We start from the raw sequence: 55697 nt of genomic DNA, 5'->3' as shown, positions 1-55697 counted from the left end.
GAGGAGCGCACCATGATCGGGCTCGTCGGCTTTATGATCTGCGGCGCGATCCTCATGCTCGGACTGACCCTCGGGGCCGTCTACCTCTTCGCCCCGACTCGTGTCGACGCGGCAGCGACCCTCAACACCCTGGTGCCGCCGCGCACGGTCCACCGAGCTCCCGAGGCGCCCAGGCCGCCGTCGGATGCGACCGAACGCCTGGGCACCTGGGCGCAACGGGTCCTGCCCGATGTGACATGGACCCGGGTGCCGTACCGCGAACTGGCCCTCCTGCGAATCCCCGTCACGAGGTTCTACGGACGCAAGATCACCGCCGCCGTCGGCGGACTGGTCATCGTCCTGCTCGCATCACTGATCTTCACCACCCTCGGCGTCAGCGTGCCCGTCCCGATCACGATGCTGGCGGGCGCAGGGCTGGCCGGCATGCTGTTCTTCGGACCGCACTACGACGTCGCCCGCGCAGCGAAGACAGCACGGGCGGAATTCCGGCGCGAGCTGGCTTCCTACGTGGACGCCGTTGCCGTCGAACGCGCCTCGGGCTCCGGTGTCCGGCAGGCGATGGAACGCGCCGCCGCCCTGGGCGACCACTGGGTGTGGCGGCGGCTGGCCGAAGAACTCGCCAGGTCCCGCTGGTCCGGTGTGCCGCCGTGGGACGCGCTGGAGGATCTCTCCGACGAACTCACCCTCCCGCAGCTGCGCGAGATCACCGACGTGCTGCGCCTGGCCGGTGAAGAAGGAGCCGCCGCCTGGGACACGCTGCGCGCCCGCACCGTCGCCATGCGCCAGGCGATGCTCACCGAGGACCAGGCTGTGGCCAACGCCGACGTGCAACGCATGGCCATCCCCGCCGCGCTGCTCGGCTGCATGTTCCTCGCCCTGCTCATCGCGCCCCTGCTGCTGCGGATCTTCACGCGCACCTAAGACCAGAACACGCCCACCACACGCCCCCTCTTGAGCGAGGACTCAGACAAGGAGAACCCCGAAAGTCACCCCCCAGACCCGCCGTCACGACGTCGGGAACCCCGGAAGGAACCCCTATGCACCACCTGTGGGCCACCCTCGCGGTGGCGATCAGCGCCCTGCCCGCCCGCCTGCGCCGGCACTACCACGACCGCACCCGCCACCAGGATCCCGATGCGGGAATCGAGACCGTCGAGATCGTCGTCATCACCGTCTTCGTCCTGGGCCTGGCCGCGGTCGTCGTCCTGGCCATCACGACATTCGTCAACGGCGAACTCGACAGAATCGTCTCCCCGAACGGCTGACCCATGCTCATCCCGCGGCACGACGCGCCTCCTGGCCGACGTCGCCCAACACGTCTCGCTGGCCGAAGACCAGGCCGCACCACCGGCGACGAGGAGGGTTCGGCGACGGTCGAGCTCGTCATCCTCATGCCCGTCGTGTTCGGGCTGATCTTCCTCGGCGTGCAGGCCGGTCTGGTCTTCCACGCCCGGCAGGTCGCCCTCGCCGCAGCCAACCAAGGCGTCGTCGCGGCATCGGTCGAGGAAGGGACCGCCGAGGCCGGGCACGCGGCAGCCGACGACTTCCTCGGGCAGGTCGGCGGCGCCGTCCTGCGCTCGTGGAACGTCACCGCGACCCGTGACGCCGACCGCAGCGCGGTCACCGTCCAGGCCCGCCCCTACGCAATCCTCGCGGACCTGGTGCCCGAGGTGTCCGCGACCGCGCAGATGCCGACCGAAACCGTGCGAGGCGCGCCATGACACCCCGCCGGCCCGCGGTTGACGACGAGGGATCCGCCTCGGTCGAGGTCGTCGTCCTGGCGCCGGCCTTCGCGCTGCTCCTGGGACTCGTGCTGCTCGCCGGACGGGTCATCCTGGCGACCCAGGCGGTCGAAACCGCCGCCTGGGATGCTGCCCGCACCGCCTCTCTCACAGAAAGTGAGGGCGTGGCCAGTCGGGCGGAGGAGGTCGCGATGGCCAGCCTGCGCAATCAGGACCTCGACTGCGCAGGCTCCGACGTCGCCGTGGACACCTCCCACCTCGCCGGTGAGCCGGGCACGCCGTCGTCGATCACGGTCACCGTCTCCTGCACCGTCCCGCTGTGGGATCTGCCGTTCGACCGGTGGACGCACCGTGTCGAGGCACGTGCCACGGCGCCGACCGACCAGTGGAAATCCGAGCCATGAACCACCCCGGAACCCGACCACCCCAACGGCGCGTCCTCGCACGCTTCCCGAAAACCGCGCCATCGACCACGCGAACCGTCGACCAGCATAGACACGACGAGAAGGGCTCGGTCACACCATGGTTCGTCGTCACCGCCATCGGATTGATCGCGATCGTCGGGCTGGTGCTCGACGGCGGCGACGTCCTGCACACGCAACAGCGCGCCTACGGCATCGCCGCGCAGGCGGCCCGGACCGGCGGACAACAACTCGACGTCGCCGCTGTCGTCTCCGGCGGCGAGTTCGCCGTCGAGCCGAACACCGCCATCGCCGCCGCCCACGAATACCTCGACGCCGCCGGCGTCAAGGGAACCGTGACGATCGCCGCCGACCAGATCCACGTCACCGTCCGCGAGGACTGCACCCCGCAGATCCTGGGGGCCTTCGGGCTCGGACCCTTTCCCATCGAGGTCACCGCATCGGCGCGGCTCGTGCGGGTGATCGGCGGCACGGAGGGTTGAAGCACGCCACCGACCCCACACCAGCCTGCCGAAGAAGGAGAGCAACACGATGACGACTCGGCATCATCCGACCCGGGCTCGCTGCAACCCCGCAGAACACCGCACGGTCCCCGGACAGGTCACGGCCGGGGACCGCCTGCGGGGACTTGCCGCGCTCCTGCTGCTGGCGGTCCTTCTGCTCGCGCTGCCCGCAGGGCTCGTCATCGTGCTACCGGGCGTCCTGCCCGACTGGATGCGGGACCCGGCGGGGCTGCGGTTCGTTATCCTGGGGGGCGACTGGGGACGTCTCCTCCTGCTGCTGTTCTGGCTGGCCGGCTGGGCGGTGTGGCTGTCGGTCATGGTCATGGCCGTCCGCGAAGCGATCGACCTCATCCGCCGAGCACGAGTCCCGCACTTCGCCCCGCCCCCATCCGGCCTGTTCTCACGGCTCGTCGCGACCGTGTCCCTGCTGTTCGCCGCGGTCCCCGCCCATGCCGCCACAGCACCATCCGCCGCCGGAGCCACCGTCGTCGCCATGCTCGAACCCGGCCCCGGACCCGGCGAGGACGGCGGGCAGGAGAGCTCCGATGAAACACCGGCGACCGCTCCCACTGACGCCACCGCGACGTCAGACATAGCGGCCGCCGTGCCCGTTGCCGACGCGACCGCGTACGCGAGCTGGGAAACCTACACCGTGCGGCGCAACGACACGCTCTGGAAACTCGCCGAGATCCGCCTCGGCAACGGCAAGCGGTACACCGAGATCTTCGAAGCGAACCGCGAGGCACTTGGCGAGCCCGGCTACCTTCGCGTGGGAACGACGCTGCGGGTGCCGCCCCTGCCCAGCACGAGCCACCCTCCGGAGAGATCGGTGACGCCGCTGGCCGACGACGCCCCGTCCTCGTACACGGTCGAGCCGGACGACACCCTCCGGAAGATCGCCGCCGACCACTACGGCGATGCCGGACGCTACACCGACATCGCCACAGCCTCAGCCGACACCCTCCAGCCCGGCGGCGAACGCCTCACCGACTCCGACCACATCGAACCCGGCTGGACCCTCACCCTGCCGCCCGCGGCCCGGGACGGTTCCGGGCAGGTCTCCGAGCCAGGCCCGAGACCCGCTACGAGCGAGGAAGCCCCGAAAGACCCGGACACAGAAGAACCGTCGACCAGCCAGAACGCGCCGGATGCAGATCAAGACCTTCCACCTGATGCGGTTCCTGATCCGGCCGAAGAACCGCATTCGGATGCCCGCCCCGGCAGGCTCCCCGACGGCGGCGCACCAGCGCCAGAAACGGCGCCGCAGCGGACGCCGTCGGCCACGAACCGCACGGCCGAACCGATCGACGCGACGGCCACGCGCTCCCCATGGCTCCTGGCCGGAATCGCATCCGGCGGCGGGCTGCTCGCCGCCGGGCTGGCCGCGATCGTCGCGCGTGGGCGCCGGCGACAGGCGGCCTTCCGCAACCCCGGCCGCATGATCCCGCCCGTCCCGGACGAGCTCGTACCCGTCGCCGCAACCGCTCGGGTGATCGGCGCCCCGCGGATCCCCGACCTGCACCGTCTGGACCTGCTGCTGCGCGAATCCTTCGGACCGTACCTGCGCCAGTTCACCTCACGCCGCCCCGAACTCATCGCCGTCGAACTCGACGACGACACCGCCGTCCTGCACCTGGCAGAACCCGCCGACCTCGAATCGCCCTGGGCAGGCGAAGGCACCCGATGGAGCGCCCCGCTGTCGGCCGCGCCGGAGGCGAGCACGGAACTGGTGCCCTTCCCGATGCTCGTCACCGTCGGCACCGACACGCACGGGCACCCCTGGCTCCTCGACCTCGAACACCTCCGCACCGCCACGATCACCGGCGAACCCAGCGACGTAGCGAGGTTCGTGCGACACGTCGTCGTCGAACTCGCGATGAACCCCTGGACCATCAACCTCACCACCGACGTCATCGGCCCGCTCGCCCCGGGAGCCAGCCGCCTGTCGGAATACCGCGTCGAGGAACACGACGACGCCGCGGGCCTGGCCCGGTTCGCCGACGACATCCGCGACACCTACGACATCGACCTCAACAGTGAAGACATCGAGTGGTACCACGCGGTCATCGTGCACGCCGACCAGGCCGACGACGGCGCGGAGCTCGCCGAGGTGATCACCGCAGACCCCGGACGCAACGGCCTGGCCGTTCTCGTCGCCGGCGACCACTACCGTGCCCCCACCACGTCGCAGCTGGAGATCCGCGACGGCCAGCTCACCATCCCCAGCCTCGACGTCGCGGTCGACGCCGTCCACCTCGAGCAGGAAGAACTCGACGCCGCCGTCCAACTGTGCCGGCTCATGGACCACGCCACCGACACCGCCATACCCATCAACCCCGACGCCCGAGGCTGGCGAGCCTTCGTCGACGAAGCCGGCACCCCACGACCCCACCTGACCACACCCCGACCAACCGACCCCGACATACCAGCGGGCACCAACTCCGTACTACCCGATTCGGACAGCGAGTACCTGGACAAGACCGCCAACACCCGCGACGACCTCGCCCGCCTCGCCCCTGTCGTTCCTGTGACCGCCACCGTGGAGAGCAGCGGATCTCCCGACGGCGACCACACGCCGGGCGACGCGCACGAGGATGTCGACCCGACGCTCGACCAGGACCTCGCCGACTGGGCCGACACCACCTGCACCCGCCCGCGCGTCCGGGTCCTCGGCCCGATTAACATGCGCGCAGCGGGACCGACGACGAAAGTGGCGGACAAGATGCCCAGCGTCTACGCGATCCTGGGATTCGTCGCTCTCCACCCCGACGGCGTCATCGCGTCCCAGATCGCCGCGATGGCCGGCATCGAGACCACCAACGTCCGCAGCCGACTCGCCGACGTCCGCGACTGGCTCGGCAACCGCCCTGACGGCACACCCTGGCTCCCACTCGGCCGCAGCGGCCGGCCGTCCGCGAAGAACCCGCCCCACAGATTCCGCGTCGACGGATGCCTCATCGACGCCGACCTGTTCCTCCGCCTCAAGGCACGCGCCTACCGCCGCGGCGACGACGGACTCGCTGACTTCGTCAGCGCGCTCCGCCTCGTCCGCGGAAGACCCTTCACCCTGCCCAGGCCCGATGTCCGCTGGGTATGGGCGACCGAGGGCGAGCACCGCGACGCGATCCTCACGGCCGCGATCTCCGACGTCGCCCAGATCGTCATAGCCGGTGCCGTCCTGGCCGATGACGTGGACCTCGCTCACGAGGCATACCGGATCGGCTCCAGCGTCGACCCTGACGGCGAAGTCCTGAAGCTCAGCCGTGCAATGCTCGAGCTCGCCGACGGCCACCCCGAACGAGCGCGAGACCTTGCCACCGAGATCCTTGCCGAGCGCGGCGATGAGTCGCCGCCGGACGAGAAGGACCGGACATCGCAAATCGCCAGGCGAATGTACGAATGATCAACTCCCGACCAGCATCATCCGACTCGGAAATCGCATTGCGCCTGGTCACGAACGAACCCGTGGATCACACGCCCGAAGGGGGGCCATCGGGTGGGGACCAGCGGAGCGCGATGAGGCCGGTCGACAGCCCCACGACAACGATCTCGCCCCGGACATCGATCGCGTGGATCGGGTCAAGGACGTTGAGCGTGGCTAGTGAAGAACCGCTGGTCAAGTCCCACACCCGTACCGTGTGATCGTAGGAGCCCGTGATGGCGTGGGTCCCGTCGGGCGTGACCGCCACCGCCTCCACGGCGCCGGTGTGGCCGGTCAGGACGGCGAGTTCGGTACCGGTGGCCAGATCCCACACCCGCACCGTGCGATCCCAGGAACCGGTGATAGCCCCAGTCCCGTCGGGCGTGACCGCCACCGCCTGCACGCGGTCGGTATGGCCGGTCAGGACGGCACGTTCGGTACCAGTGGCCAAGTCCCAGACCCGCACCGTGCCATCATCTGAGCCGGTGATAGCGCAGGTGCCGTCGGGTGTGACCGCTACCGCATGCACCGAGCCGGTGTGGCCGGTCAGGACGTCGTGTTCATTGCCGGTGGTCAGGTCCCACACGCGTACAGTCTGGTCTCGGGAGCCGGTTATGGCGCGGGCGCCGTCGGGCGTGACCGCCACCGCGAGCACGCTCTGGGTGTGGCCGGTCAGGACCGCGGCCTCAAGACCGGTGGCCAGGTCCCACACCCGCACCGTGCGATCACCCGAGCCGGTGACCGCCCGGGTGCCGTCAAGCGCGACGGCCATCGCCTCCACGCTGTCGGTGTGGCCGGTCAGGACGGCGGCCTCAAGACCGGTGGCCAGGTCCCACACCCGCACCGTGCGATCACCCGAGCCGGTGACGACCCGGGCGCCGTCGAGCGTGACCGCCACCGCGAGCACCCAGCTGGTGTGGCCGGTCATGACGGCGTGTTCGGTACCGGTGGCCAGGCCCCACACCCGCACCATGTCATCGCCCGAGCCGGTGACGACCCGGGCGCCGTCGAGCGTGACCGCCACCGCGAGCACCCAGCTGGTGTGGCCGGTCATGACGGCGTGTTCGGTACCGGTGGTCAGGTCCCACACCCGCACCGTGCGATCGCTTGAGCCGGTGACGGCCCGAGTCCCATCGGACGTGACCGCCACCGCCCCGACGTCGTCCGTGTGGCCGGTCATGACGGCGTGTTCGGTACCGGTGGTCAGGTCCCACACCCGCACCGTGCGATCGCTTGAGCCGGTGACGGCCCGAGTCCCGTCGGACGTGACCGCCACCGCCCCGACGTCGTCCGTGTGGCCGGTCAGGACCGCGAGCTCAGTGCCAGTAGCTAGGTCCCACACCCGCACCGTGCGATCGTGGGAGCCGGTGACGACCCGGGTGCCGTCGGGCGTGACCGCCACCGCGTGCACCCAGCTGGTGTGGCCGGTCAGGACCGCGAGCTCAGTGCCAGTAGCTAGGTCCCACACCCGCACCGTGCGATCGTGGGAGCCGGTGACAGCCCGGGTGCCGTCGGGCGTGACCGCCACCGCGTGCACCCAGCTGGTGTGGCCGGTCAGGACCGCGAGCTCAGTGCCAGTGGCCAGGTCCCACACCCGCACCGTACTGTCGGTGGAGCCGGTGACGGCCCGGGTGCCGTCGGGCGTGACCGCCACCGCCCACACTAGGCTGGTGTGGCCGGTCAGGACCGCGAGCTCGGTACCGGTGGTCAGGTCCCACATGCGCACTGTGTCATCGGCCGACCCCGTGACCGCCCGGGTGCCGTCGGGCGTGACCGCCACTGCGGCCACGGGGCCCGTGTGGCCGGTCAGGACGGCTTGTAGGCCACTCGATTCTGTGAGATGGCCCCACAAGGCGTGAAGTGGGAAGTTCAAGGACTTAAGGTGTTGCCGGATGCGTTCGCGCACGTGCGGTGTCGAGTTGAGCGCGCTGACTGAGAACATCCCGGCTCGGTCGCGCGGTTCTTGCCCGGCGGCTCCAGGCGCCGTACCGATCAGGTGCCGGTAGGCGTTGGCTATGGGAGTGTTGATCCGGGCCAAGGCAGCATGCAGGCGGGGGAGGTCGGCGTGCAGGAGGTAGTCGATTCCGTCGAGTAGTTCCTCGACCTCGGTTACCTGACCTGCCGCGATCAGGTGCGCGCCCAGAGAACGCGCGAGATAGGCAGGAGCGTTGGCCCAGCCGGTGGCCGGCAGCGCCGCGCGTAGCGCGGCGGCGATTGCCTGCTGGTCAGGGCCGGTCAGGCCGTGCTCAGCCCGCTGGTCAAGGATCGTGTCGTTCAGCGCCTGGTGGAACAGCCGGAAGACCGCGGGGTTCCCGGCGTCTGCCGAAGTCTCGCCGTCGGAGCCATCAGAATCGCTGCTGGAGGTGATCAGCAGGTTCGCCGCCGCGGTGCGTGTGAAGGCGGTCAGCGCGGTCTCGTCGACGCTCTTGCCAGTCAGCGCTCGAATCAGTTCCTGCCACAGTTCGATCGGCAGCCCGGGCGCCTGGGCGTAGGCCAGCGGCACCAGGATGTCCCGGGCCGGCACGCCGTCAACGTCGGCGAGCCTGCCGACGAACTCATCGAGCACCTCGGCCAGACTCGTCCCACCCGTCAGGGCACCAGGCAGCACCGGGACCGTGTCATGCAGGCCGTGGTGCGTCGCCATCAACCCTGCCACCAGGAAGCTGCGCCCAGCCCGGTCCGCGATTGTCTCGGCCAGCCGCCGCGCGACGTGCTCGCGCTGGTAGGGCCCGTCCTCGCGGACCTGCAGGCAAGCGATCGCATTAGCGGTCACGTCTCGCCGGTCGAAGTACCGGTCCAGGTCCAGATCAATCTCGGTCCGCCTGCTGGACAACGCCGCAGGCAAACTTCCCCGGTCATCCTTGCGCCGCGTCCCCACGATCAGCTTGATACCTAACTGTGGATCGGCGTCCAGCATCGGCCGCAGCACTTGGCGAATCACCTCCCGTGGATCGTCCGCCTCATCGAGTGCATCGACCACGACGACGAACCGACGCCGCTTTCCCGACAGCCGTTGGTTCAGGATCTCTGGGAGCTGCGCGGCGGTCGTGCGGCCCGGCTCGCCGAGCTCGGCGCCGATCTCGGCGGCGACGTCGTCCGCCGTCGCACCCTTGGCATGAACCTCTGATGCGATGGAATGAAGCGGCGCCCGGACGCCTCTGTCGGATCGTGGAAGTTTCCGGCGCCATGCGGGATGCGAGGTCGTGATCACCCGTCCCAGGATCGCTGACTTCCCCGATCCCGGGTCACCGGTCACGACCAACAGCCGGGAGGCATCGCCGGAGGTGAGCCAGCCGTTGATCTCCTTCAGCGCGACCCGGCGGCCCTGGAACCAGTGACCCGACTGGGCGGCGTTCATTCGGCCGCGACTGCGCGGATCGAAGAACTCCTTGACGCCTCGCGTCGTATCCACGGAAGAGGACGCTGCACCCCACCGCGCATCGATCCACAACCCGACGACACGATCGACGACGTATCCGACGACCACACCCACCAGAAGAGCCACCAGGCGCAGCCACCCTGGCGCGGTATCAGGCAGCAGGACGTCCTTGAGCACATCGAGCAGGGCCGCCGCAGCCACGCCCGCGACCACGCCAAGTACCGCTCCGACCCGCCGTGACCTGCGGCTACGCCGACGAAACCATCGCGCCATGACGTCAACCTACCGAAAACAGTCAATTCTGGCGGGCGACGCGCCGTGACGCGTACCCTGCGGAGCGCGGCGGCGTGTACCCCTCCGAGCCACTGGCTCCTCCTGCGCTGATGACGCGCGCCGCCGGCCGACCAACGAAGCGCGCCAGACCCCGACGTCGGGGTGGGTGTTCACGGTCCGCACGCCGTCGGGCGGGCTGTACGCCTACTACCCGAACACCGCTGAGCAGGCGAGCTGGGTTTGTCTGCTTGCGAGGGTGGGGTTCCGGTCGGACGGCGGGTGCATCGTCGTGCCGCCGTTGGCCCTGCCGGAGAAGTCCTGAAGCTCAGCGCCGTGATGCTCGAACTCGTCGACGGCCATCCCGGACGAGCGCGAGACCTCGCCGCTGAAATCCTTGCCGAGCGAGGAGACGAATCACCGCCGGGAGGAACGGACCGCACATCGACGATCGCCCGGCGCCTACGTGAATGATCCCTGACGCCGGCCAAGCGCCCGCCGGCGTGGACCGTCCACGACGATCTCGGACTCACCAGCGTGTGCCACGATCGACGTCGGAATCGTCACCGGCTCGATGGCCTCCGTATCGCTGGGAGTGACGGGTTGGGCGCCGGGAACCAGGAGCGGCAGCTCGAACCAGCGCTCGTCATGACCGCGTCGTTGGATCGTGAAGTGGCGCCAGAGTCCGCGTCCTTCCGGGCCGGTCGTCTCGAACGTGAGCCCGGTGTTCAAGACGGCGCGCTCGACGTATTGCATGCGCAGACCGCGACCGGCGGGCAGCCCGCACAGCCGTCGCGGGGCCGGTCGTTCTCCGATCCGGCCCCACAGTTCGCAGGCCGCGAGCTCGACGGCCGAACCACGGCGCCGCACCCGGATGGCCGGTGCGGTCTCGACCAGCGCGAGGCCAGAGATCGCGACCTGGATCTGTTCGCGCAGGTCACCGATCTCCTGGGCGGTGCGGCGGGTCATGACCACGGGTACCTCACCTCCAGCACCCGGGCCAGCGCGCCGCCGTTGGCGTCGTCGTCGATCTGCCAGCGGCCCGTCGCATGTCCGCTGATCGGAAACGCGAACCCGGCCTCCACGACCGCGAGTTCGAGATCCAGCTGCGACACCCCGTCGACGTCGACGACCTCACGCACACTCCAGGCGTCTCGCGGGCCGCGCGCCCAGATCCGGTATGAGTCGACGAAGGCGTCCGGTTCTGCGACGGCGGCGTGGATCGCGACCCTGCCGCCCGGCACGAGCCACCTCTCCAGCGCGGTGGATAGCTTCTCGGCCAGTTCCGTGATCCGGGAAGCCTCATCGGAGCCCTTGGGTCCGGAGATCTGGGGCGCGTTCATCGTGCACCTGCCGTTGTCCGCGTCGGCAGCACCGGTGTGACGGTCTCGCTGGGAACGAGGGAGTCGAGGAACATCACGATGCCCTCCTGCTCGGCCGACCCGGTGAAGCAGTTCGCGACGTCGAGAACCTCCTGCGGGGCGCCCGTCATGGCGCATCCCCACCCCACGCTCCGGAGCAGTCCGCAGTCGTTCAAACCGTCACCGGCCGCTGCGGCGTCGACCAGGTTGATCCGCCACTCGTTGCACAGCCAGGCGGCCTCGGCGAACTTGGAGACACCGGGCGCGGTGATGTCGACATGGTTCGGGCCGTCGGCGTACGCGGTGAACCCGGCGCCCTCGATCCGCGGGACGAGGCCCGCGATACCCGGGGCGCGCACGGCCGCGCGGGTCACGTCGTATTCCCAGAGTTTCTTCTCTGGCACGGTCCGGACCCGGCCGGACAGGTGCTTGTTGTCGAGTGGGGAGTTCACTCGCCAGCCCTTGCCGAGGTCCTCGACCGCCATGATGACCTCGGGGTAGGTCGCCATCGCGACCATGAACGCGCCCAGCGGGTTGAACGGGCTGCGCCGCACGACGTGGACCGGGCGGAGCCTGCGGCCGGTGAGCTGGGCGGTGATCGCTCCGTTGTCTGCGATCACCCATCCGCCCTCGCGGGTGAGTTCGAGCTGCTCGGCGATCGGCACCACGTTGTGCAGCGGGCGACCCGTGGCCAGCACGACCTTGATCCCGCGCTCCCGGACCGCCCACACGGCGGCGCGGGTTCGCTCGGGGACGACGGCGGAACCCTTGCGAATGAGAGTGCCGTCGACGTCGAGGAAGACGATTCGGGTGGGGCGCTTGCTGGCGTAGCCCTGGGAGAAAGTCACCATGATCTTGCTCCTGTCGATGAGGTGGTCCGTCGGCCGTTCGGTCCGGCCTTGATTTCCACGGTCCACCCATACGAAGGAACTGACTGACACACTTGTGTGTCAGTGATCGTCTGCTCGGGACCTCGGGCTCGCCGGCACGATCGATGCGGGTAGCCCGCGCAGTCGGCTTGTCGCCGTTATGAACGAGGGCGGAGACGCTCGACTGTGATCTGGATCGTCGAGTGACGGTTGTCCTGGTGTGCCTGGGCGCGGGCTGCCCTGATCGGGCCATCGATGGTGATTCCGACGGCGCCGGGTTCGATTGCGACGCTGGTGACGTCGAACTGGCGGGCATAGCGCCCATAGACTGACAGTTCCTGCGCGAGCCCGGTGCCTCGGCCGCCACCCTCGCTGGTGTTCCAGTGCGTGTCGTTGATGTAACCGCCCGGTCCTCCCGAGCCGGCAACGGAGACGACGACGAGTGCGTCGCTTCCGACGTCGAGGCACGCCTGCCGGACCTCGTGGTACAGATCGATGATGCTGCCGTCGCGCCCCTGCGTCGCAAAAACGTCAAGGCCGAAGATATTGCGCTCGGGCGTTAGCGAGATCGTGGCTTCGTCGATGCCGTCGACGTGGGAAAGCTCTCCCATGAGACGCAGTCCCGCAGAGCGGGCGTCGTCGTCCTCGATGAGTTCCATCTCCATTCCGTCGATCCGGATCACTCCTCGCGCGTCGTTGAAGCCGTCGAAGTACGACTCAACGTCCGCGGCAAGTCCTGCGTACTCGCGGGCGGGGTCGGTCGAGGGCGCGAGTTCGATCGTGACGTCACTCTGTGAGTCGTGGTCGACGCCCACCACGGCCGGATCGTCACCGAAGTGCTCTTGCGCCTTCGCGGCCTCGTCGGCCACCCACTGCCCGCTGAAGGCTCGGGAGAGCTCATGGGCGAACCACGTTCCCAACAGGATCAGGACCACGAGAACGACGGCGACCCAGATCAGGCAGTTTCGTACGATCCGCCAGGTAGTAGTGGGGGCGGACGGCGTCGGCGGCATCATGCTCTCCTCGTGGTCGTGGGCGGGTTTTCAGTCGATGGGCTCGTGTTTGTACGTGACCCACGTCGACAGCGCGGAACCGTCCCGGGGGGCGCTGTTGACGACGAGGAGCAGGACCCCGGCAGCGCCGCCGATCGCGCGGTTGCGGTCAGCGTGGCGGCGGTGAGGACGAACAGGGTGATTATGGTGCCGGTGCGGGAGGTCGAGTTGGTCGCGGGCAGGAGGAGTCCGGTCGCTCGAGCCAGAAGCGCCAGCAGCATGACGACGGCGGGTGCGGTGATCCAGGCGACGAGGTCGGTGAAGACGCGTGCGAGTCCCGCCTGGAGGCCGAGCAGCGCGATCGCGCCTCCGGTGAGGGCGAGGAACGCGCGCATGCCCGACGACGTTCTCAGCGGTGGGGTGGGTCCGAATCGCACGACGACGTCGACCGCGTCGAAAAGCCTCGGAGGCAGGTCGGCGTCGTCGGGGAACCTGCTGCGGTCGCACACCGCGACGGCGTCGAAGCGGTCGTTCTCGGCGTCGGCGACCATGCGTGCGAATGCGTCGTAGCGCGATTTCGATTCCGCGGCCCGGCGGGCAGGATGGTCGGTGTAGACGGCCTCGACGGCGTACCCGTCGAGCTCCGCGAAGTCACGACAGATGACTTCTTGTAACCGCGGGGGCGTGTCCCGCCAGCGGCTGTGGACGGCGACGTAGATCGCGAGCCGGGGAGCGCGGCGGACGCTCTTGCCGGCGTTGGTCATGGCTTTCCCCCAGCGGGCACTGGGCGGCTGGGAACGTCGGTGGAGGAACGCATCATAAGGATGCCTGGCTCGGTTTCGACCGAGGGCGCGAGTTGCCAACCGTGGCGGCCGGCGACATTCAGAATGGCCAGTGTGCGGCGTTGCTTCGTCGGATGCTTGGTGACCCGTCCGATGGCGGCGGCGGTCGTGTCGTCGAATCCGACGACCTCGTACTCCCAGACGTGGCTCGTGGGCTGGTCCCAGTCGTCCACCGGTCCAGGAGCGGCGATTTTGATCGGGCGTACGGTGGCGTACTCGAACCTCACGGACATTCACGCGCTCCGATTCGTCTGCACCGGGGTGCGGCGGTGTCGCCTGCGCAGCCATGACCGGGGCGAGTTGGCCAGCATCGTCGAGACGATCGCAGCCCCGAGCATGAGGGCGACGTAGCCAAGGTTGATCAGGATCGGGAGGGCGACGTAGAGCCATCCGATCTCGATCACGCCCCCGAGTTTGAGCGTCAGCAGGACCACGCTCGCGCCCCACAGGAGGCTGCCGAACATCTGGTCGGCGAGGGAGGGCCGGGTATTGGGTGTCGTCATTGTCGTGGACTCCTTCATCGGACGAGCCGGAGCGGACAAGGCTCCGGACGGCGTCGTCCGGCCAATTGGGTTCTGGTTCGTCTCGGTGGCGGTACTACGAGTGCCGGGGTCGTTCGAAGGCAACCCAGGTAGATGCTGCGGAGGCGCCAGCCATCGCACTGGTCATGGCCAGGTTCAGGACTGCGGTGGCGCCGAACAAACCAGCGAGCATCGGTGGAAGCAGACCGCTCACCCGAGCCGCTCCGAACGCCGTCAAGATCAAGATCGCGGCAGTCAAGGTCACCAACGCGATGATGATGCCGGTACGAGTTGCAGACGTCGGCAGCCGCATGGTCTCGATGGCTCCGCGGGACAGCAGCGTCAGCAGCCCGACCGCTGCGAGCCCGACGTCCCAGCCGACGGGGCCGTTGAAGAGTTCCGTCAGACCGACCTGCAGATAGAGCAGCGTGATCGCGGCGCTGGCGATCATGACGACCAGCCGCTGGGCGGGCGAGGTCATCGGTGGAGGTGCGGGTCCGCATCTGACGATGACATCGACCGCGTCGAAAAGCCTGTGGCTCACGTCAGAGTTGTCGGGAATCCGGCTGGAGTCCGCAATCACGACGCCGTCGAAGCGGCCGTCCTCGGCGTCGGTGACCAGCCTCGCGAAGTCGTTGTGGCGCTGTTCGCCGTCGGGGCGATCGGTGTAGACGCCCACGACTTCGAATCCTTCGGTCCGCGCGAAGTGGCGGCAGACAGCCTCTTGCCGGTGCAAGGGAGTGTCGGGCCAGAAGTCATGTGCGGCAATGTAGATCGCGAACCGCGCGCGTTCTGGAGTTCTGGTCATGACGACCGTCGCGCTCGGGACGTCGGACGCGCGCCGACGACTGCGCCTCGAAGCGGGTGTGAATGGACCATGGTGTTCTTCGCTCTCATCAGCTGGTTCAACGGCCTGGTGCGTCGTCCCAGAGCAGGACGTGCAGGCGGGTGGTGACATGGAAGCCGCGTGCGATCGCGTCGTCGGCCCAGGCTCGGGGGCCGTCGACGACGTCGGCTGGTGTCGTCCCCTCGGGCATGCACCAGATCGACGTCAGGCCGTGCTCGTCGGCGAGCCGGGCGACATCATCAAGATCGTCCGGTTTCGTGATGACGAACTTGAACACGGCCCGGCCGGTCTGCTGGAGCGTGCGAAGGGCTGCAGGTTTGATTCGCTTCGACTCCGGGTCCGACGCACCGAAGACGCCGACCTTCGGCGAGACGTTGAACCAAGCGTGCGCCGCGAGCTCCGGCAGAGGCACGACGGTGCCGTTCGTCTCGATCTCGACACGTCGTCCGGCGTCGGACAACGCCTGGACGAGCGGGACGAGACGCCGCTGCTGGATGAAGGGCTCGCCGCCCGTGATGACTACCAGGTCGACCGGCTGCGCCAGCGCCCAGGAGACCAAGTCCGGTACGGGCATCGACGTGGTGCGGGCGTGGAGGTCGAATCGACTCGCGTCCCAGGTTTCCGGTGTGTCGCACCGCTTGCAGGTCAGGTTGCAGCGCATCAGCCTGACGAACACCGCCCGGCGCCCGAGAGATGGGCCTTCGCCCTGCACTGTCGGGCCGAAGACCTCGGCGACCTGGAGCTGGTCCGGGGTTGTGCCCGCGCCGGTGACGGTGCCGGCCGTCATCGCTTGCCCTCGGCCGTGGTGTCTGCGGGCGTTGGGACGGGCGTCGCGACCAGCGCCGCCGTGAGCGCATCGAGCAGCTCCGCCCTCGGGGCCGGATTACCGACTGGTGGGCGTCGGAGCGCGTCGATCTCCAGCTGTACGGCACGTATGCCATGGGTCTGGGCGAGCATGGTGATCCTGCGGGCGTTCCGCGCGGTGCGAGCGACGTCGACCAGTACCCGCAGGGTCTGATTGGCAGTGACTGAGCCGATGAACTCGTCGGGAACGTATCCGGTGGCCGTTCCGATCTCGATGTCGGGGCTGTCGGGCAGGTGTGCGGATCCGTGCAGGTCCACGAGGGTCCGCACACCGGGCAGGTCCAGGAGAACGGTCTTGGCCGGGTGGGTGAAGTCGTGGTTTCCGTCGCCGTCGGCCCCAAGGGTGACCAGCGCTGTGCAGCCGGTGATCTCGCTCAGCAGGATCGCGAGGCTGCCCGTGCCGCGGTCGGCCCACTTCTCCTTCCCGTCGCGCACGTGATTCGTACCGTGAACAGCGGTGACGACGACATCGGGCCGCCGGGAGCCGTGAATCACGAACACGCCTTCGACGGCCTTGCGGATCCTCGGGACCGCGGTGGTCAGCAGTTGCGATTCGCCGGAGTAGTACTCGGCGGCGAACGCCGTCTCGATCGCGTCCCAGCGCGCGATCAGACGCGCGCGAGAGGCCGCCGTCGGTGCTCCAGGGGCGTCGGTCGGCTGAATCTCCTCGGATTGTGGCGTCATCCTCACTCCTTCGTCTGGTGGTTCAACGAGATACCTGGCCAAGGGGGCCTCTGACCTTCTGACGCTGACGGCTGCGACACGTCGCGTGGCCGGCCTACTTCTTCGTGAGATCCGAGATCGGGATCGCGACCTTGCGCGGCCGGAAGCCAGGAACGACGATCACGGCCTCCCGTCCCGTCCAACCTCGACGGACGCTCTCGACAACCCCCTCAGTGCCACGTTCGATGTTCGACGGCCCGGTGACCTCCACCGCGTCGTCCTTCGAGATCTCGCCGCGCATCGTCGTATTCCTCGCTTCGTAGCTGGGCGCCGCACGTGGGCAGCGCAAGTCGGAGATGTGCCTCGTCAGCGCAGGCACACGGGCAACCCGGCGTGCCCGCTGGGAATGAAGCCGCGATCGGCAGGAATGGTCGCCGGGGCAACGGCGAAGGTGAGATCTGGGATGCGATCGAACAGTGCGGCAAGGCGACGTCCGCCACGTGCTTCTCGGGAAGCGCTCCCAGTGCGTCGTCGAGGGCATGGCGCAGTCCGGTTCAGCCGCCAGCTGCGAGGATCACGTGACCAGAGCGCTCCGCCCGGCACCTGGCCCAGCTCCACCAACCTGGTGCCGCTCATAGTGCGAATCCCTCCCTGACGACGGCGCACCGCGCCGAGGCATGCGTTTTTATCGGATACGACCTACTTGAGTAACTGAGATAAACGATGCCGTCGCGCCGTTAGCCCATGTGACACAGATCTGTGTCACCTCATTTCCTTGACACCGTCTCGGACCGGCGTCGGGACCGAAATCGTGCGTGTGCGGGTGACACAGTTCTGTGTCACCCGGCATCCAGGGGTGTCGAGGTCGCCCCGTACGCCTGAACAGGTGACCGCCGCCGCGGAAATCGCTGCGCTGTACCAGAAGGACAAGAACGCCGAGGTCCTTGAGCGGCTCCCGGCCGCACTGATGGAGGCCTTTGCGACACTTCACGCCTGCGAGGACGAGGACGAGCGCGAGGTTCTCGTCGGAGTTCTGTGCGGGCTGTTCTACGCGGCACACGCCGTGACCTACCAGACCGGCTACGAAGACCTGTCCGTCGTGGTAGAAGACCGCATCCAGTGGGCGGCCCGGCAATCGGCTGACCCGGTGGCACGCGGATTCGGCGACTGGGTGCGCACGACGTCGTTGATGCGGATGGCCGCGTACGACGCGGGCCTGCGGCTGCTCGGTGACGCGCTCACCACCGTTGACCCGGGGTCCGGCCAGGACACCCGCCGGCTTCGGATGACCGGGTCACTCCACCTGCGATCGGCAATCCTCGCAGCCAGGGCCCGACGACCCGACATCGCGACGGACCACGTCGATGAGGCCCGGCATGTCGCCACCCAGGTGGACACGGACACGGACAACAACTGACACGACCTTGCGTTCGGGCCGTCAAACGTGGCGATTCATGCCGTCGCCGCCGCGGTCGAAGCCGCCGATGGGCCGAGCGCGCTGACGCTCGCCGCGGAGACTCACGTCCCAGCCGAGGTCACCCGGCGCATGCCGATCCGCACCGCTCACCACCACATGGACCTCGCACGAGCCCAGCTCTGGGAGAACCAGCACGCCGAGTCCCTGTCGAGCCTGATCCGCGCGAAGGAACTCGCTCCCCAGCAGACCCGCCACCATCCGACCGCTCACGAGGTCACCAGAATGCTCGTGCGCACCCACCGGCGGGCGGACTTGCCGCTGGCGCGATTCTCGAACTGGATCGGCGCCGTTTAGCGGCGGCGCCAGCAGCAGTCAGCAAGACCTTGAGAGCGTCCTATTCCCGCGTTGTGTCCATATCGACTCATCTGCTGAACCGCGCCAGCGCCTCAATTCGCCCGACGATGGGCGCGCACGAGGATGCGTAGCCCTTCGCGGGTGGTTGGATGGTGCCGCGTCTGCTGGGGCGCGAGTTACCGTCCTGGCGAGCCTCGCTGTGCCGAGCCCGTTGTGGCTGCCCGGGGTCTTCGGGTGTGCCGGCTCAACGCTCTTCACCTACGCGGTGGCCAAACTGTACTTCGGTCGTCACACCACGAGGTGACTGCCGGGCGCGACGCCTGGACAGCTTGGCAACGCTCGCCTCCAGCGGGTACAGCCGCGACAGCGCCTGCGCCGCGGGCAGTTCCAATCGGGCCTGGGAATGACGTCCTGCTGGCTGATCTGGGAGGATGCAGGAGGCGATTCGTCGAGGTCGGCTGGCCTCCCGCCCGATCGCTGTAATCCGTCGGACAGATCTGGAGATCAGGCATGGTTGTTGCCCTGTTCAACACGCTGAGCAGGCGTGTGGAGCCGCTCGAACCGATGACGCCCGGAGTGGTGCGGATGTTCGTGTGTGGTCCCACGGTGTACGACCTGGCTCATGTGGGGCACGCCAAGACGTACACGCAGTTCGATTTCCTGGCCCGGTTCCTGCGGCTACGCGGGTACGAGGTGACGTACGCGCAGAACATTACCGACATCGACGACAAGATCATCCGTCGCGCCGGTGAGGTGGGCCGTGACCCGCGTGAGTTGGCTGCGGAGTTCGAGGAGGCGTACCGGCAGGACATGGCCGCGCTCGGGAACACGCAGGTCGATGTGTGGGCGCGAGCGCACGACTACATCGACGAGATCGTCGCGCAGGTCCAGGCGCTGGTCGAGCGGGGGCACGCCTACCAGCTGGACGACGGCTGGTACTTTGACCTGTCCACGTTTCCCGGGTACGGGAAGCTGTCGGGCCGTACGGAGGTGGCCGAGGAGGACTCGGTGGCGCGGATCGACGAGAACGACGCCAAGCGCAACCCGGGTGACTTCGCGTTGTGGAAGGCCCGCAAGCCAGGAGACCCTTACTGGGACACACCGCTGGGTCCGGGACGCCCCGGCTGGCACATCGAGGACACGGCGATCACCGAGAGGATCTTCGGGCCGCAGTACGACCTGCACGGTGGGGCGGTCGATCTGATCTTCCCGCATCACGAGGCCGAGATCGCGCAGATGGAGGCGGCCTCGGGCCTGGAGCCGCTGGTACGGCACTGGCTGCACACCGGTCTGCTGCGGGTGGACGGGTCGAAGATGTCCAAGAGTTCGGGCAACTTCCTGACGCTGCGCGACGCGCTGGCGATGAGCGATTACCGCACGCTGCGGTACGCCTTCCTGTCGCAGCACTACCGGTCCTCGATGGAGCTGTCGGGCACGGTTCTGGATCAGGCTCGAGGCGCGCGCCGCCGGGTGGAGAACTTCGCCAGGCTCGTCGACCGGTCCGTGAACGACACTCCGGCCGCCGTCGAGGCTGCCCAGGCGGCGTGGGCGGCGATGCTGGAGCGACTCGACGACGACGTGGACACACCAGCGGCGCTCGCGGTGCTGTTCGGGTACATCCGCGAGCAGAACCGCGCCGACGAGCCCGCCGGGCCCGCAGCGTGGGACCTGCTGACGCGGGTGAACGAACTGTTCGACATGTTCGACCTCGCCGACCGCTCGGTCGACGACGCGGAGATCGACGCGGAGCTCGCCCGCCGTTCCGAACTACGCAAAGCGCGTGACTTCGCCGGCGCCGACCAGATCCGTGACGCGCTGGCCGCCCGCGGCATCGTCATCAAGGATACCGCCGACGGGACACGCTGGTGGCTTGCCGACGACACCCCGCAGGGCACCCGTGCCGTAGGGTCGGCGGCCGTTGAGGCCGGCCGCTGACGTCGTGAGACGAAGGGCGGCCCCCAGGATGACACCTGGAGGCCGCCTTCATCGTGCCGTCAGGCGAGCTGCCGCTCCCGGACCGGGGCGTCCAGGACCGACCGGACTGCGATCCGTGCCCGGCTGCCGACGACGTCGGTGAACGGGTACGGGTCGTAGCCGGCGCCCAGGCCTGCGACGGCGATCTCGATCTCGCCGTCGGCCGGGGCGTGCTCCTCGATGACCCAGGTGATCTCGGCGTCGCCGTCGGGAGTGATGAGGTCAGCCCACTGGCGGGTCTGCCCGGCGGCCAGGCCCGCGGGGAGCTTGATGCTCGCGTTGAGGTCGGTGATGGACCGCAGCTCGCAGCGTGCGTGCGGGTGACGGGGCGTGCCGACGGTGACGACGAGCTGGTTGGTCGTCGGGCCGACGGCCTCGATGCGGGCCGACATGGTCATCGGCGCCGGCATCGCGGCGTAGCACGCGGTCGAGTTGCACAGCAGCAGGGTCATGTCCTGCGCGGTGAGGGTGGTCAGGCCGTGCCGGTCCCCGCCCCACTCGGCACGCCACGGGTCACCGATGAGGAACGTGTCGTTCTCGTCGTCGTAGCCGACGACGGTCACTACGTGTCCCTCGCGGTCGACCTTGTGGACCAGGTCGTGGTCGGGCATCGGGTAGGCGACCCCGGGGTGGAGCCGGACGACCACCGGGTAGCCGGTGGCGAGGTGCTCCTTGAGGTTCGCGATGAACCGGGGCTGGAACGGGTCGTAGCTGCCGATCGGCAGCAGACCCGCGCCCTCCAGCGCGCCGGTGCTGATGTCACGGACGGTGAGCATGAGACATCCTCTCGTTCGTCGTGTTGCCGGACCTTGCCTTAGGCGTCGTCGCGACCGCCCGACTCCCACTCCTCGATGACCGCGAGCACGTCCGCCCGGTTCGGCGTGTGGCCCTGGGCCTCCGGGAACGGAAGCGTGGACGAGGCGATGATCCGCGCGGATCCGCCTCGCCAGATCAGATGCGGGTCGATCCCGCGCCCGCGGATGTACTGCGCGGCGTCCTCGGTCAGGTCGGGGTCGATGACCTTGCCGTGCGTGGCCAGTACCGCGGCGAGCACCGGACCGCCGGAGTCCGCGCGGCGCTCCGAGGACGCGGGCAGTTCGGCGTCGCCCAGCACGCGGGCCTGTGGCGCGTCGGGGCGTTCGGTGGTGCCGGTGTCGACGACGAAGCTCACGACCCGCTGACGCGCGCCGGAGTACACCCGCCCGTAGACGGCCACCTCGGCGTACCGCTTGTCCTGCCCGATCTCACCGGCCCAGTAGTACGACGTCGGGCCGCTGCGCAGCATCCGCTCATGGCCGCTGCGCCCGAGGTGCCGCAGGTCGAGGTCGATCTCGTCGACGTCGCCACCCGGCTCGTACTCCACACGCAGGAAGTCGCGGTCGGCGCCGACGACGTACTGGGACTCGACCCTCACCGGCGTCTCTTGGGCGGCTAGAGAGACGGACACGAGATAGCCGTCGCCTGGTGGGTCCCCGCCGCAGATCAGGACCCGGCCGTCCGCGACGACGGGCGCGGAGTACGCGTTGAACCCGACTGGGACCTCCCATGCGGCAGAGAGATCGGCCAGGCTCCGTCGGCTCAGCCAGGCGCCGCCGTGCACGAAGACCGAACCGTCGTGGATCGTCGGGACGGACCAGATCCCCATCGGGTCGACCGCTGTCGAGCAGATGACGTCGCCGTTGGCCGACCGCAGCAGGTGCAGAACGCCCTCGAGCGTGCCGACGGCCACGACGCCGTCGACGATGCATGGCGCCGACCGCACCGCGACGCCCCGACCGGGCAACTCGGTACGCCACACGACGGCACCCGAGCCGGCGTCGACCGCCACGACATGGCCGTCGCTCGTCCCGGCGACCACCCAACCGTTCTCGGTGTCCAGCGCGGGGCCGGCGGTGTCGGAGGCGACGACGTAGTCCGGCCCGATCGGCGCGGTCCACAGGATCTGGTTCGACGTCGGCTCGAAGCAGACCACGACGAGCGAGGTCCCCTCGCTGCGACGAAGGCCGGCTAGCGAGTAGAGCCTTCCGCCCCACGCGACCGGTTTGCCGAAGAAGATCGACCCCACCAGGACGGCGAGCTCGGTGACACCGCCGGAGCCGAATCCCAGGACGTGGTTCCCGATAAAGATGACGTACCTGTCGCCGACCACCACCGCGGTCGACCGGATCCGTGAGCCGAGATCGGCCTCCCAGCGCACGTGTCCGTCATCGGCGTCCAGCGCCGAGTACGTGGTGAACGAGTTCGGGACGCACAGTTCGTCGGCGTCCGGGTTGTAGATGCTCTGCCCGTACGACCCCATCGGCAGGGCGCGCCGCCACCGTTCCTTGTGACTGTCGGACAGAAGGCGAGCATCGAACGTCTTGGCCTGGTCGTCGTAGCCGACCACAAGGACGCCGTGCGGCGTCGGCAGGGGCACACGTCCGACCCCGCGCAGCGGGGTCGCCGCCAGAACGGAGGCACGCACCGGACAGTCGTCGCGGGGCGCGGTTCGTCTCCACAGCTTGACCAGGGACATGATCTGGTCTCCTCGTCTCTCGTTCGTCTGGATCCGGGCGCGGGCGCGACCGAACGGAAAGAGCAGGAACACGTCGGAGCAGGTGCCGGCCACCGCTTGCAGCAGGTCGTATCGCACGTCGACAACGGGCCAGGAGGATCGACACTCGCGGACGAGGATCGAACCGTTTGTCACGACTTCTTCCTCGTAGCGGTGTATCCATCGAACCTTCGATGCGCCGACCGAAGTGACACAGATCCGTGTCACCTGCGGATCTGGTCACGAAGCCGCTCATCGGGTAAGCAGGTGTGGTGATCGTCATAGTTGGACTGGGATACGTAGGTTCAGCGCTCCTGGGGCTTGCCCCAGGAGACGCCGCCGTGGTCTCCCGCGACGGCAGGGACGGCTCCTTGGCATGGCGCTCGAACCTCGTGCGCCTTCAGGCGCGGCAGGACGGGGTAACAATCGTCTGGCTGCTCGACGGCGCGAAGCACGAGGAACTCGACCGCCTCCGGGAACTGATCGACGTGCTTCCCGATGGATCGCACGTCGTGTACGCGTCCACGTGCACCGTTTACGGCGACGCCGCTGGGAACCCGTGCACGGAGGACGCCCCGCTGCGCCTGGTCACTCCGCATGCGAGGCTGAAGAAGGCCGGCGAAGACCTGTTGACGGAGACGCCGAGGATTACGACGGCCGTCCTGCGCCTGGGAGCCCTGTACGGACCCGATCCACGTCGGATCCGAACTGACCGGGTTACGAAATGGCTTACCGAGGCGCGCGACCGCCAGACGATCACCGTTCCCGCCCCGGATCACTGGCGCGGCTGGCTCCACCGTGATCAGGCGGCACGTGCGTTTCATGTCGCGGCTCGCGAGCGTGTTTCCGGCACCTTCAACGTGGCCGCCGCGAACGCCACCTTCGCCGAAGCGGTCGCCACTGCAGCAAGCCTGACCGACGCCGAGATCATCACTGGGGGCAAGCGCGACCTGATGGACTACCAGATCGAGGCCGAGAGAGCCCGCGGATTCGGGCTGCTGACGGAGGCACCGGGCGAGGACCTTGCGGCATGTACACAAGCAGTCGCGGCGCAGCTCTTCGGCATTTCCCCGAAGGGAGACGACGGTGCGTAGGATCGCGCAGACGACTGCCGGGATCGGAGGCAACGATGATCGGATCTGACGAGACGATCGGAGACCGGATCGCTCACCACCGCAAGGTGCGGCGCCTGACGCAGACCGCTCTGGCGGAGCGCGCATCCGTTAGCGTGTCCATATTGCGCAAGATCGAACAGGGTTCACGCGACGCTACGCCCGTGCTCGTGGCTGCGCTGGCGAAGGCGCTCAGCGTCGACGTGAGCACGCTCAACGGCCAACCGTACGACCGCAACGGACGGCGTCCGGATCAGATCCACGCCCTGATGCCGCCTCTGCGGCGTGCGCTCGCGTACTGGGATGTGGCCCCGGCTCCGGAGACCTCCCCGCGTGGATGGGGCCTGCTGGAAGCGGACGCCCGGGAGGTGTCGCGTCTGCGCCAGGCAGGCCAGCACATGCAGGTGGCCGCGCGTCTGCCGGCGCTGCTCCTGGAGACGACGGCGCGCGCCGAAGACACCATTGGCGGAGAGCGCGAGCGGTACTTCGAGATCCTGACGGTTCTGCTCTTCGCCGCACACTCCGTGACGTACAAGACGGGGTACGAGGACCTGTCCACTGTCGTCGAGGATCGCCTGGTCTGGGCGTCGGCGCAGTCCAGCGATCCGCTCATGCAGGCCCTGGCCGCATGGGCAAGGACTACGTCGCTTCTGCGCGCGGGTGCGTACGACGTCGGGCAGACACTGCTCGAACGCGCCCAGGCCGACGTCGATGTCCGAGTTGACGGATCCGCCGGTCAGTACATGGCTGGGTCTCTCCACCTGCGCGGGGCCATACTTGCTGCTCGTGCCGGCGACGCTCAGTCCGCAGAAACCCACCTCGTGGAGGCGCGGAACCTTGCCGACCGTGCGGGTGCGGACAGCAACGGCGGCTGGTACCAGTTGACCTTCGGGCCATCGAACGTCGGCGTTCACGACGTCGCCACCGCCATCGAGCTCGGCGACGGGCCGACTGCGCTCAACCGCGCAGAGCCGCTGCGCCTGGCGTCCGGGTTCCCCGCGATCCGGGCCGGCCACCACTACATGGACCTTGCCCGGGCATACCTGTGGCAGGGGCGCAATGACCGCGCCCTGGCCTGCCTGTACAGAGCTCGCGAACTCGCGCCTCAGCAGACCCGGCACCACCCGACGACCCGTGAAGTGCTTCGCATGCTTGTACGTGCCCACCGCCAAGCGAACGAGCCGCTCGCGAGGTTCAGCGCGTGGGTCGGTATGGTCAAAGCTCCCGAGTGAGCGGTTCACGCTTTCAACGCTGGACTCACCACACCCTGAGACGTAGGGGATCAGCTTCGGTCCACAGCCCGTACCGGGCGTCGCAGAGAGCCCGTCGTGACGCGACGCTGACCGCGGGCTATCCTCTCGGCATGATTCCAAGGCGTAACTGGTGGTGGCTGCACACGCAGCCGTGACCAGACGCGCCCACGCCGTCCCGAGCTGCTTGCCGCAGCCGGGACGTTCCCATTTCCAGGGGTCCGACGGCGGTGGCAGGCCCGAACTTCGAGGAGCCACCATGAACGCCAACCCCACCACCACGCCTGACCGCGAGCAGGTCCACTCGACCGAGTCCGTCCGCACCGCCCGCGAACGCTCCACCGTCCTGGAACAGCAAATCACCGCCGACCCGAGCCGGTTCCGCGTCCTGACCGGCGAACGCCCCACCGGTGCCCTGCACCTGGGCCACCTGATCGCCACGCTCGACAACCGCGTCCGCCTCCAGGCCCAAGGCGTGGAGATCTTCCTGATCGTGGCCGACTACCAGGTCATCACCGACCGCGACGTCGCCGGCGACCTGCCCGCCGTCGTCCGCGAGGTGCTGTTGGACTACCTCGCCGCCGGGATCGACCCCGAGGCCACGACGATCTTCACGCACTCCGCCGTCCCGGCCCTCAACCAGCTCCTGCTGCCGTTCCTGTCCCTGGTCACCGTCTCCGAGCTGGAACGCAACCCCACCGTCAAGGCCGAGACCGCCGCCGCGGAGAAGCGCGGCCGACGCGGGATGTCCGGGCTCATGTTCACCTACCCGGTACACCAGGCCGCCGACATCCTGTTCTGCCACGCCAACCTCGTCCCGGTCGGACAGGACCAGCTCCCGCACCTGGAGATCAGCCGCACGATCGCCCGCCGCTTCAACAACCGGCACGCCGCCGACCAGCCGTACTTCCCCGAACCGGACGCGCTCATCGTCCCGACACCGACGATCCTCGGGAATGACGGCGCGAAGATGTCGAAGTCCGCGGGCAACGCCCTCGAGATCCGAGCCTCCGAGGACGACACGGTCCGGTTCGTCAAGCGGGCCAAGACCGACTCCGAACGCCACATCACCTACGAACCCGACCGCCGCCCCGAGATCGCCAACCTCCTGACCATCGGCGCCCACTTCGCCCGAACCACACCAGAAGCACTCGCCGAAGAAGTCGGCGCGGCCGGCGCGGGACGGCTCAAGCAGGTCGTCACGGAAGCACTCGTCGAGGGCCTGCGCCCGATGCGAGCCCGCCGCGCGGAGGCAGCCGAGCGCGGACCCGAGTACCTGCGCGCCATCCTCGCCCGCGGCAACCAGCGCGCGAACGAGATCGCGAACCGCACCTTGGAAGACGTCCTGAAGCTCATGCAGATGCGCTACTGATCAGCAGCGCGCGCCCGGCTGAGATTCGGTGGGCTCGCCTTGTGCCATTGCCCTCGGCGCTGGTGGCACAGGATCGGGCCGCGCTGTGGTCCTGCTCATCGTGTCTGTGGTCATGGTCGTGGCGGTGGCTTGTGAGTGACACGTTCTTGTGTCACTCGGCAGCCAGTGAATTGGGCAAGACTCGTCACTGCAAGGCCACCCGTTGGAGGATCGGTGAGGACATGGAAGACGAGGACTCGATCGGGCGTCGGATCGCGCACTACCGGCGTCGGCGCGGTATGACACAGATCGCTCTGGCTGAGAAGGCGTCGGTCAGCCCGTCGTTGTTGCGCAAGGTCGAGATCGGTGCTCGGGATGCCACGCCGGTACTGATCGCGGCCGTCGCGGGGCCGCTCGGGGTCGATGTGACGACCCTCAACGGTCAGCCGTACGACGTCGACGGCCCGCGCCGGGACCACATTCACGAACACGTGTCCGCCGTTCGGCAGGCGCTGACCTACTGGGACCTTCCGCCCGAGCTGGAGACCGCCCCGCGCACGGCGTCCGCCCTGCTGTCCGACGCGGTCGCCGTCGCGCACCTGCGGCAGGCGGACCGCAACATCCAAGCTCTGATCCGGGTTCCCGCGCTCCTGATGGAGACGACGGCCGCCGTTCACGCTAGCAACAATCCCACCGAGCAGGAGACGCTGTACGACGCTCTGGCGACGCTGCTGCACCCGACGATGTCAATCATGCACGCCACCGGTTACGACGACCTGGCCACCATCGTCGCGGACCGGATCACCTGGGTCGCCGGGCTGTGGGGCAACCCGCTCGCCGTCGGACTCGCCGCACACACCCGCACGTCGTCCATGCTGCGGCACGGCACGTACGACGTCGGACTCCGCCTCGTCGAGCGGGCGCGAGCCGTTCTCGAGCAGGACTCCGCCGACCCCGCGGCGTTGCGCATGACCGGCTCCCTGCACCTGCGTGCGGCGATCCTGAACGCGCGAGCCGGCAACGCCGACGGCGCGGCCGCACACGTCACGGAGGCCCTCACCATCGTCCGGCATCTGCCGCAGGACACCGACCACCTGTGGCGGAACCTCGCGTTCGGACCCACGAACACGGGCTTCCACGACGTCGCCGCCGCGATCGAGCTCGGCGACGGTCCCCGAGCCCTGACCTTGGCCGAAGCACTTGACGTGCCAGGCGACTTCGCTCCGACCCGCGCCGCGCACCACTACATGGACCTGGCCAGGGCGTACATGTGGCAGGGGCGCCACGACCGCGCACTGTCCAGTCTGCAGCGCGCCAGGGACCTCGCACCCCAGCAGACTCGGCACCATCCCACTGCGCGGGAAGTGCTGCGCATGCTCGTGCGCTCCCACCGGCATGCGAACGAGCCGCTGGCGCGGTTCAGTGCGTGGATGGGGCACCCGAACTGACGCGCTCCGGGTGCGGTCTGCTCAGTTCGCGGTGGGCTCGATCGCGTCCAGCAGCTCCGCCCACGGAAAGGTCTCGGCGGCTCCGCCGCCGGACTGGTGCGGCTCGTCCGGCCCGATGACGATTTTCAATCCCCAGCTCCGCAGCCGCTCCAGGGTGGGCTCGTAGGTCGGGTGCTTCGCGAACTTCTCGTTGATGTACGGCCCGATGACGATCGGGATCCCACGACCGATCTGTTCCGTCAACCGGGTCAGCACGTAGGTGTCCGCAATCCCGAGTGCGAGTTTCGTGACCGTGTTGTACGACGCCGGAGCCACCACGACCGCGTCCGGATCTGGGAGCGAGTAACCCACCGTGGTGTGGAAATCCGCTCGTACCGGGCGGCCGGTCACGGACTCGATCTGCTCAATCACCTCAGGAAAGGTTCCGATTGCCTGCGCCGTCGTCAGGACGTGCACATCCCAGCCGCGTTCTGTCGCCATCGGCAGGAATCTCGACGGCACCAACCGCGTAGCCCCGGCCGCGCACACCACGATGTACAGCACACCTCGCGTCATGGACGCGACCCTACCGGCCGCCGATGACGTTGCGGCACTCAGTTGCGGACCGTCGGCGCAAGACGGTTCGAAGGACGTCCGACACGATTCCCCCGAAGCCTCCAGGACAGTCCGGCCTGTGGATGCCGAACGAGCCTTCCCGTGTTGCCGGATGACGGCACCGCCGGACTCAATCTCGGCATGACGGAGCGGTTCTGACCTGCCCTGACGTGGCTGGCTCGGTTCTCCTGCACGGTTTCGCGCATGCGATTTCCGGCGATTCCCGGTGTCAGCGTGGCCGTCATGGACACGCACCTGCCAGCTGAGTTCGCACCCAGAGCCCGCGCTCTGGTCGCGGCCTTCCGCGCGCCGTCGACCGCAGCGACAGCGACCCTCCTGGCGCGCGCTGGAGTGCCGGCCTTCCCGTGCGTCCCGGGCGGCAAGCCCCCGTTCACGAAGCGCGGCTTCCACGACGCCACGACCGATCTCGGCAAGCTGGAGCGGTTCTGGCGCCGGTGGCCGGACGCGAACCTCGCGATCCCGACCGGGCGTGTATCCGGGTTCGACGTGGTCGACGTCGACATGCACGATGGCACGTCCGGGCGCTCGGCGTTCGATGCGTCGCTGAAGGTAGGGCTGACGTCCGGGTGGGCGTTCACGGTCCGCACACCGTCGGGAGGATTGCATGCCTACTTCCCGAACGTCGCTGAGCAGGCATCCTGGGCGTGCGCGCCCGCGCACGTGGACTTCCGGGCCGACGGCGGGTACATCGTGGTGCCGCCGTCACGGGTCGTGTACGACGACGGCCAATCCGGCATCTACCGGCTCGCGGCGGTAGCCGATCACCCGGCCGCGCCGGTCGACGGCGCCGCGCTGCGCGAGTTCCTGGCGCCGCCGCGCCCGAAACCCCGCCGCGACTTCGTCCCCGCCCCCGGGGCATCGCGGTCGGATCCCGAGCGGTTGGCGGCCTGGATCGCCGCGCATCCCGAGGACGGTCGCAAACAGCGGCTGTTCTGGGCTGCGTGCCGTGCCGTCGAGGCCGGTCACGATCTGGAAACCACCCTCGTTGCGCTGGGCAACGCCGCGCTCAGCGTCGGTGTGCCCGCGCGGATCGCGGAGTCCGCGATCCGTTCCGCGTTCCGGCACACGTCCCCGCGTGCCGAACCGCCGGCCGCCGGCCGGTCATCTCATCCGACGTCTCCGGGCGGCGGTCGCCGTCCGGAGCCTCCCAGGGCGGTGATCTCATGAACGACCCCCAGCACCAGCACACTCCCGTATCCCGCACGGGCATCGCGAAGGCGTCCATCCCGGACGGCCCGAACCCGTTCGCCGTGAACCGGGACCCGTCCGGCCGAGACGAGACCGCACGGGATGAGGCGTCTAGGGACGGGCGGCTGCGGTGGATGCGGCTGACGGACCTGCACCACGACCCGACGGTCGCCGAGCGGCTGATGAACGGCGTGGACCTGCAGGCCCGGCTCGTGCGCTGGACCCGCGGCCTGCCGGTCCGCGGCATCCGCACCCTGCGGAACCTCGGCAAAACCAAGCCCGCACCCCACCACGACGTCGATCACGAAGGACCGGAACTGTCATGAACACCCTGAACGCCACCGTGACCTACCCGCACGACCCGAAGCCGCCGTTCGCCTACCCGCAAGGACTGCGCCGTGTACTGGTCCAGATCCTCAAGCTGGGTGCCGACGGTTGGTCCCGGCACCCGCAGGTGCCCGACCTGCTGGCGTACTGCGAGAGCAAGTACGCCCTGCTGGCTCGCCGTCACGGACAGGAGACGACCGACGCCGTCGCTGCGGCGTTCGACGTGCTGCGGCTGCCGTCCACGCTGGACGCCGATGACCCGTGGGGCGTAGTGACCCGTGCCGTGCAGCGCACCCTGCAGGCCGCGGACCGGGCCGACCGGCTCCTGTGCTCGACCGACCACGCCCGCCGGCTCATGAAGTCCGGCGACCGGGACGCCGAACGGTTCAGCGAGCTCGACGAGGACGCCGCGGTCCCGGCCCTCGTGGAACGCATCGCCGCCCGCACCACCGACGAGTCGGCAACCCAGGGCGCGACGGCGAGGAAGTTCGGGTCGATCCGGGAGTCGATCACGGACCGTGACGCCCGGATCGGCCTGATCACGGTCCGCACGCTCATGTCGTGGGCGGGATGGCCGCCCGAGGAGGCGCGCGTCGCTCTGGAGTACGTGTGCCACCGGCTGCGTGAGTCCGGGGGCCCGGGCGCGGCGCTGGATGCGCTGCGCAGGGACCTGACGCCGTTGCGGCTGCTCGACGTCGACCACCGGACCTGGACCCGCCTGTGCCGCACGCTGCTCGGCGACGCCGGCACCGATGGGCTGTTGCGCCGCGCGGTCTGCGGCGCCCGCCCCGTGGACCTGCTGGCCGATGCCCGCCTGACCACGGCCCTTGCCCTGACCGCGCCGGTGAAGGAGGCCCGTCGTGCCTGAGGAACAGCTTGGCGGCCTCGACGTCGCCATCGACGGGATTACCGTCGGGGTCCGGCACCGCAAGGAGCTTGGTGACCTTCAGACACTGGCCGCGTCCATCGAGAAGCTCGGCCTGCTGCAGCCGATCACCATCACCCCGAACCGGGTGCTGGTGTGCGGGTGGCGGCGGCTGGAAGCGGTGAGGCTGCTCGGCTGGACGCAGGTGCGCACCTGGATCCGCTCGGGCCTGTCGGACAACGCGCTGCAGCTGCTGGCCCAGCACGACGAGAACGTCCTGCGCGCTGCCTACTCGAAGACCGAGCAGGCCCGGCTGTACCAGGAGTTCAAGGACGTCCTGCGCGAGGACGCACGCCGCCGGCAGGAGGCTTCCCGGTTCGGTGCGCGCTCGGCCTCGCGCGAAGCAGCCGCGCCGGCACCGGAAGCCGAAACGAATGATTCGGTCATTGTGGGAGCCGTTGAGTCAACGGCACCGGACACGCTGACCAATCCGGGCGGAACGGGTGACCTGCGGGACCAGGCCGCGCTGCTGGCATCAGGGCGCAAGTCGTGGCAGGCGCTGGAACGGATCGGGCGCCTGATGGACCACTCGGTTGATGAGGGCCTGCCTGGGGAGATCCGGGAGGCTGCGGCCGAGGCCGTAGCGCGGATCGAGGACGGCGGTCAGGTCGCTCCCGAGTGGGACAGCATCCAGACGATGCTCCAGGCCACCCAAGGCCAGGCTCCGGCGGCGGAGACCCACGACGACGCCGATGCCCCGCCGGCCGGGCCCGCCGCCGCGCCGGCGGCGCCGGCCGCGAGGGTCACCAAGTACGCGTTGCGGGTCTGGGCCACGACCTGGGAGCAGATCTCACGCCTGCTCGATGATCACGACCCCCAGGTACTCGGTCCCGCGCTCCCAGTGCGGGACTGGGAAACGCTCTGCGACGTCCAGCACCGGCTGACCGCTCTGGTCGCAGCGATGGAAACCGCGCGTCACGACTCCGCGGCATCGGCTGGTGACGTCGGACGTGCCGACACGACGGCTAGCAGTGCCGCGGCCGGAGAGCCTGACCAGCGGCCAGGCACCGTCGGGTCTGCCGACCACGCGGTGCCGGTCCGGGTGGGAGCACCGTCATGATCCGCGACTGGCTGCGCCGGAACGTGCGCATCGTGATCAGCGTCCTGATCCTGACCGGCATGGTCGCGGCGGCGCTCACCGCACTCGGGAACCGGACCGGCCGCGAACCGGCCACGCCGCGAGCCGTTTCCACGGCGGTCATCCGGAACGACTCTGGGCCGGCAAGCTCGCCGGCGCCCCGGGTCGAGCAGGCATCGGACGCGATCACGTTCGCCCGCCGCACGGCGACGGTCTTGTTCGACTGGGACACCACCACCGACACGCCTGCCTCGATCACCACCGCGCTGCTCGAGCACGCCGATCCGTCCGGGGAACAGACCCCGGGTCTGCTCGCGGACCTTCCGGCCTGGCTGCCCGACGACGCCTGGTGGCAGCGGCTGCGCGCATACGAGACCCGCCAGCGATTCGACCCGGCCGCGGTCGGGGTCCCGGATGCCTGGACGCGCGCCGTCGAAGACCGGCGAACCGCAGATCTCGCGCCCGGCACGGTCGCCGTCACCGTCACGGGTGTTCGCCATCGTGACGGCGTCGTGGCGGGCGAGGCGGAGTCCTCGACGTACGAGGTGGTCATGACGATGTTCATCGTCTGCCCGCCCGACGACGGCGGCGGCTGCTGGCTGGCCCGGCTCGGCGCGCCCGGCAAGGTCCTGGAATGAGGCGCCTCTGATGCACAAGCTTCTGGCGTTCCTCGTGTTCCCGGTATTGCTCCTGGGCCCGGCGGTTGTCCTTGTGGCGGTCACCGTTCTGTCGGCTGCCGCACGGCCGGCGTCGTGCGGGCCGATGGTCACGAACGTGCCCGGCTCCCTGACCGCGACCGCGGCTGACGGCGTCACCGTCAGGCTCGACGGGGTTCAGCTCGCGCATGCGGCCACCATCGCACGTGTCGGGAGCCGGACCGAGGGCGTGGGGCGTGACGGCGTCACCGTCGCGCTCATGGCGGCGCTGACCGAGTCGAGCCTGCGGATGCTGGCCAACCCCACCGCCTACCCCGACTCCGTGCTGTATCCGAACGACGGCTCGGGGTCGGATCACGACTCGCTCGGCCTGTTCCAGATGCGCCCGGTAGCGGGCTGGGGGTCGGTCGAGGAGCTGATGGATCCCGGCTACCAGGCCCGTGCGTTCTTCGGCGGGCCGCAGGGCCCCAACGGCGGTTCGCCGCGCGGGCTGCTGGACGTGCCCGGCTGGGAGCGCATGCCCAAGGGCTCGGCGGCGCAGGCCGTCGAGGTCTCCGCGTTCCCGGACCGGTACGCGAACTTCGAACCGGTCGCCGACAGGATCCTGGACGCGCTCACGACACCCGGCTCCGCCGCGCACGCCACGGAGCCGGGCACCACTCCCACACCCGACCGGCCTACCGAGCCCGCGGGCGCCGCGACGTCGTCGCCGGGTGGGGCGGTCGTGTTCCCGCTGCCGGAGGGCACCTGGCGGCGCACGTCCGGGTTCGGCTATCGCGTCCATCCCGTCTACGCCACCACGACGTTGCACGCCGGCGCCGACTACGCCGCACCCGCAGGCACCCCGGTGCTCGCAGTCGCCGACGGCATCGTAACGGAAGTCAGCGCGGACACCCGGGCGGGGAACCTCGTGGTCGTCGACCACCAGCTCGACGGCGCCGTCGCGACGGCCTACGCACACCTGCTGGACGGGTCTACCACCGTGTCCGTCGGCGACCCGGTCACCGCGGGGCAACAGGTCGCCGCCGTCGGCGCCACCGGCGCCGCCACCGGACCCCACCTACATACAGAAGTTCATCCGGGTGGCTTCTGGGCCACGACTCCCATCGACCCGGAGCCATGGCTTGCCGGCCACGACCCCAGCCACCTGACCCAAGCCGCCGCAGCAGCGTCTGCGGCCTGCACCACCGGAGCCCGACCATGACCACCCCCTCACCCCGATCCACGGTCCCGCACGAGACCGTGTTGGGCCTCGACCCCGCCGGCGCCCTGTTCGGTCTCGAGCTCCACCGAGAGGCCGATGGGTGGAAGACCACGCTGATCGGCCCGGACGAGGAACTGCCCCGCACGCGGACCCCGCCTGCCCTCGCCGTCCAGGACCAGCCGTGACCCCGATCGGCCCGGACTTCGCTGCGGTGACCGGGAGCGGATTCGGGGAGGTGGTCGGCGCGCTGCTCACCTACACGCTGCTGACGGCCGTGGCCACGCTGATCGGCTCCGGGCTCACGTGGGCTGTCGCGGCCTCGCTCGGGTCGTGGCAGATCGTCGCCAAGGCCCGCACCGGAGTCCTGGTCGCCCTCGGCGGCGCCGTCCTTGCCGGCGGCACCCTGGCGTGGGGCGGCTGGCTCCTCGACCTCGGAAACCAACTCTAGAAAGGCCATGACCATGACCAGTAGCAACCGCACCCTGATGACCGACATCGACATCCAGCCCAACACCGACGGGCTGCCCGGCATCGACCAGTTCGAGAAGATCGTCGGCGCCATGATGACCGTCGGGCTCATCTGCGCCGTACTGGCCGTCATCATCTCCGCGATCGTCTGGGCGGCCGGCGCCAACTCCTCGAACCCGTCTCTGGCAGGACGCGGTAAGACCGGCGTCCTGATCGCCCTGGTCGCGGCCGTCATCTGCGGGGCCGCGGTGGCCGTCGTGAACTTCGCGCACGGGATCGGGCAGGCGGTGTGAGGTCATGATCTGTGACGACCCGATCGCCGCCACCGTCTGCCAGGAAGCAGCCGACCAGGCCACCTCGGTCGCCTTCGGGGTCTTTGAGGACCTCGCCGACGGCGTGGGTGGGGTGGCCGAATTCCTCATCAAGGGCCTGTGGACCGTGATGGACTCCACCACCTCCGTCGACCTGAGCACCGAAAGGTTCGGGCGCGTGTACGGTCTCACGTTCGGCATTGCGGTCTTCCTGATGCTCGCGTTCTTCCTGTTCCAGCTCATCACCGCGATGCTGCACCGCGAACCCGGCGCACTCGCCCGCGCACTTTCGGGCCTGGCCAAGAGCGTGCTCGGGTCGTTCGTCGTGGTGATGCTCACCGGGCTGCTGTTGGAGATCGTGGACCATGTCTGCCTCGCCCTGGTCGCCGCGGCTGGCACCAGCATGGACGAGATGGGCGGACAGCTCGCCGCCCTCGCCGCAGTTGGCGTCACCGGGTCGATCGTCGCCCCCCAGACGGGGGCGCTGTTGAATCTGTTCCTGTCCGGCCTCGTGGTCGGCGCGGCCCTGATCACCTGGTTCTCGCTCCTGATGCGCAAGGCCCTGCTGCTGATCGCGATCGCGCTCGCCCCCATCGCGCTGGCCGGAGCGTCCTGGGACGCCACCCGCAGTTGGGTCGCCAGGTGGGCACAGTTCGTGATCGCGCTGATCGTCTCCAAGCTCGTCATAGTGGTCATATTCCTCCTGGCCACCACCATGACCGCCTCGCCGGTCGCGGCCGACCTTGCGACCTGGACGGACAAGCTCTCCGGCGTCACGTTGCTGCTGGTGGCCGGTTTCGCGCCGTACCTGGCGTACAAGGCGATCGCCTGGATGGGGTTCGACATGTATCACGCCATGTCGATCGAGCAGGAATCGAAAGCAGCACTCAACCGGCCCGTGGCCCTGCGTGCCGCGCCGTCCGCCCGGGTCGAGCCCGGCCAGCGAGAGGTACAGAAGATTCTGCCCAGTGGCGGTGGAGGCGACGGCGGCACCGCTCGCGCCGGAACCGGCCCAGGCGGCGGCCCCGGTGGCCGGCCCTCCGGCGGCAGGGGCTTGCCGGCTGGTGCTCCGGTGACGGCGGGCGGCGGCACGGCGGCGGGGAGCCAGGCGGGCGCGGCCGGTGGGAAGGCGGCGGCGACGAAGGCGGCTGCGGTCGGCGGCGCCGGCGCGGTAACCGCCGGGGTGGCGATTCCGTTGATCGTCGCGACCGAGGCCGCCAAGGCTGCCACGACCGCAGGGCCGAAAGCGGGAGCTGCCATGGGTTCGGCCGCCGTACAGCAAGCAGACCAGGGGGCACCGACCGGGTCGGATGCCCCGCGACCGGCAGGCGCACGCCGCGCTGGGGCGCGTCCGGCGCCGTCGGGCCCGCCTGCGGCCGCCCCGACGCGGGCTGTCCCCGCCGTGGTGACGAACAGGAGCGCGGAGCGATGACGGCGACGACGTCGAACGACGGGGGCGTGAAGTTTTCCCGGCTCCCCAAGCGTGGCGTGCTGCTGGGCCTGACCGTCGCGCAACTCGTCGCTCTGGGGTCGGGGCTGGTGCCACTGATCGCGGCGATCTACACCGGTGGCACGGCCGTTGTGGCCGTGCTGCCGCTGATGATGGTCGCGGCGGTCGTCGCGCTGGTGCCGGTTGCCGGGCGTCCGATCGTGACCTGGCTGCCAGTCGCCTCGGCATGGGTGTGGCGGACGATGACCGGCCAGCTCGAGTTCCGCGCCCGGACCGATAGGCCCCGGCCTGCCGGGACGCTCGCGTTGCCGGGCCGGGCTGCCGCGCTGCGTCTCGTGACCGACCCGGTCACGGGTGCGGCGCTCGTCCACGACCCGCACGCCGCGACGCTTACTGTGACGGTCCCGGTCACCGCGGGCGGGTTCACTCTCCTGGACGGCGACGAGCAGGCACGTCGCGCCGCCGACTGGGGGCGGGTGCTGGCCACGGCGTGCCGTTCAGGGAACCTGGCCGCGCTCACCGTCACCGAACGGACCCTGCCCGGGTCCGGCGCGTCCCTGGCGCAGTGGTGGCAGGCCCACGGCACCCACGACGACGGCCTGCCAGCCACGGTTTACGGCGAGCTGATCGAACGCGCCGGCCCGACCGCTGAACGTCACGACACGGCGATCACGCTGACACTGAACATGCGTACGGCCGCGCGGGCCGTGCGCGCGGCCGGCGGCGGCCTCACCGGCGCGGTCGAGGTCCTGCGGCAGGAAACCCACACGATCAGCACGGCACTGCGCACCGCGGACCTTGCTCCATCACCTCCGTTGGACGCGGGCGGACTCGCGGTCCGCCTGCGCACCGCCTACGACCCAGGCTGCGGGCCGCTGCTGGAACGCAACCCGTCGGCCGGGCGCGACCCGCACGCCGCAGGCCCGATCGGGGTGAGCGAGTCCTGGGGTGCGGTGCGTGCCGACGGGTCGTGGCACGCGACCTTGTGGATCTCGCAGTGGCCGCAAAGCGCCGTGCATCCCGGGTTCCTCGCGCCGCTGCTGCTGACCAGCGGGATCCAGCGCACCCTGACGATCCGCTACGAGCCCGTCCGCCCCGATGCGGCCGCGCGGGACCTGCGCCGCAAGAAGACGGGCCACCTCACCGAGGCCGCACAGCGCGCCAAAGCCGGGCAGATCCAGGATGCGACCCAGGCCGCCGAACTCGACGACGTCCTGGCTCAGGAGGCCGAGCTCGCGGTCGGGCACGGCGTCCTGCGCACGACGGGCCTGCTGACCGTCACCGCCACGGAGCCCGACGACCTGGAACGCGATGTCGCGGCCGTGGAGCAAGCCGCCGTGCAGGCCGGGTGCGAGACCCGGCGCCTGTGGGGTCAGCAGGCCGCAGCACTGTGCGCCGTCGCCGTCGTCTGACCGAGGGGCGCGCCCGCCGCACCCCGCCACGGTGATGTCGCGACCGGGGAAATGCCGGCGCACCTGATGGCCATGAGCACCACGCCCTCGCCGCACGGCCCGGATGCGCCCGGCCGGCCGCCGGAGCGCACCGCGACGGCCGGAACCCTCCAGATCGAGCTCTGGCATGTCGGCCGCGAGCCGGAGCCGTGGCCCGACCGCGGCGCACGGCAGCGATACTCTTACCGCGTCACCGACACCGCGCAGCAGCCATCGAGCCAGGACGACGACAACCCCGAACGCCCCACCGGAGCCGTCGCGGTCGGCGACGACTTGCGCTCCGGCGTCGGCGCGCCAGCCGACCCGGACGAGATGCTGCGCAGCCTCGTCTCCTTCCTGTCCGCAGCCGGTGAGGCCTACGCGCACACGATGCGGAACCCGGCCACGCCGTCGGAGAACCTGGACCTGTTCCCGGAATGGCTGAACGAGGCCGCCTACCAGAACATCAGCGAGCTGGCCCTGCTCGAACTTGATCTGGATCCGGACTACGAGCCGGTGGACGACGAGGCGTTCGAGGCCGCGTTCATGGCCGCCACCGAGACACCCGAACCGGCACCTGCCTGGCCGCCAGCGGCCTGGTACGCCGTCGTGTTCCTCGACGGCGACGAGGGGCACCAGGTCGTCGATCTGATCCAGGAGCGCGGCGTGGATGCCGCGCTCGCGTATTTGTCGGCCTGGGACTACGGCACCGAGACCCGCGACACGGCCCTGTTCCACGGGCACATCCACGACACCCCGCCCAGAAGCGTCGGCAGCCATGAGGTCGTCGATGGCGATGTCGCGCTGGTGTGGCATGCCGGGTTGGGACACGTGAACCTGCTGTGCCGCTTCGACCCGACTCAAGAGCCGCCCGCGTTCTGGCCCGGCCATGTCGCGCGTCTCTCGTCGCAGACCCCACGGGGCGTGGCCATGACCCCGCCGCCCCGGAACCCCGAGACCAATCGGCGTGACACACCAGGGCTGTGACCGCACCAGGCAACCTCGAGGCGCGTGCGGGACACCTCCGAAGTGCCCGTTCGGCACACAGGAAGGTAACGACCATGGCCATCTACGGCGACCACCTCGGTGCGTCCGACGACGCCTACCGGGCCGCGCGCGCTCTGGCGCACGCCACGATCCGGCTCGACCACCCGGAGGACCCGTTCGATGTCCAGCGCCAGCGGCCGGAGTATCCCGAGGACACCTACTCGGTGATCGGGAACGTGCTGGCGGTCCTGCGCTGCCTGCACCAGGTCGTCCAGCAGGTCGACGCCTGCCAGCACCGCGCCGCCGCCAGGGCCACCGGCAGGGACCTGACCGCCGCCGCGCACGGACACCTGCGCGATGCGGTCTTCGCCCTGGACCGCGCGCACGCTCACCTCGACCTCGCCCTGGGCGTCACCTCCGCCATCACCTGGCAGCCCGCACCGACACCCCAACAGCCCGCGGCGGCTGTTCGGGCCGACGCCGACGTCGCGCCTGCGGCGTCGTCGGGTGTCACGCGCGGCGGGGCGAGCGGGCTGGGACTGTGAACCGCGACCGCGAGCGGGTGCATGTCGCCCCGGGGTTCGTCCCGGCCCGGGAGCCGCGGGCAGCCCGGCGTGAGCGGCGGCGCCTGCTCCAGGAACTGCGCGCCGCGGCGGCCGCCCGGCGCCCGGCCCGTGAGCGGCAGCCGCGTGTGGAATATCTGCCACGGGCGGGCGAACCGGGCCCGGCGGCCCTGCGGTCTCCGATCGGCCTGCACGTCCAGGCCCACCAGGACACCTCCGCGGTGTGGGGCAGCGCGTACCCGTTCCTGGCTGGTGGCGGGCTGGGCGGGGACGGGGTGTTCGTCGGGCAGGACGCCACCAGCGGCGCCTCGTTCGTGTTCGATCCCTGGACGTTGTATCGCCAGGGCCGGATCACCGCGCCGAACGTCGTGCTCGCCGGGATCGTCGGCGCCGGGAAGTCCTCACTCGCCAAATCCCTGTACCTGCGGAGCCTCGCGTTCGGGCGGCGCGTGTACGTCCCGTGCGACCCCAAGGGCGAACACACCGCCGTCGCCGAAGCGGTCGGCGGGCGGGCGATCCAGATCGGGCCCGGCCTGCCCGCCCGCCTCAACCCGCTGGACCCCGGCCCCCGCCCCTCAGCCGTCTCCGACGACGAATGGGACGCGCAGGTGCGGGCCCGGCGCCGGGCGCTGCTGGGCGCGCTCGCCGAGACCACCCTCGGCCGACCGCTCTCGCCCGTGGAACACACCGGCCTCGACGTCGCCCTGACCGCGACGGTCCGTGCAGCCGACGGCGTGCCCGTCCTGCCCGCCGTCGTCGACCTGCTGCTCGACCCGCACCGCGACGACGACCCCGACCGGCGCCTCGCCGAGGACGGCCGCCCGGTCGCGCACGCGCTGCGGCGGCTGGTGCACGGGGACCTGGCGGGCATGTTCGACGGGCCCTCGACCATCGCGTTCGACCCGCACCTGCCGATGCTGTCCCTGGACCTGTCCCGCGTCACCGAGAACTCCACCGCCCTGTCGGTGCTGATGACGTGCGCTGCCGCGTGGATGGAGGCCGCGCTCGCCGACCCCGACGGCGAGCAGCGGTGGGTCGTGTACGACGAGGCCTGGCGCCTCATGTCCCACCCTCCGCTGCTGCGCCGCATGGACGCCCATTGGCGGCTGGCGCGGCACTACGGAATCGCGAACCTGCTCGTCTTCCACAAGCTGTCCGACCTGGACAACGTGGGCGATGCCGGATCGGCTGCCCGCGCGATCGCGACCTCGTTGCTCGCGAACGCCGAAACCCGCGTCATCTACCGGCAGGAGACCGACCAGATCGGCCCCACCGCCCAAGCTCTCGGCCTGACCGCCGCCGAGACCGCCCGGCTGCCGTTCCTCGGCGTCGGGCAGGGACTGTGGAAGATCCGCAACGACGCCGCCGTCGTCACCCATCAGCTCCACGACCTCGAAGCGAACCTCTTCGAAACAGGAACCCGCGCACACGGAAACTGTTAGAAGTTCCCGTGAAAACTGACGGTTCTGGTGGGAACTTGAGTACTCACGGCTCGATCGAAGCGGTCGGATGCTCATGTTCGCAGGGGAGCAGCTGCGACTCTTCGGCACCCGCGTCTATGCGTCAGTGTTCACTGTATGATCAGCGCATGCTGACTATTGCTTCGCAGTTGGACGTGATGAACCGGCTGGGCCGTGCGATGGCGGATCCGACCCGGTCGCGGATTCTGATGAGGTTGTTGGAGGGGCCGGGGTATCCGGCGGTGCTCTCGCGTGAGCTGGAGCTGACGCGTTCGAACGTGTCGAACCACCTGACGTGTCTGCGGGACTGCGGGATCGTGGTTGCTGAGCCGCAGGGCCGGCAGACACGGTATGAGATCGCCGATCCGCATCTGGCGGCAGCGTTGATGGCGCTGGTCGAGGTGACGCTCGCGGTCGACGAGAACGCGCCGTGCATCGACCCGGGCTGTTCGGTGGCGGGCTGCTGCGGGACGGGAGCGGGCTCATGAGCGCGGTCCCGGGGTCCCAGGTGACCGAGGTCGACCTCGAGGATGACGACGATCACGACGGGCCGTGGTGGCGCGATCGTGAGGTGATGGTGCCGGTCTTCTCCGGCGTCGCGTTCGCCGCGGGTCTGATCTGCGAGTGGTCCGGGGCTGAGACGGCCGCGCTGGTGGTGTTCTGGATCGGGCTGCTGCTCGGTGCGTCGACCTTCACTCCGGGTGCGATCCGCAAGCTGTTTCAGGGCAAGCTCGGCATCGGGCTGCTGATGACGATCAGCGCGATCGGCGCGGTCATCCTGGGCTACGTCGAGGAAGCGGCTGCACTCGCGTTCCTGTACTCGATTGCCGAGGCGCTCGAGGACAAGGCGATGGACCGCGCCCGCGGCGGTCTTCGGGCGCTGCTCAAGCTGGTGCCCGAGACCGCTACCGTGCTGGCCGATGGCTCCTCCAAGGAGGTCGCCGCGAAGGACCTGACCGTCGGCCAGGTCATGCTGGTGCGGCCCGGTGAGCGGATCGCGACGGACGGCGTCGTGCGTACCGGCCGCAGCAGCCTGGACACGTCCGCGATCACCGGCGAGTCGATCCCCGTGGAGGTCGAACCGGGCGACGCCGTCCCGGCCGGCGCGATCAACGCCGCCGGAGTGCTGGAGGTCGAGGCCACCGCGGCCGGGACGGACAACTCGCTGACCACGATCGTCGAGCTGGTCGAGCAGGCGCAGAGCGAGAAGGGTGAGCGGGCGCGTCTGGCCGACCGGATCGCGCGCCCGCTGGTCCCGGGCGTGCTGATCCTGGCCGTGCTGGTCGCGCTGATCGGATCGCTGGTCGGGGACCCTGGGCTGTGGATCACGCGTGCTCTGGTCGTGCTGGTCGCGGCCTCCCCGTGCGCGCTGGCGATCTCGGTCCCGATCACGGTGGTCGCGGCGATCGGCTCGGCCAGCAGGTTCGGCGTCATCATCAAGTCGGGCGCGATCTTCGAACGGCTGGGCCGCATCCGGCACGTCGCGGTGGACAAGACTGGCACGCTGACCCGCAACGAGCCTGCCGTGACCGGTGTCCTGACCGCCGACGGCGTCGCGGAGCAGGACGTGCTGGCCTGGGCAGCGTCCCTGGAGCAGCACAGCGCGCACCCGCTGGCTGCGGCCATCACCGCTGCGGCACCTGGGGTGCCGGCGGCGCAAGAGGTCAGCGAGCTGGCCGGGCACGGCATCCAGGGCACCATCGACGGCGCTCAGGTCACGGTCGGCAGCCCTCGCTGGGTCGAGCCCGGAGCGCTGGCCGACGCCGTCGCGGACCTGGAGTCCCAGGGCATGACCGTCGTGATCGTCCACCGGGCAGGCGCGCCGGTCGGCGCGATCGGTGTGCGCGACGAGCTCCGCCCGGAGGCGCCCGAGTTCGTCCGCACCCTGACCGGTCAGGGAACCGGGGTGACCATGCTCACCGGGGACAACCAGCGCACCGCCCAGGCGCTGGCCGACCAGGCCGGGATCACGGACGTGCGCGCGCAGCTGCGTCCTGAGGACAAGGCCGCCGCGATCACGGAGCTGACGGCCTTACGGTCCACGGTGATGATCGGTGACGGCATCAACGACGCCCCCGCTCTGGCCGGCGCGGACATCGGGATCGCGATGGGCGCGACCGGCTCGGACGCGGCGATCGAGTCCGCCGACGTCGCGTTCACCGGTCACGACCTGCGCCTGATCCCACGTGCTCTGGACCATGCCCGCCGGGGGCGGCGCATCATCAACCAGAACATCGTCCTGTCCCTCCTGATCATCGTGGTCCTGCTGCCCCTGGCACTGGCCGGCGTCCTGGGGCTGGCGGCGGTCGTGCTGGTCCACGAGATCGCCGAGGTCATCGTCATCCTCAACGGCCTGCGCGCATCCCGCACCCAGCGCGCGGAAGCCGGGCAACCACTTCGCGGGTAACGGCTGGGCCACCCTCGTCCGATCACCAGCGCTTCGGCCCGACAACAGGCCGCCGGAGCGCTGGTCCGGTCCGTTCATTCGCCCAGCGCGGCTTCAACGGCTTGGACGAGTTCGTCGGGAGTCTCGATGCCGAGCTTCTTGCCGTCCAGGAAAAAGGTGGGCGTGCCGTTGACGCCCAGGGTCCGGCCTTCGTCGAAGTCGCTCTGGACCCTGGCGGTGGTAGCGGGATCGGCGACCGTCTTGTCGAACGCTTCCATGTCGAGTTCGAGTTCCTTGGCGAACCTGCGGAACACCTGCGCCTTGGAGTCCTGCGACTCTCCCCACTCCGCCTGTGTCTCATACATGCGCTGGTACATCGGCTCGAGTTGTCCCTGGGCGGCGGCGGCCTCCACGGCGACGGCGGCGTTGGTGGAGTTGGGGTGCCCGGGGATCGGGAAGTACCGCATCACGAGGGTGAGGTTGTCCTTGTGTTCCTGGCGTAGTTGTTCGACCGTGGGGTAGTAGGCACGACACACTTCGCACTCGAAGTCGAGGAACTCGACCAGCACTGCCTTCTCGTCGCTTGCCTGGTTCAGGATGTGGCTGTCCTCGCGCACCACTTCGGCGTCAGCGGACTGCGGCTCGGAACTGGTCAGGGCGAGGACGACAAGGAGCGCGAACAGTCCGAGCACCCCGACGAGCAGGACGAGCTGGAGCAGGCGAGGTGCCGTCGTACGGCGGGTGGCGGGACGTTGGGTGGTCATCAGGTTCCTTTGCAGGGAGAAGCAGGGTTACGGGAGAAAGTGTGGGCACGTTCCTCGACGACCTGCACAAGTGCGGCGGTCAATGAAGTTGATGACGACGACGCCTGATCGGCAACGGTGCGGATGCGTCCGTCGGTCGCGAAGGGACAGGTCTTGACGGTGCTCCATCCTCGCGAGCAGGCGAGGACGAAGCCGGTGACAAGCAGTGCGCACAGGCGAACCAGGCGGTCGCGGTGGCGTCGTGCCTTGGGTTCTTGCTGATCCGTGACAGCGCTGGTTTCCACCGCGGACCCGACCTTCGAGGGCCTGGCTCTCGGCCAGTGCGAGGTCGGGCACGGTGGCCAGGTCCGCGGATTGCCGACAGCCGAGATGCTAGCGGGCGCGGCCAGCACGCAGCACATGGGCCCGTACTGGCTCCAGGGCGGGTAGGACTGTCATGACGGGGCGATCGTAGACGAGCGGGCTCGCCGAGCGCGGAAACAGGCGTGCCTCACGTGATGTTCGCACGGCAGGCGTCCAGCGCTCCGCTTACGTCCAGCAGCCATTTCAGAAGGGTCGCACCATGCTGTGTTCTTTCCGTTATGGTGGGGCCACCATGATCCTGATCCGTCACCTTCGTTCGGTCCTGGCTGCGGTGTGCCCGGGGCCTTTGGGTGCGGTGTCGGTGATGTTCCTTGTTCTGGCCATGGTCGGCGTGCATTCGCTGTGCAACGTTCACCGGGACGTGCCCTCCCCGGAGGCCGGGCACTCCCACGACAGCAGCCTGGTGCTCGTGGCTGATGTCGAAGCTGCTGAAGAGACGCCCGTCGAGGCTCTGCGCGAGCCCCTCGGCATCGGCTCTCATGGCTGCGCCGACCATCACACGGCGGCAGCGCAGTGCGACCCGGTCCTGCTGGCGCCGGTGCTGCATGCCAGCATGCCGGAGCCGGACAAGCAGCGCCTGGCACCCGCCCTGGCGCAACAGAAGCAGCCGACGGTGTCGGGCAGGTCTACTCCCGCCGCACCCTCCCTGCACGCGCTGGGGATCTCTCGGACGTAGATCGCCACATGTCCGCCGACGTGGGTACCCGTCGGCGGCCTTCGGCGCGCATTGCGACGACGGTGCGCAGCTTGTGGTCCTACCCATCCGAGCCGAAAGGTCCCCTGATGGAGCCCATCTCCGTCCCCTCGATTCATTCCACGACCCCCGACCCGATCCGGCCAGGCCCGTCCCGGCGTGGTCGCGGCCGCCATCGCGCGGCGACCCGACCCGGCCTGGGTTCCCTTCTCCGGGCGGCTGGTGAGCGCGCGGCGGCGGCGAGCGGTCGTGGCGCGGTGGTAGCCGCGGCCGGTTCAGGTGTGCTGTTGTCCTTGGCCGCGCCCTCCGCCCACGCTGCACCGGGTACGCAAGAATCCAGCACGGCACTCGCAAGCAAGCCGGTCAAGGAAGCGTTCGAAGCGATCGATCTCGACGCCCTGGCCGCACAGGCGCGCGAAACGGTAGCCGATGCTCGCGTGGTAACCGTGGCCCGCGACGTGCGTCTGAAGGTCGAGACTGCGCCCGTATCCGTGACCCCTGCCGTGGAGACTGAGGCCTACCAGGCGCAGCTCGCGGCCGAGGCAGAGGCCGAAGCCGCAGCGGAGGCCGCCGCACTGGCCGCCGAGGCCGCAGCGGTCGAGATCCCGGCTGCGGCCGCAGGAAACGACGTGGTATCGATCGCGATGCGCTACCTGGGTGTGCCGTACGTGTGGGGTGGGAACACTCCGGCAGGGTTCGACTGCTCCGGGTTCACGTCCTACGTCTACGCCCAGGTCGGGATCGACCTGCCCCGGACCTCCTCGGAGCAGCGGTACGCCGGAACCACAGTGTCTTCGGCACAAGCCCAGCCCGGAGACCTGATCTGGTCTCCCGGGCACATCGCGATCTATGCCGGGGACGGCATGCAGATCGAGGCGCCGGTCCCGGGCGAGACGGTTCGGTACAGCAGCATCTGGCAGTCCAACCCGACATTCATTCGCGTCGGCTGACCCGCTGTGGGGGGCGGACGCAGTCCACCCCCCACAGCCCTTCCGGAATACAGGCCGCCAAGGGCCGCCAGCGACGCGAGAGCGCAGGCGCCCTGATCGATGCGAGAGACCAATGCGTATAGACCAGCAATACTTACTCACACCACGCGGGACCTCACCCCGTTTGGTGGACACGGTGATACTGGATGTCTGATCCAGAGAAGCGAGTTCTGTAACCGATGGCAATGAAGAACTACCCCGAGGAGTTCAAGGCCGATGCTGTGGCCTTGTACGAGTCGACTCCCGGGGCCACGATCAAGGGCATCGCCCGTGACCTGGGCGTCTCGCGCGAGACGCTGCGGCTGTGGGTGCGCCGGGCTGCTGAGAAGCGCGGCCAGGTGGCTGTGACCGGCCAGGCAGGGCCCGAGGTGACGGAGCCGGCCGCATCGCCGGTGCGGTCCGGTGGCCGAGTTGGTCAGCTCGAGGCGCGGGTGGCCGAGTTGGAGGCCACCAACCGTCGCCTGGAGGCCGAGAAGCGGACGCTCGCGACCGAGCGGGAGATCTTGCGCAAGGCCGCGAAGTATTTCGCGGGAGAGACGACCTGGTGAGCCGCTTCCAGTTCGTCGCCGAGCACCACCCCGCCTATTCGGTGAAGCGGCTGTGTCAGGTCCTGGGCGTCAACCGGTCCTCCTACTACAAGTGGCAGGCCGGCGCTGAGGCCCGCGCCGCGCGGGCGGCCGAGGACGCCGTGCTTGCCGATCGGATTCGGCTGCTGCACCGCGAGGACCCCGCCCTGGGGTCCCCGCGGGTGACGTCCGAGCTGCGCAAGGCCCACCCGCAGGCCGAGCCGGTGAACCACAAGCGAATCGCCCGGGTGATGCGCCGGCACCGGCTCACCGGGATCCGCCTGCGTCGGCGGGTCCGCACGACGATCCCGGACCCGTCCGGGGTCAAGGTCGCCGACCTGATCAGCCGGGACTTCACCGCCGCCGAGCCGAACAGCAGGTATGTCGGCGACATCACCTACCTGCCCGTGGGCGGCGGGAAGTTCCTCTACCTGGCCACGGTGATCGACCTGTGCTCCCGCCGCCTGGCGGGCTGGTCCATCGCCGACCACATGCGCACCGACCTCGTCGAAGACGCGCTCAAGGCCGCTGCGGCCGAGCGCGGCTCGCTGGCCGGGGCGATCTTTCACAGCGACCACGGAGCCCAGTACGGATCCCGGGATTACGCCAACCTCTGCACGACACTGCAGGTCACCCAGTCCATGGGCGCGGTCGGCACCAGCGCCGACAACGCCGCAGCCGAGTCCTTCAACGCCACCCTCAAACGCGAGATCCTGGCCGGCGCGCCCGCCTTCGACGGACCCCGAGCCGCACGGCTCGCGGTGTTCCGGTGGGCCACCCGCTACAACACCCGACGACCCCACTCACGCTTGGGAAACCAGAGCCCGGCCGACTACGAGAGGAACCTTCAAGCAGCTACGCTGCAGCCTGCCGCATGACCACACAATGACGTGTCCACTTTTCGGGGCGAAGGCCCCGCGTCTCGCGCCGAACACTCAGTCCCGAGCGACCGTTGCACCATTCGGTGCCGGCCGCGTTGATCGCGATCGCGCTCCTGCTGGCAGTGCTGGTCGGAAGTGTCGCGCCACCCGCGGCGGCCCATGACCAGCTGTTGTCCTCGAGCCCTGCCGACGGTGCGGCCATCGGCTCCTTGCCGAGTGAGATCGAGCTGGTCCTGACCGCGACTCCGCTGGCTGCCGGTGCCACTTTGGTGCTCACGACTCCAGACGGGCGCACTCTCACCGCAGGAACACCCGAGGTCGATACCGCGCGCGGTGCCGCGACCTTCCCGGTGACCGGCGACGGCCCGCCCGGCACCTACACCGCGGCGTGGCACGTCGTGTCCTCGGACGGGCACCCGATCGAGGGAACGTTGAAGTTCACCGTGAAATCAGGCCCGACGCCAGCGAAACCGCCCCCCTCACCGATCGAGACCCGCGACAATCAGAGCCCCAGTGCCACAGCATCCGGCGCATCGCAGAAACCCACCGTGACGCCGCCCGCGCGGGAATCAACCGCGGTCTCGACGAACGGCACGAACGATCGGCGGGGCTCGAACCCGCTGGCAGTGATCGCGGCGCTCGTGGCAGGCGTCGTCGCCGTACTTGTCCTGGTCACCTTCATCACCCGACGTCGTGGCTCGCTCCGCGAACCAGGCAGTCCGTCGCCAGGAGAGTCCGCCAAGAGTCGCGACGACACGGACCGGCCCGAATGACCGCCCTCGGCCACTCGGCCCGACTGATCAGCGGGTCGGAGGGACCGATGTGGATCCCGAGCGACCCGCCGTCCTTGTCGACCTACCTTGCTCCGACGATCCAGCCGGTTGCGGTCATTCCAGTGATCGAGATCGTCCTGGCTAGGCTGTACCTAGCCGGAGCGATCCGGGTCTGGGTCACGGTCGCCGATGGCCTGCCTGGGCGCTGTCGTTTCTGGCCGGATGCGTCGTCCTGGTGGTAGTCACCGGCGCTGGGATCGAGAGGTGCGGGCTGGAGATGTTTCCGTCTTCATGTTCCAGCAACTCACTCTCATGATGACCGTGCCGCCGCTGCTGGTATTGGGCAGGCCAGGAACGTGGCTCCTGTGCGGCCTGCCCCACGACCGCATCGGTGCGGTGATCCTGGTCGGAGCGCGGTGGGGACTGCGGTCATGGGCCGGGCGTCTGGCCCTGCACCCAGCGCTGATCATGCTCGCACGCTGACGCAAGGACGAAGCCCGTTCGACTGCCGCCGCCGACCGCCGGAACCTGCACCACGACCCGGACCTGGACGCCAATAACGCCGACCTCCAGCGCCAGGCCCAGCGGCCACCGATGAGCTGATGGAACAACCGCTGCACATGTCCGCGGCGACGGATATTGAATATTCGCGCCGTTCGGCGATATAATCGCTGCATGACGATGAATAGTGGCTCTCGGGATCTCGCGGGGTCGGGTGATCCTGTGGGCGTGGTGGCGGCGGTTGCTCCGGCTGCGGCGTTGTATCGGGCGTTGAGTGAGCCGGCTCGGTTGTTGATCGTGCGGCATTTGTTCACCGGTGAGCATCGGGTGCGGGATCTGACCGAACATCTCGGTCTGGCGCAGAGCACGGTCAGTGCTCATCTGGCATGTCTGCGTGAGTGCGGGCTGGTGGCCTCTCGTGTGCAGGGTCGTGCGTCGATGTTCTCGCTGGTCGACCGGGACAGGCTGGCGGCCTTGTTCGCGGTGACCGAGGGGCTGCTTGAGGCCACTGGTTCGGCTGCGGTGTTGTGCCCGCACGTGGACCTGCCGGGCAGCGCGGTGTCGGGCTTCGTTCCGGATGGTGCCGGTCAGGGGCGTGCCCGATGAGTCATGACCACAGCCACGGTGGGCTGGGTGGGCATGATCATCGCGGGCGGCTGGGGGTCGCGTTCGGGATCACCGCGGCGATCCTGGTGGCGCAGGGGGTCGGCGCGCTGGTGACGGGCAGTCTGGCGCTGTTGGTGGACACCGTTCACATGCTCACTGACGCCTCGGGTCTGCTGCTGGCCCTGATCACGGCTTCCCTCACGTTGCGCCCAGCGTCCTCGCGCCGCACCTGGGGCTACCGGCGTGCGGAGGTCCTGGCCGCGCTCGGTCAGTCCGCGGTTCTGCTGGCCGTGGGGGCCTACGTGCTGATCGAGGGAGTCCAGCGGCTCGTGGGGCCACCCGAGATCCCGTCCAGTGAACTCCTCGTTTTCGGGGTCATCGGTCTGGTCGGGAACGTCGCCGCGATGCTGGTCCTGGCCGGCAGCCGTTCGGCCGACTTCAACCTGCGGGCCGCGTTCCTGGAGGTCCTGAACGACGCCCTGGGCTCGCTCGGGGTGATCATCGCGGCCATCGTGATCGCCACCACCGGCTGGCAGCAGGCCGACGCGGTCGCGGGCCTGCTCATCGGCGCTCTGATCGTGCCCCGCGCGATCACACTGCTGCGCGAGACGACCTCGGTACTGCTGGAGACCACGCCACCCGGCCTGGACCTGGACCAGGTCCGCACTCACCTGCTGCGTGCCGGTCACGTGCGCGAGGTGCACGACATGCACGCCTCCCTGATCGCCACCGGGCTGCCCACGATCAGCGCCCATGTCGTCGTGGACGAGGAATGCTTCACCGACGGCCACGCCCCACAGATCCTGGACGACCTGCAGGCGTGCGTCGCCACCCACTTCGACATCCCGGTCGAGCACTCCACCTTCCAGATCGAACCGGCCGGTCACCGCGACCACGAAGCCCCCAGCCATGCCTGACCGCGACCGCGGGCGGCACGCACCTGAGCCGTACGACGTCGTCGTGGTCGGTGGCGGGCAGGCAGGTCTGGCCGTCAGCTACCACCTGGGCCGCGCGGGTGTGCGGCATCTGGTGCTCGAGGCGGCCGACCGGGTCGGGTCCAGCTGGTGTGACCGGTGGGACTCGCTGCGGCTGTTCACCCCTGCCGCATACAGCGCGCTGCCCGGCCTGTCCTTCCCGGGCCCGGGTGACCGGTACCCCAGCGGGATGGACGTCGCCGGCTACCTGGCTGGTTACGCCGAGCAGTTCGACCTGCCGGTACGCACCAGCTCACCGGTCCGCGCCCTGACCCGCGACGCCGGGCAGACGGCGGTGAACAGGTTCACGCTCGCCACACCATCCGGGCTCGTCACCGCGCCCCGGGTCGTCGTCGCGACCGGCGCGTTCGGCACCCCTGCCGCACCCGGGTTCGCAACCCGCCTCGACCCAGACCTGCCCGCGCTGCACTCCCACGACTACCGGCGTCCGAGCGACGTCCCCGACGGCGTGGTCCTGGTGGTGGGGGCGGGTAACACCGGATACCAGCTCGCGCTCGAGCTCGCCGGCCACGGACGCACCGTTCACCTGGCCCACGGCAGTGTCGGGCGCACGGTGCCTCAACGGGTCGCAGGCCGCGACATCTTCTGGTGGTTGACTCACACCCGCCTGATCATCACTCCTGCCGATTCCGCGGTCGGGCGACGGCTGCGCGCCAACGACCCGGTCATCGGCACCAGTCGCACCGCCCTGCGCAGCGCCGGGGTGAGGTTTCGGCCCCGTGCCGTGGACGGCACCGGCCGGGTTGTCTCCTTCGCTGACGGGACATCCCTGCGCCCCGACAGCATCCTGTGGGCCACCGGCTACCGCCACGAGGACCGCTGGATCGACATCCCCGAAGCGCTTGATGATCACGGCGCCCTGCGCACCACCGGACTGGACACTCCCGTGCGCGGGCTGCACGTGCTGGGCCGGCCGTGGCAACGCAGCCGTGGATCCGCCCTCCTGGGATTCGTCGGCCAGGACGCACACCATCTCGCCGCCACCGTCAGCGCCAGCCAGGACACCGCCCGGTCACCACGCCCGGCGGTCTGAAGAACGGGACGGTCAACACCGTGGCGCATCACCGTCTTTCACCGTCGCGGCGGTCTGCGACCATTGCTCAATGGACGACGAGGCCGTCATTCCCATCCTGCGCGTGCAGGACGCTGCCGCAGCAGTCGCGTGGTACGAACGACTTGGTTTCCGCCAGCAGTGGGAACACCGCTTCGAACCAGGCCTGCCCGCATTCGTCGAGATCGCCCGCGGCGGTGTGCGGTTGTTCCTGTCCGAGCACACCGGCGACGCCCGCCCCGACACGCTGGTCTACTTACGCCTCCACGACGTCCAGGACCTTGCCGCCGCCTTCGGCGTGCCGGTGACCGACGCGCCATGGGCGCGGGAGATCGAACTGGCCGACCCCGACGGCAACCGGCTGCGTATCGGCACCCCAACCCCATAACGCGCACCCCAGACGTGCACCCCGTGATGGACCCCGAGCATCCCCGGACGGATTCCACCGGGGGAACCGTGGCCGCCGGCGCGGACGATCCCGGCCCTCGCAGACGTTCAGATCCCGGGCTCGGACGGGGTCAGGCCGGGCGTGGCGCGTACATGATGACTGCTACGCCGACCAGGCAGATCAGGGCACCGGTCACGTCCCATCGATCGGGTCGGAAGCCATCCACGAGCATGCCCCAGGCCAGAGACCCCGCGACGAACACGCCGCCGTAGGCGGCCAGGATGCGGCCGAAGTCCGCATCGGGTTGCAGGCTGGCGAAGACACCGTAGATGCCCAGCGCGATCACGCCGGCGCCGATCCAGATCCAGCCCTTGTGCTCACGGATACCTTGCCAGACCAGCCACGCACCACCGATCTCGAAGACAGCAGCAGCGACGAACAACAGGATCGAGCGGACGGTGTCGTTCATCGGAGTGTGGTCTCCCTGGGGTGGGTGGGCAGGAGATCGGCGAGCAGGGGCGCGGCCTGATCGGGTGCGGTGATCGTCAGGTCGAACATCGGTCCGTGCAGGTCGATGCGGATGTCGTAGAACGCGCAGCACTGCTGCTCGGCGACAGCCAGCTCGGCGGCAAGGCCCAGCTCGGCGACCGGGAGGGCAGCCCGAACACCGTCAGCCATGCGAGTCAGGCTCACACCGGTGAACAACTCGCGCCACTGGTTGATGCGTTCGGCGTAGTCGGTGCCCTTGAGCGTGCATGCGACCGGTGCATCCCCGGCGGACGCCGGTGGCGTCGCAAGGGGCAGCCGGCGGCGGGGCCGGTCAAGGAACGCGCACGACGCGTCACACGGCGCGTCACGGTCGGGCAGAGCGTCCAGGTGCGCGATCGCGGCGCTCAGGGTGTCCTGCAGACCGCGCAGGGCGGTCAGGCGTTCGGCGGTCTGCTGGACACGATCGGCCAGCATCGGCCGGTAGGCCGCACGCACAGTGTGACAAGGCTCGGACTCCCACACGACGATCAGCTCCCGTACCGCGGACAGAGGCAGGTCAAGGTGCTTGGCCTGGGCGATGAACGCGAGCCGGTCCAACGCCTGCTGTCCGTACAGGCGGTACCCGTTGTCCGCCCGGGTGGCGGGCAGCAGGCCTTCGGCCTCGTAGTAGCGCAGGGTCGAGGCCGGTACCCCGGCACGCTCGGCCAGCTCACCGATCTTCATCTCGTCCATGCCCTCGACCGTAAACCTTCGAGTCGGCTCGAAGGTCAAGCCTGGTCTGAAGTCGGTGTGGCGGCCGATGTCGGGGAGGGGGTCAATGGGGCTGTGACGTAGCGGTTGGCGCCCTCGACGCTCATCCCGAACAGGTCGCACAGCTGGCGCACGTCACCGCCGCCGGCATGGGCTTCGGCCAGGATCCGGTCCTCGCGCAAGGCTTGTGGACGCAAGGTGGTCCGCTTCCACGGGAACTGTGCGCCGGGGTGGACCAGGCGCGGCGCGGTGCGTCGGGTGACGAACAGGTACGGGTTGATCGTGTTCGGCCAGGTCTTGGCGCGGTGGTCGAGCCAGGCGCGCAGGCGAGGCCGGACCGGGTCGGCCAGGGGGATGTTGCGGTCGCCGACCTGGAGGCGGCCGTCGATGATGTCGGTCAGCTGGACGCGTCGGACCTGGAGGTTGGTCAGCGCGTGAAAAGCGACCAGGGCCACGGCCAGCGCTATGGCGGGATCGGGTGAGGCCAGTGCGGCGCGGACCGCAGCGGTGTCCAGCGGCAGCGGTGTGCTGACGGCGGTGCCGGGGCTCGCCAGGGCCCGGGCAGGGTTCTGGAAGGTGATCTTGAGGGACTTCAGGATCGAGAACAGCGACCTCATACCGGTCACGGCTGTAGTGCGGTGGTGTCCCGAGGCAGGAAGGGCGTCGGCGACCATGCCGGAGCTGACTTCGGCCAGGGAGGTAGTGCCCTGATCGGCCCAGGTGGTCAGGATCGGCGTGAGCGCGTGGATCTGCTGACGGATGTTGACCGGTGCTCGCTGACGTCGGCGAGGAGCGGTGGCCGACCCGTCCATCATGACGCTCAACCAGGTCTCGAGCTGGGCACGCATGGGCTGGGGCAGGTGCCGGGTCTTGCTGGTGAAGTAGGTCTGGATGCGTGGGATGCGGTCCTCGACCAGGAGCCCGGCCGCCTCCAGGACGTCCATGGTGGAGACGATGTTGCCCGTGTAGGTGGGCAGGGTCAGCACGTCGGTGACGCGGATCCGCTCCTCGGGGCGGCTGCGGTAGGTTTGCAGCAGTCGCAGCGAGCGGACCACGTCGTTGCGCTGCCGGGTCGACCAGCCGTGCTTGGCCGCGTGCTCACGCACGATCTGGTGGCAGTGCCGGGTCAGCTCCCCGTCCTCCCACCGGGCACGTTCGGTCACGATCTGCGGGTCGAGGGTCATGGCGAACAGCTCACTCTGGATGCCATCGACCGGGGTGAACGGCCGGGAAGGGGCGCTGGGGCGCCGCTTGGGGCGCCGTGGCGGCGGCGGTGGGCGCAGCACACGGGTGGGTGTGGGCATGTTCGCCAGGAACATCTGCTGGCCGTGCTTGTTCGCTCCAGCCAGGTCGATGCCGTGGCCGGGTTCGTGGAGCATGCGCGCCTGCTCGAGGCACAACCGGCACGCGCCGGCGTCTCCCACCGGCGCGGTGCGCCCGCAGTAGTCGCACGGACTGGTCGGGAAGTGGGTGGCCCACCACCGGCAGATCCAGCACATCCAGTTGTGCTGACGGAACACGCCCCAGGCCAGGCAACTGGTGCACGAAGACAGGAACCGTGGCCCGCCGGGATGGCATGCGTCGCACAGGCCCTGGCTGAAGTACGCCGTCGACCCGCAGGCCCGGCACGGCGGCGGGGTGAACGGGCCACCGGGTAGGCACGCGTAGCAGTAGTCGACCCGCGGCTTGGACCAGGCGACCTTCGCCGACTGGCACCCGATGCACTTGGGCGGCGGGCGCAGCGGCGCGTCCGGCCCCGGCCTCACCGGATCCACCTCACAGCGGCGGCTGCGACCGCGGCTTGCCGAACCGCGGGGTCACCACCGTGGCTCCTGGATGCTCTTCTCCGACCGCCTCGGCCTGGGCCGGGCGCCGTGCGACCACCTTCTCTGGCTCCGGGATGAGCAGGTCGTCGGGCACGCACTCCAGTACCGCGCACAGCACGTCGAGCTCTTCCAGCCGGATCACCGGCGGACTGGCCGCCCACCACGAGGACATCTTCCCGGCACTGATCTCCAACCCGGCCTCGGCGAGCATGCGCCGCATCTGCGCGGACTTCCAGATCCCGCGCTCGGCGGCGGTCAGCCGCAGGTTCCACTTCATCCTCAGACCTCCCCGAAACGGGCCGCAACCCGCTGATTGGCGTTCTTCCACGCCTGCTCCACATGCTCGCTGCGCACATGGATATAGCCCGACGTCGTCGCGAGCCACTGGTGCCCCAACAGCTCCTGCAACGCCTTGAGATCCATGCCGGCCCCGTACAAGGACGAGGCGCAGTAGTGCCGCAGCACGTGCGGGGTCAACCGACCCGACCACGACGGAAGCCACAGCCCGGTCTGGATACCAAGCGCGCGACGCAACGCGTTGGACCCGACCCGCCCGCACCTGCCCAACCCGTCATCGAACCGCTCGGACGGCAGCATCGGCGCATCCGGGTTCGACCAGTCATCGCCGAACTGGTGGCGCACCTCGGCCAGCCACCAGTCGATCAGCTCGTCGGCACCGTTGATCGCAGGGACCAGCCGCTGCTTGGGTCCACGGCCGCGTGACCCTTTACCGAACCGGACATGGACCTTGCCCATCCCACCCAGGTCAGGGCGCCAATCGCGAATGTCGAGCATCACCGTCTGTCGACGACGCGTTGAGACTGACCCTGTAGCGACGGATTGGGACTGACCCCTCCGAGATGCTGGAGGGGTGATTG

61 protein-coding genes (1 of these 61 running past the window's edge) are annotated in these 55697 nt (G+C 69.4%); 39 read left to right on the top strand and 22 right to left on the bottom strand.

What is annotated here, in order from left to right; all coding sequences use genetic code 11:
• The 7 genes from ABD208_RS18615 to ABD208_RS18585 form a co-directional block, all read left to right on the top strand.
• On the top strand, positions 1-16 hold the end of the coding sequence (locus ABD208_RS18615) for a type II secretion system F family protein (RefSeq protein ID WP_344105905.1). It extends 914 nt beyond the left edge of the window; only the last 16 of its 930 coding nucleotides appear in the window; its start codon lies off the left edge, out of view; it ends in the stop codon at positions 14-16.
• Entirely contained in the window at positions 13-921 is a 909-nt protein-coding gene (locus ABD208_RS18610) for a hypothetical protein (RefSeq protein ID WP_344105903.1), read from the top strand. Before ABD208_RS18615 ends, ABD208_RS18610 begins: the two co-directional genes overlap by 4 nt.
• A 116-nt stretch (positions 922-1037) precedes the next feature.
• Positions 1038-1265 (top strand): hypothetical protein, encoded by a 228-nt coding sequence (locus ABD208_RS18605; protein ID WP_344105901.1) that lies wholly within the window; start codon positions 1038-1040, stop codon positions 1263-1265.
• A gap of 3 nt (positions 1266-1268) precedes the next feature.
• A complete protein-coding gene (locus ABD208_RS18600) occupies positions 1269-1721 on the top strand; it encodes a TadE/TadG family type IV pilus assembly protein (RefSeq protein ID WP_344105899.1) in 453 nt (150 codons plus the stop codon).
• Entirely contained in the window at positions 1718-2146 is a 429-nt protein-coding gene (locus ABD208_RS18595; protein ID WP_344105897.1) for a TadE/TadG family type IV pilus assembly protein, read from the top strand. Before ABD208_RS18600 ends, ABD208_RS18595 begins: the two co-directional genes overlap by 4 nt.
• The gene (locus ABD208_RS18590) at positions 2143-2646 is read left to right on the top strand and encodes a pilus assembly protein TadG-related protein (RefSeq protein WP_344106032.1); all 504 of its coding nucleotides are present in this window, start codon (positions 2143-2145) and stop codon (positions 2644-2646) included. Before ABD208_RS18595 ends, ABD208_RS18590 begins: the two co-directional genes overlap by 4 nt.
• 49 nt (positions 2647-2695) lie before the next feature.
• The gene (locus tag ABD208_RS18585) at positions 2696-6070 is read left to right on the top strand and encodes a LysM peptidoglycan-binding domain-containing protein (protein WP_344105895.1); all 3375 of its coding nucleotides are present in this window, start codon (positions 2696-2698) and stop codon (positions 6068-6070) included.
• Between the two features lie 67 nt (positions 6071-6137).
• Here ABD208_RS18585 and ABD208_RS18580 read toward each other — a convergent pair whose 3' ends face one another.
• The 12 genes from ABD208_RS18580 to ABD208_RS18525 form a co-directional block, all read right to left on the bottom strand.
• Positions 6138-9680 carry a P-loop domain-containing protein gene (locus tag ABD208_RS18580; RefSeq protein ID WP_344105893.1) on the bottom strand — a complete coding sequence of 1181 codons (3543 nt, stop codon included), beginning with the start codon at positions 9678-9680 and terminating at the stop codon, positions 6138-6140.
• A 519-nt stretch (positions 9681-10199) separates the two neighbouring features.
• The gene (locus tag ABD208_RS18575) at positions 10200-10706 is read right to left on the bottom strand and encodes a hypothetical protein (RefSeq protein WP_344105890.1); all 507 of its coding nucleotides are present in this window, start codon (positions 10704-10706) and stop codon (positions 10200-10202) included.
• Entirely contained in the window at positions 10703-11080 is a 378-nt protein-coding gene (locus ABD208_RS18570; protein ID WP_344105888.1) for a hypothetical protein, read from the bottom strand. The genes ABD208_RS18575 and ABD208_RS18570 overlap by 4 nt, the downstream gene beginning before the upstream one ends.
• Positions 11077-11949 carry an HAD family hydrolase gene (locus ABD208_RS18565; protein ID WP_344105885.1) on the bottom strand — a complete coding sequence of 291 codons (873 nt, stop codon included), beginning with the start codon at positions 11947-11949 and terminating at the stop codon, positions 11077-11079. The genes ABD208_RS18570 and ABD208_RS18565 overlap by 4 nt, the downstream gene beginning before the upstream one ends.
• 176 nt (positions 11950-12125) lie before the next feature.
• Positions 12126-12980, bottom strand: coding sequence for a hypothetical protein (locus ABD208_RS18560; RefSeq protein ID WP_344105883.1), 855 nt, complete (start codon positions 12978-12980; stop codon positions 12126-12128).
• On the bottom strand, positions 12980-13723 hold the full coding sequence (locus ABD208_RS18555; RefSeq protein ID WP_344105880.1) for a recombinase family protein: 744 nt from the start codon (positions 13721-13723) through the stop codon (positions 12980-12982). The genes ABD208_RS18560 and ABD208_RS18555 overlap by 1 nt, the downstream gene beginning before the upstream one ends.
• Positions 13720-14028: a hypothetical protein gene (locus ABD208_RS18550; protein WP_344105879.1), complete on the bottom strand. Its 309-nt coding sequence runs from the start codon at positions 14026-14028 to the stop codon at positions 13720-13722. The genes ABD208_RS18555 and ABD208_RS18550 overlap by 4 nt, the downstream gene beginning before the upstream one ends.
• Before the next feature lie 6 nt (positions 14029-14034).
• The gene (locus ABD208_RS18545) at positions 14035-14304 is read right to left on the bottom strand and encodes a hypothetical protein (RefSeq protein WP_344105878.1); all 270 of its coding nucleotides are present in this window, start codon (positions 14302-14304) and stop codon (positions 14035-14037) included.
• A gap of 94 nt (positions 14305-14398) precedes the next feature.
• Positions 14399-15001 (bottom strand): hypothetical protein, encoded by a 603-nt coding sequence (locus ABD208_RS18540; protein ID WP_344105876.1) that lies wholly within the window; start codon positions 14999-15001, stop codon positions 14399-14401.
• Between the two features lie 226 nt (positions 15002-15227).
• The gene (locus ABD208_RS18535; RefSeq protein ID WP_344105874.1) at positions 15228-15956 is read right to left on the bottom strand and encodes a 7-carboxy-7-deazaguanine synthase QueE; all 729 of its coding nucleotides are present in this window, start codon (positions 15954-15956) and stop codon (positions 15228-15230) included.
• Positions 15953-16717 carry a hypothetical protein gene (locus ABD208_RS18530; protein WP_344105872.1) on the bottom strand — a complete coding sequence of 255 codons (765 nt, stop codon included), beginning with the start codon at positions 16715-16717 and terminating at the stop codon, positions 15953-15955. Before ABD208_RS18530 ends, ABD208_RS18535 begins: the two co-directional genes overlap by 4 nt.
• Before the next feature lie 94 nt (positions 16718-16811).
• Positions 16812-16997 (bottom strand): hypothetical protein, encoded by a 186-nt coding sequence (locus tag ABD208_RS18525; RefSeq protein WP_344105870.1) that lies wholly within the window; start codon positions 16995-16997, stop codon positions 16812-16814.
• Positions 16998-17582: 585 nt separating this feature from the next.
• On the opposite strand from ABD208_RS18525, the gene ABD208_RS18520 reads away from it, so the two are divergent.
• The 3 genes from ABD208_RS18520 to cysS all read left to right on the top strand — a co-directional run bounded on the left by ABD208_RS18520 (position 17583) and on the right by cysS (position 20402).
• Positions 17583-18113 (top strand): hypothetical protein, encoded by a 531-nt coding sequence (locus tag ABD208_RS18520; RefSeq protein ID WP_344105867.1) that lies wholly within the window; start codon positions 17583-17585, stop codon positions 18111-18113.
• A 27-nt stretch (positions 18114-18140) separates the two neighbouring features.
• Positions 18141-18467 carry a hypothetical protein gene (locus ABD208_RS18515; protein WP_344105865.1) on the top strand — a complete coding sequence of 109 codons (327 nt, stop codon included), beginning with the start codon at positions 18141-18143 and terminating at the stop codon, positions 18465-18467.
• Positions 18468-18977: 510 nt separating this feature from the next.
• The gene (gene cysS, locus ABD208_RS18510; protein WP_344105862.1) at positions 18978-20402 is read left to right on the top strand and encodes a cysteine--tRNA ligase; all 1425 of its coding nucleotides are present in this window, start codon (positions 18978-18980) and stop codon (positions 20400-20402) included.
• Positions 20403-20461: 59 nt separating this feature from the next.
• Here the strand turns inward: cysS and ABD208_RS18505 are convergent, their stop codons facing one another.
• Together ABD208_RS18505 and ABD208_RS18500 are read right to left on the bottom strand one after the other, a co-directional pair.
• Entirely contained in the window at positions 20462-21217 is a 756-nt protein-coding gene (locus ABD208_RS18505) for a C39 family peptidase (protein WP_344105860.1), read from the bottom strand.
• A 38-nt stretch (positions 21218-21255) separates the two neighbouring features.
• Positions 21256-23130: an outer membrane protein assembly factor BamB family protein gene (locus tag ABD208_RS18500; RefSeq protein ID WP_344105858.1), complete on the bottom strand. Its 1875-nt coding sequence runs from the start codon at positions 23128-23130 to the stop codon at positions 21256-21258.
• A gap of 185 nt (positions 23131-23315) precedes the next feature.
• On the opposite strand from ABD208_RS18500, the gene ABD208_RS18495 reads away from it, so the two are divergent.
• From ABD208_RS18495 to ABD208_RS18480, 4 genes are all read left to right on the top strand, one after another.
• Positions 23316-24068, top strand: a complete 753-nt coding sequence (locus tag ABD208_RS18495) for an NAD-dependent epimerase/dehydratase family protein (RefSeq protein WP_344105856.1) — start codon at positions 23316-23318, stop codon at positions 24066-24068.
• A 35-nt stretch (positions 24069-24103) separates the two neighbouring features.
• Positions 24104-25318, top strand: a complete 1215-nt coding sequence (locus tag ABD208_RS18490; RefSeq protein ID WP_344105853.1) for a helix-turn-helix domain-containing protein — start codon at positions 24104-24106, stop codon at positions 25316-25318.
• A 277-nt stretch (positions 25319-25595) separates the two neighbouring features.
• Positions 25596-26708: a tryptophan--tRNA ligase gene (trpS, locus tag ABD208_RS18485; RefSeq protein ID WP_344105851.1), complete on the top strand. Its 1113-nt coding sequence runs from the start codon at positions 25596-25598 to the stop codon at positions 26706-26708.
• 221 nt (positions 26709-26929) lie between these two features.
• Positions 26930-28135, top strand: a complete 1206-nt coding sequence (locus ABD208_RS18480; RefSeq protein WP_344105849.1) for a helix-turn-helix domain-containing protein — start codon at positions 26930-26932, stop codon at positions 28133-28135.
• A 21-nt stretch (positions 28136-28156) separates the two neighbouring features.
• Here ABD208_RS18480 and ABD208_RS18475 read toward each other — a convergent pair whose 3' ends face one another.
• Positions 28157-28690 (bottom strand): flavoprotein, encoded by a 534-nt coding sequence (locus tag ABD208_RS18475; protein WP_344105847.1) that lies wholly within the window; start codon positions 28688-28690, stop codon positions 28157-28159.
• Between the two features lie 282 nt (positions 28691-28972).
• Here ABD208_RS18475 and ABD208_RS18470 point away from each other — a divergent pair, with 282 nt between their 5' ends.
• The 16 genes from ABD208_RS18470 to ABD208_RS18395 all read left to right on the top strand — a co-directional run bounded on the left by ABD208_RS18470 (position 28973) and on the right by ABD208_RS18395 (position 43204).
• Positions 28973-29917, top strand: coding sequence for a bifunctional DNA primase/polymerase (locus ABD208_RS18470; protein ID WP_344105845.1), 945 nt, complete (start codon positions 28973-28975; stop codon positions 29915-29917).
• Positions 29914-30264 (top strand): hypothetical protein, encoded by a 351-nt coding sequence (locus tag ABD208_RS18465; protein ID WP_344105842.1) that lies wholly within the window; start codon positions 29914-29916, stop codon positions 30262-30264. The genes ABD208_RS18470 and ABD208_RS18465 overlap by 4 nt, the downstream gene beginning before the upstream one ends.
• Positions 30261-31133 (top strand): hypothetical protein, encoded by an 873-nt coding sequence (locus tag ABD208_RS18460; protein ID WP_344105839.1) that lies wholly within the window; start codon positions 30261-30263, stop codon positions 31131-31133. The genes ABD208_RS18465 and ABD208_RS18460 overlap by 4 nt, the downstream gene beginning before the upstream one ends.
• A complete protein-coding gene (locus ABD208_RS18455; protein WP_344105837.1) occupies positions 31126-32250 on the top strand; it encodes a ParB N-terminal domain-containing protein in 1125 nt (374 codons plus the stop codon). The genes ABD208_RS18460 and ABD208_RS18455 overlap by 8 nt, the downstream gene beginning before the upstream one ends.
• Positions 32247-32906 carry a cytochrome P450 family protein gene (locus tag ABD208_RS18450; protein WP_344105835.1) on the top strand — a complete coding sequence of 220 codons (660 nt, stop codon included), beginning with the start codon at positions 32247-32249 and terminating at the stop codon, positions 32904-32906. Before ABD208_RS18455 ends, ABD208_RS18450 begins: the two co-directional genes overlap by 4 nt.
• 10 nt (positions 32907-32916) lie before the next feature.
• On the top strand, positions 32917-34128 hold the full coding sequence (locus ABD208_RS18445; RefSeq protein WP_344105832.1) for a M23 family metallopeptidase: 1212 nt from the start codon (positions 32917-32919) through the stop codon (positions 34126-34128).
• Positions 34125-34313 carry a hypothetical protein gene (locus ABD208_RS18440; protein ID WP_344105830.1) on the top strand — a complete coding sequence of 63 codons (189 nt, stop codon included), beginning with the start codon at positions 34125-34127 and terminating at the stop codon, positions 34311-34313. The genes ABD208_RS18445 and ABD208_RS18440 overlap by 4 nt, the downstream gene beginning before the upstream one ends.
• On the top strand, positions 34310-34576 hold the full coding sequence (locus tag ABD208_RS18435) for a DUF6112 family protein (protein ID WP_344105827.1): 267 nt from the start codon (positions 34310-34312) through the stop codon (positions 34574-34576). Before ABD208_RS18440 ends, ABD208_RS18435 begins: the two co-directional genes overlap by 4 nt.
• Before the next feature lie 13 nt (positions 34577-34589).
• Positions 34590-34889: a DUF6112 family protein gene (locus ABD208_RS18430; protein ID WP_344105824.1), complete on the top strand. Its 300-nt coding sequence runs from the start codon at positions 34590-34592 to the stop codon at positions 34887-34889.
• Positions 34890-34893: 4 nt separating this feature from the next.
• Complete coding sequence (locus ABD208_RS18425; RefSeq protein ID WP_344105822.1) at positions 34894-36339, top strand: TrbL/VirB6 family protein; 1446 nt, start codon at positions 34894-34896, stop codon at positions 36337-36339.
• A complete protein-coding gene (locus ABD208_RS18420) occupies positions 36336-37769 on the top strand; it encodes an SCO6880 family protein (RefSeq protein WP_344105820.1) in 1434 nt (477 codons plus the stop codon). The genes ABD208_RS18425 and ABD208_RS18420 overlap by 4 nt, the downstream gene beginning before the upstream one ends.
• Positions 37770-37841: 72 nt before the next feature.
• On the top strand, positions 37842-38774 hold the full coding sequence (locus ABD208_RS18415; protein WP_344105818.1) for a hypothetical protein: 933 nt from the start codon (positions 37842-37844) through the stop codon (positions 38772-38774).
• 74 nt (positions 38775-38848) lie between these two features.
• Positions 38849-39319, top strand: a complete 471-nt coding sequence (locus ABD208_RS18410; protein ID WP_344105816.1) for a hypothetical protein — start codon at positions 38849-38851, stop codon at positions 39317-39319.
• A complete protein-coding gene (locus ABD208_RS18405) occupies positions 39316-40779 on the top strand; it encodes an ATP-binding protein (RefSeq protein WP_344105814.1) in 1464 nt (487 codons plus the stop codon). Before ABD208_RS18410 ends, ABD208_RS18405 begins: the two co-directional genes overlap by 4 nt.
• A 146-nt stretch (positions 40780-40925) precedes the next feature.
• A complete protein-coding gene (cmtR, locus tag ABD208_RS18400) occupies positions 40926-41285 on the top strand; it encodes a Cd(II)/Pb(II)-sensing metalloregulatory transcriptional regulator CmtR (protein ID WP_344105812.1) in 360 nt (119 codons plus the stop codon).
• Positions 41282-43204 carry a heavy metal translocating P-type ATPase gene (locus ABD208_RS18395; protein ID WP_344106030.1) on the top strand — a complete coding sequence of 641 codons (1923 nt, stop codon included), beginning with the start codon at positions 41282-41284 and terminating at the stop codon, positions 43202-43204. The genes cmtR and ABD208_RS18395 overlap by 4 nt, the downstream gene beginning before the upstream one ends.
• A gap of 74 nt (positions 43205-43278) precedes the next feature.
• Here the strand turns inward: ABD208_RS18395 and ABD208_RS18390 are convergent, their stop codons facing one another.
• On the bottom strand, positions 43279-43947 hold the full coding sequence (locus tag ABD208_RS18390; protein ID WP_344105810.1) for a DsbA family protein: 669 nt from the start codon (positions 43945-43947) through the stop codon (positions 43279-43281).
• Positions 43947-44231, bottom strand: a complete 285-nt coding sequence (locus ABD208_RS18385; protein WP_344105808.1) for a hypothetical protein — start codon at positions 44229-44231, stop codon at positions 43947-43949. Before ABD208_RS18385 ends, ABD208_RS18390 begins: the two co-directional genes overlap by 1 nt.
• Before the next feature lie 311 nt (positions 44232-44542).
• Between ABD208_RS18385 and ABD208_RS18380 the strand changes: the two genes are divergently transcribed.
• From ABD208_RS18380 to ABD208_RS18340, 9 genes are all read left to right on the top strand, one after another.
• Positions 44543-44986, top strand: a complete 444-nt coding sequence (locus tag ABD208_RS18380; protein ID WP_344105806.1) for a hypothetical protein — start codon at positions 44543-44545, stop codon at positions 44984-44986.
• A gap of 107 nt (positions 44987-45093) precedes the next feature.
• Positions 45094-45954, top strand: coding sequence for a C40 family peptidase (locus tag ABD208_RS18375; RefSeq protein WP_344105804.1), 861 nt, complete (start codon positions 45094-45096; stop codon positions 45952-45954).
• 218 nt (positions 45955-46172) lie between these two features.
• Positions 46173-47437, top strand: a protein-coding gene (locus ABD208_RS18370) for an IS3 family transposase (RefSeq protein WP_344105801.1) whose coding sequence is annotated in 2 segments (ribosomal slippage) — positions 46173-46521 and positions 46521-47437 — 1266 coding nt in all. Because the reading frame shifts where the segments join, the coding sequence is not laid out codon by codon here.
• An 86-nt stretch (positions 47438-47523) separates the two neighbouring features.
• Entirely contained in the window at positions 47524-48213 is a 690-nt protein-coding gene (locus ABD208_RS18365; RefSeq protein ID WP_344105799.1) for a copper resistance CopC family protein, read from the top strand.
• Between the two features lie 291 nt (positions 48214-48504).
• On the top strand, positions 48505-48696 hold the full coding sequence (locus ABD208_RS18360; protein WP_344105797.1) for a cytochrome c oxidase assembly protein: 192 nt from the start codon (positions 48505-48507) through the stop codon (positions 48694-48696).
• Positions 48697-48888: 192 nt separating this feature from the next.
• On the top strand, positions 48889-49320 hold the full coding sequence (locus tag ABD208_RS18355; RefSeq protein WP_425561132.1) for an ArsR/SmtB family transcription factor: 432 nt from the start codon (positions 48889-48891) through the stop codon (positions 49318-49320).
• Positions 49317-50237 (top strand): cation diffusion facilitator family transporter, encoded by a 921-nt coding sequence (locus tag ABD208_RS18350; protein WP_344105794.1) that lies wholly within the window; start codon positions 49317-49319, stop codon positions 50235-50237. The genes ABD208_RS18355 and ABD208_RS18350 overlap by 4 nt, the downstream gene beginning before the upstream one ends.
• A complete protein-coding gene (locus ABD208_RS18345; RefSeq protein WP_344105792.1) occupies positions 50230-51348 on the top strand; it encodes a flavin-containing monooxygenase in 1119 nt (372 codons plus the stop codon). Before ABD208_RS18350 ends, ABD208_RS18345 begins: the two co-directional genes overlap by 8 nt.
• A gap of 70 nt (positions 51349-51418) precedes the next feature.
• Positions 51419-51754 (top strand): glyoxalase superfamily protein, encoded by a 336-nt coding sequence (locus ABD208_RS18340; protein ID WP_344105790.1) that lies wholly within the window; start codon positions 51419-51421, stop codon positions 51752-51754.
• A 130-nt stretch (positions 51755-51884) separates the two neighbouring features.
• Here the strand turns inward: ABD208_RS18340 and ABD208_RS18335 are convergent, their stop codons facing one another.
• The 5 genes from ABD208_RS18335 to ABD208_RS18315 all read right to left on the bottom strand — a co-directional run bounded on the left by ABD208_RS18335 (position 51885) and on the right by ABD208_RS18315 (position 55614).
• Complete coding sequence (locus tag ABD208_RS18335; protein WP_344105788.1) at positions 51885-52223, bottom strand: YnfA family protein; 339 nt, start codon at positions 52221-52223, stop codon at positions 51885-51887.
• Positions 52220-52975, bottom strand: coding sequence for a MerR family transcriptional regulator (locus ABD208_RS18330; protein ID WP_344105786.1), 756 nt, complete (start codon positions 52973-52975; stop codon positions 52220-52222). Before ABD208_RS18330 ends, ABD208_RS18335 begins: the two co-directional genes overlap by 4 nt.
• 35 nt (positions 52976-53010) lie before the next feature.
• Positions 53011-54372, bottom strand: coding sequence for a hypothetical protein (locus ABD208_RS18325; RefSeq protein WP_344105784.1), 1362 nt, complete (start codon positions 54370-54372; stop codon positions 53011-53013).
• 397 nt (positions 54373-54769) lie between these two features.
• Positions 54770-55096 (bottom strand): helix-turn-helix domain-containing protein, encoded by a 327-nt coding sequence (locus tag ABD208_RS18320; protein WP_344105783.1) that lies wholly within the window; start codon positions 55094-55096, stop codon positions 54770-54772.
• Positions 55097-55098: 2 nt separating this feature from the next.
• Positions 55099-55614, bottom strand: coding sequence for a tyrosine-type recombinase/integrase (locus ABD208_RS18315; protein WP_344105781.1), 516 nt, complete (start codon positions 55612-55614; stop codon positions 55099-55101).
• Positions 55615-55697: the final 83 nt, after the last annotated feature.

The sequence above is a fragment of the Myceligenerans crystallogenes genome, assembly GCF_039529775.1.
Lineage (GTDB): Bacteria > Actinomycetota > Actinomycetes > Actinomycetales > Cellulomonadaceae > Myceligenerans > Myceligenerans crystallogenes.
This window is presented reverse-complemented; position numbering and strand designations above follow the sequence as displayed.

Bases quoted from the DNA above. Each gene is read 5' to 3' on its own strand.
- ABD208_RS18610 (WP_344105903.1), top strand. From the start codon at position 13: ATGATCGGGCTCGTCGGCTTTATGATCTGCGGCGCGATCCTCATGCTC.
- ABD208_RS18605 (WP_344105901.1), top strand. From the start codon at position 1,038: ATGCACCACCTGTGGGCCACCCTCGCGGTGGCGATCAGCGCCCTGCCC.
- ABD208_RS18600 (WP_344105899.1), top strand. From the start codon at position 1,269: ATGCTCATCCCGCGGCACGACGCGCCTCCTGGCCGACGTCGCCCAACA.
- ABD208_RS18595 (WP_344105897.1), top strand. From the start codon at position 1,718: ATGACACCCCGCCGGCCCGCGGTTGACGACGAGGGATCCGCCTCGGTC.
- ABD208_RS18590 (WP_344106032.1), top strand. From the start codon at position 2,143: ATGAACCACCCCGGAACCCGACCACCCCAACGGCGCGTCCTCGCACGC.
- ABD208_RS18585 (WP_344105895.1), top strand. From the start codon at position 2,696: ATGACGACTCGGCATCATCCGACCCGGGCTCGCTGCAACCCCGCAGAA.
- ABD208_RS18575 (WP_344105890.1), bottom strand. From the start codon at position 10,706: ATGACCCGCCGCACCGCCCAGGAGATCGGTGACCTGCGCGAACAGATC.
- ABD208_RS18570 (WP_344105888.1), bottom strand. From the start codon at position 11,080: ATGAACGCGCCCCAGATCTCCGGACCCAAGGGCTCCGATGAGGCTTCC.
- ABD208_RS18565 (WP_344105885.1), bottom strand. From the start codon at position 11,949: ATGGTGACTTTCTCCCAGGGCTACGCCAGCAAGCGCCCCACCCGAATC.
- ABD208_RS18560 (WP_344105883.1), bottom strand. From the start codon at position 12,980: ATGCCGCCGACGCCGTCCGCCCCCACTACTACCTGGCGGATCGTACGA.
- ABD208_RS18555 (WP_344105880.1), bottom strand. From the start codon at position 13,723: ATGACCAACGCCGGCAAGAGCGTCCGCCGCGCTCCCCGGCTCGCGATC.
- ABD208_RS18545 (WP_344105878.1), bottom strand. From the start codon at position 14,304: ATGACGACACCCAATACCCGGCCCTCCCTCGCCGACCAGATGTTCGGC.
- ABD208_RS18535 (WP_344105874.1), bottom strand. From the start codon at position 15,956: ATGACGGCCGGCACCGTCACCGGCGCGGGCACAACCCCGGACCAGCTC.
- ABD208_RS18530 (WP_344105872.1), bottom strand. From the start codon at position 16,717: ATGACGCCACAATCCGAGGAGATTCAGCCGACCGACGCCCCTGGAGCA.
- ABD208_RS18525 (WP_344105870.1), bottom strand. From the start codon at position 16,997: ATGCGCGGCGAGATCTCGAAGGACGACGCGGTGGAGGTCACCGGGCCG.
- cysS (WP_344105862.1), top strand. From the start codon at position 18,978: ATGGTTGTTGCCCTGTTCAACACGCTGAGCAGGCGTGTGGAGCCGCTC.
- ABD208_RS18505 (WP_344105860.1), bottom strand. From the start codon at position 21,217: ATGCTCACCGTCCGTGACATCAGCACCGGCGCGCTGGAGGGCGCGGGT.
- ABD208_RS18490 (WP_344105853.1), top strand. From the start codon at position 24,104: ATGATCGGATCTGACGAGACGATCGGAGACCGGATCGCTCACCACCGC.
- trpS (WP_344105851.1), top strand. From the start codon at position 25,596: ATGAACGCCAACCCCACCACCACGCCTGACCGCGAGCAGGTCCACTCG.
- ABD208_RS18480 (WP_344105849.1), top strand. From the start codon at position 26,930: ATGGAAGACGAGGACTCGATCGGGCGTCGGATCGCGCACTACCGGCGT.
- ABD208_RS18475 (WP_344105847.1), bottom strand. From the start codon at position 28,690: ATGACGCGAGGTGTGCTGTACATCGTGGTGTGCGCGGCCGGGGCTACG.
- ABD208_RS18470 (WP_344105845.1), top strand. From the start codon at position 28,973: ATGGACACGCACCTGCCAGCTGAGTTCGCACCCAGAGCCCGCGCTCTG.
- ABD208_RS18465 (WP_344105842.1), top strand. From the start codon at position 29,914: ATGAACGACCCCCAGCACCAGCACACTCCCGTATCCCGCACGGGCATC.
- ABD208_RS18460 (WP_344105839.1), top strand. From the start codon at position 30,261: ATGAACACCCTGAACGCCACCGTGACCTACCCGCACGACCCGAAGCCG.
- ABD208_RS18450 (WP_344105835.1), top strand. From the start codon at position 32,247: ATGATCCGCGACTGGCTGCGCCGGAACGTGCGCATCGTGATCAGCGTC.
- ABD208_RS18445 (WP_344105832.1), top strand. From the start codon at position 32,917: ATGCACAAGCTTCTGGCGTTCCTCGTGTTCCCGGTATTGCTCCTGGGC.
- ABD208_RS18440 (WP_344105830.1), top strand. From the start codon at position 34,125: ATGACCACCCCCTCACCCCGATCCACGGTCCCGCACGAGACCGTGTTG.
- ABD208_RS18430 (WP_344105824.1), top strand. From the start codon at position 34,590: ATGACCAGTAGCAACCGCACCCTGATGACCGACATCGACATCCAGCCC.
- ABD208_RS18425 (WP_344105822.1), top strand. From the start codon at position 34,894: ATGATCTGTGACGACCCGATCGCCGCCACCGTCTGCCAGGAAGCAGCC.
- ABD208_RS18420 (WP_344105820.1), top strand. From the start codon at position 36,336: ATGACGGCGACGACGTCGAACGACGGGGGCGTGAAGTTTTCCCGGCTC.
- ABD208_RS18415 (WP_344105818.1), top strand. From the start codon at position 37,842: ATGAGCACCACGCCCTCGCCGCACGGCCCGGATGCGCCCGGCCGGCCG.
- ABD208_RS18410 (WP_344105816.1), top strand. From the start codon at position 38,849: ATGGCCATCTACGGCGACCACCTCGGTGCGTCCGACGACGCCTACCGG.
- cmtR (WP_344105812.1), top strand. From the start codon at position 40,926: ATGCTGACTATTGCTTCGCAGTTGGACGTGATGAACCGGCTGGGCCGT.
- ABD208_RS18395 (WP_344106030.1), top strand. From the start codon at position 41,282: ATGAGCGCGGTCCCGGGGTCCCAGGTGACCGAGGTCGACCTCGAGGAT.
- ABD208_RS18390 (WP_344105810.1), bottom strand. From the start codon at position 43,947: ATGACCACCCAACGTCCCGCCACCCGCCGTACGACGGCACCTCGCCTG.
- ABD208_RS18380 (WP_344105806.1), top strand. From the start codon at position 44,543: ATGATCCTGATCCGTCACCTTCGTTCGGTCCTGGCTGCGGTGTGCCCG.
- ABD208_RS18375 (WP_344105804.1), top strand. From the start codon at position 45,094: ATGGAGCCCATCTCCGTCCCCTCGATTCATTCCACGACCCCCGACCCG.
- ABD208_RS18360 (WP_344105797.1), top strand. From the start codon at position 48,505: ATGTTCCAGCAACTCACTCTCATGATGACCGTGCCGCCGCTGCTGGTA.
- ABD208_RS18355 (WP_425561132.1), top strand. From the start codon at position 48,889: ATGACGATGAATAGTGGCTCTCGGGATCTCGCGGGGTCGGGTGATCCT.
- ABD208_RS18350 (WP_344105794.1), top strand. From the start codon at position 49,317: ATGAGTCATGACCACAGCCACGGTGGGCTGGGTGGGCATGATCATCGC.
- ABD208_RS18345 (WP_344105792.1), top strand. From the start codon at position 50,230: ATGCCTGACCGCGACCGCGGGCGGCACGCACCTGAGCCGTACGACGTC.
- ABD208_RS18340 (WP_344105790.1), top strand. From the start codon at position 51,419: ATGGACGACGAGGCCGTCATTCCCATCCTGCGCGTGCAGGACGCTGCC.
- ABD208_RS18335 (WP_344105788.1), bottom strand. From the start codon at position 52,223: ATGAACGACACCGTCCGCTCGATCCTGTTGTTCGTCGCTGCTGCTGTC.
- ABD208_RS18330 (WP_344105786.1), bottom strand. From the start codon at position 52,975: ATGGACGAGATGAAGATCGGTGAGCTGGCCGAGCGTGCCGGGGTACCG.
- ABD208_RS18325 (WP_344105784.1), bottom strand. From the start codon at position 54,372: ATGCTCCACGAACCCGGCCACGGCATCGACCTGGCTGGAGCGAACAAG.
- ABD208_RS18320 (WP_344105783.1), bottom strand. From the start codon at position 55,096: ATGAAGTGGAACCTGCGGCTGACCGCCGCCGAGCGCGGGATCTGGAAG.
- ABD208_RS18315 (WP_344105781.1), bottom strand. From the start codon at position 55,614: ATGCTCGACATTCGCGATTGGCGCCCTGACCTGGGTGGGATGGGCAAG.